Genomic DNA, 43,611 nt, shown 5'->3' with positions numbered 1-43,611 from the left:
GTCACTGGCGGGCCGCGGCGAGTTCGGCAGGGGCGTACTGGTCGGCATCGGCCGGGGGGGCACGCTGCACGGCCCGCCCGGCGGCTTCCAGCTCGGGCGTCAGCGCCGCCTGCGCGAATGCAGGCGCCGCCGACAGGGCCAGGTCCACCACCGCGGCCGCCATCCCCTGCGGGGGTCGTAGGACGTGGGGGGAGATAGCTGTCAGTGGGGTGGCGGGGCTCCGGGGGGGGGGGGGGGCGCCTGCGGCAGGACCCGCAGGCCGCCGCCGACCGCCAGCACGGCGGTGAACGCGGTCGCGGTGAGCCAGCGCCACGGGCGCGCGCCGCCGGGCGCCGGCGCGGCGCGCTGTGCTTCATGGCGGGCGGCGCGCAGGCGCGCCAGGGTCTGAGGCGACATCTGCGCCAGCGCCGCGCGATGCAGGCTGCGGGCCTGCGCATCGAAGCCGCCGTCGTCAGGAGTGTGGGGGGTCATCGGAATTCCTCCAGTTGCTTCTGCAGGGCGTCTCGCGCACGGGACAGGTGGGTCTTCACCGATCCCTCCGAGCAGCCCATGACGCGCGCGGTGTCCGCCACGTCAAGTTCTTCCAGCACGCGCAGCGTGAACGCTTCGCGCTGGCGTGCCGGCAGGCCGCGCAGCGCTCTCACCAGACGCGCGTAGGCCTCGCGCTGGTCGTGCGCCTGCGAGGGTCCCGCGCCCAGGTCGGGCGCCCAGTCCACCGGGCCTTCCTCGCCACGGTCGCCGGTGGGCAGCAGCCAGCGCAGCCGGAAGCTGGCGCGGCGCTGCAGGTCCACGATCCGCCGCCGCAGGATGCTCCAGAACAGCGGGGTCCATTCTTCGGCGGGGCGGTCTGCGTAGGCCAGCATCTTCATCATGGCGTCCTGCACCGCATCCAGCGCGGCCTCACGGTGGCGCAGTCCGGCCTCGGCGAAACGGAACGCCCGCGGGCCGATGTCGGCCAGGAACCGTTCCAGCGTCGCCGCCGGGACGGGGGACGACACCGTGTCCGGCGACGGAGGGGGGGCGGTGCTCACCAACATAGCTTAGCGGCCGGTGCCGTGAATCAGCCGCGATCCGACCACGGGTGCGGGCGATGCGGATGCGCAGTGGCGGGGACGGGCGTCAAGGTCAATCCTCCGTGGATACCGCAGGGGGGAACGCGCCACGGCGCGTCCGGTTGACACGCCCCCGCTGGGGCCCCGGTGGATTCAGGTATGGTTATGATGCGGAACACGCCCCGCCCCTGCGCGGTGGTGCCGACAACGTGGACAGGATGGGGGAGCGGATGAGCGACGGGTTCGTGGCGCTGTACATCTTCATGCTGGCGGCCATCGCCGGGCACGTGATCATTTCGCGGGTGCCGGTGATCCTGCACACGCCGCTGATGTCGGGCTCCAACTTCATCCACGGCATCGTGCTGATCGGCGCGATGGTGGTGCTGGGCCACGCCGATACGACGCTGGAGAAGGCCATCGGCTTCATCGCCGTGCTGCTCGGGGCGGGCAACGCCGCGGGTGGCTACGTGGTCACCGAGCGGATGCTGGAGATGTTCAAGAGCAGCAAGCCCGCGGGTGGCAAGTGAGCAGCACGCCGATCATGCCCGCGCGCGCCGGCGCCACCGCGCGCGACCTCTTCCAGTGGTTGAGCTACCTGCAGTACCCGGCGTTGCTGGTGGCGCTGGGGTACGGGGCCAAAGCGGGCTGGTCGCTCGCGATGGCCGGCACAGACATCGGGGCGACGGTCTACGACGATTTCAACTATGTACTGCTGTACGCCGGCATCGGCATCGGCCTGTCCTCGCTGCAGGATCCCACCAGAACGCAGAACGACGTCTCCAGGCGCGTCTGGCAGGACCCGCGCAAGGGACGCTGGATGCTCGTCCTGCTGTCCTTCTACACGCTCACCTCCATGGTGGCCGGACTGGTCGGTGCGTATCTGGCCGATACGACAGTGGTGAACCAGTTGTCGTTGGGACTGATCGCGTTCGGCCTGGGCATGGTGGGGCTGCTGAAGACCGCCATCGAGATGCGTGAACACCATCGGCTGGACAAGCAGGTCGCGTCGTCTTCCGGGGGGAGCCAGGCATGATGAGTGCGTTGACGCTGGTGAAACTGAGTTACTTCGTGGCCGCCACGCTGTTTCTGCTGGGCCTGCAGCGCATGGCCAGCCCCAGGACCGCGCGCAGCGGCATCCAGTGGGCGGGCGTGGGCATGCTGATCGCCACCATCGCCACGTTCTTCCTGCCGGGCCTGCACAACATCGGCCTGATGGTCGCGGCCATCGTGATCGGCGTGGGCCTGAACTGGGTGTGGGGCAAGAAGGTGGCCATCACCGACATGCCGCAGATGGTCGCGCTGTTCAACGGCATGGGCGGCGGTTCCGCCGCGGCGATCGGCGCGGTGGAACTGGTGCGCTATTCGGCCGGTGAGCCGGCACCGTCCACGTTCACCCTCTCGCTGGCGGTCATCGGCGCGCTGATCGGCGCGGTCTCGCTGACCGGCTCGGTGATCGCCTGGGCCAAGCTCGACGGGCGCATGGACAAGCGCTACACCTTCCCGGGGCAACAGTGGTTCAACGCGCTTGTGTCGCTGGCCGCCATCGCCTGCGGCGTGATGGCGCTGACCACGCTGGCCATGCCGTGGATCGTCGCCTTCTTCGTGCTGTCGTTGGCGCTGGGCGTGTTGATGACGCTGCCCATCGGCGGCGCCGACATGCCGGTGGTGATCTCGCTGTACAACGCCTTCACCGGCCTGGCGGTGGCGTTCGAAGGCTACGTACTGGGCAACGAAGCGCTGATCATCGCCGGCACCATGGTGGGCGCGGCCGGCATGCTGCTGACGCGCCTCATGGCCAAGGCGATGAACCGCAAGATCAGCAACGTGCTGTTCTCCAATTTCGGCGGCGGCGGCGCGGCCATGCAGGAGATCGGCGGATCGATGAAGCCCATCGAGGCCGCCGACGTGGCCGCGATGATGGCCTATGCCGAACGCGTGGTGATCGTGCCCGGCTACGGCCTGGCGGTGGCGCAGGCGCAGCACAAGATCTGGGAGCTGACGCAGAAGCTGATGGAACGCGGGGTGAAGGTGAAGTTCGCCATCCACCCGGTCGCCGGCCGCATGCCGGGCCACATGAACGTGCTGCTGGCCGAAGCCGGCGTGCCCTACGACCTGATCGCCGACATGGACGACATCAACCCCGAGTTCGCCAACACCGACGTCTCGCTGGTGATCGGCGCCAACGACGTGGTCAACCCGGTGGCGAAGACCGATCCGGCCAGCCCCATCTACGGCATGCCCATCCTCGACGTGGTGAACAGCAAGAACACCATCGTCATCAAGCGCGGCAAGGGCACGGGTTTCGCCGGCATCGAGAACGCGCTGTTCTACGCCGACAACACCCGCATGCTGTACGGCGACGGCTCGGAGATGGCGAACGCGCTGGTCAGCGAACTGAAGGCGCTGGACGGCGGGCACTGAACGCATGCAGGCGCACCAGCGGCAAAGAAGAAGCCGGGCATCGCCCGGCTTTTTCATGGGGTGCGGCAGGCCGTATCAGAACCTGACCTTGGCGGTGATGCCGTACGCGCGCGGCTGGCCGGCGACGAAGGTCGGCGTGCCGAACTGGCGGCCGGTGTTGCCGGCGTCGATCAGGTAGTCCTCGCCGGTCAGGTTGCTGCCCCACACGCCGATGTCCCAGCGGCCGTCGGCGAGCGTCACGCCCATCCGCAGGTTGAAGATGCCGTACGCATCCTGTTCCAGGCCCGGGGTGTTCTCGTCTTCGAAGAACACCTTCGACTTCCAGCTGTAGGAGGGACGCAGGTAGAAACTGGCGGCACCCATCGGCACGCGCCAATCCAGGCCGATCGCGGCAGCGTGGTCCGGAGTCAGACGGAAGCGATGGCCCGCGTAGAGCTGCGGATTGCCGTCGTCGTCGCGGTCGTCGAAGCGCGCGTGGGTCCACGCGTAGTTGGCGAAGAGTACGAGGCCCGTCGCCAGTTCGCCGGTGATCGAGGCTTCCACGCCCTTGGCGGTGGCGTTGCCGCCATTGGTCGGGATCAGGAACGGCGCGCCGCCGCTGGGATTGGGGATTTGCGTCTGGAAGTCGCTGTAGTCGTACCAGTAGGCGGACACTTCATAGGCCAAGCGACCGCCGGCGGTGCCGCCCTTGATGCCCACCTCATAGCTGTTGACGATCTCTGCGGGCAGCACCTGGCTGCGCTGCGGCGTGATGTCGATGACGTTGGGCCGGCGGCCGCGAGAGACCGTGGCGAAGGCGCTCAGCGTGGGCGAGAAGGCGTAACGCGCGGCCACGCGACCGACCACCGAATCGAAATCCTCGCTGCGCTCCAGCTTGCCGGCCGTGGCGCTATTGAGGATGTTGTTGCCGGCCAGCGGCGCGGGTAGGCCGGCACCCAGGCCATTGAACAGTGTCGGCGCGTTGCCGGCGAAACCCTTATAGCCCGCAGTCTGCTTTTCCCATGTCGCGCGCAGGCCGGCGCTCAGTTCCAATGACGGCGTGGCGCGCCAGGTGCCGTCGAGGAACACGTCCCACGCTTTCGTCGTGCCGTAGTTGGCGAAGGCTTCGCGATGGTCGGGGTTGAGCAGGGCGTGCAGGCCGCCCGGCAGCGTGTAGGACACGAAGGGGTCACCGTCCGGTCCGAACAGCGGGATCGCCGGGAACGGAATGCCGCCGAGCAGCGCGCCGATCTGCTGGCGGAAAGCCGCGTTCTGCGACAGCAGCGCCAACAGGCTGCGCTCGTCGGTGGCGAACGGTACGTACTGCGAGCCATCTTCGACGAAATAGCTGGCGCCGAAGAAGCCGGCGAAGCTTTCGCCGTTGTCGAAGTTGAAGCGGAATTCCTGGCTCCACTGGTCGCCCTGGGCGATCTCGGCGAATTCCATCGCCTTCAGGCGCGAGCCGTCGGCGTCGAATTCCTCATGCGAGTCGAAGCTGCGCCAGCCGCCGATGGTGTCCAGCGTCCAGTTTTCGCCCAGCGCGAACGAGCCCAGCGCGGTCAGGCTGCGCACGGTGCGGTCCAGGCCGAGTTCGTCGCCGCGGTTGAGCTCGGCGTCCGCGTACGGCGTGGTGCTGCCCTGGCGGTTGGGGATCGTGCCGCTGATGAAGGCCGTGCCCGGCGGCGTGTCTTTCTGATAGTTGGCGATCAGGTCGATCCGGCTGGCCTCGCCGATCAGGGCGCCCAGGCTGGCGCGTAAGGCCGTGGTGTCCTTACCGTTGAGCGTGCCGCCGGCCGCGTTGTCGATGCTGCCGTCGCGTTCTTCGTGGAAGACCGCTACGCGCGCGGCCAGCGCTTCCGGTGCGATCTGCGCGTTGAAGTAGCCGCTGGCCAGGCGCTGGCTGTCGCTGCCGGTGCCGACTTCAAAGGCGCCACGGTTGGCGTCCTTGGCCTTGTTCTGGATGTAGTGCACGGCGCCGCCCTGGGCGGCGCGGCCGAACAGCGTGCCCTGCGGGCCGCGCAGCCCCTCCACGCGCTCCATGTCGAACAGGGCCGCCGAGGCGCCGCGCGGGCGGCTGATCGACACGCCGTCCTGGAACACCGATATGCGCGGCTGCACATTGGCTTCGCCGCTGTCGGAGGTGATGCCGCGGATCACGTAGCCGGGATTGTTCGGGCTCTGTTCCTGCACCTGCAGGCCGGGTACGAAACCGGCGAGATCGCCCAGCGTGGTCATGCCCTGGCGGTCGAGGAAGTCGCCTGAGTACGCGGTGATCGCGATCGGCACTTCCGACACCTGCTGCTCGCGCTTCTGCGCAGTCACCACGATGGTGTCCAACTGCGTGGCGCTGCCGGCATCCGGCGCGTCGGTCTGCTGCGCCAGCACGGTGGCAGGACAGGCCAGCGCCATGCAGAGCGCGATGGTGAGGGAGCGGCGGGCGGGGCGACGCGCGGTGCGGGTGCAGGGAGTCATGGCAGACCGTGGCGAAGGGTGGGAAGGCGATGCGTCGCACGCGATGCGCGACGAGACGACGGCACAGGCTGCCCGCTCCATGTTGCTGCGCCATGACGGGCGCGATTGCCACATCACCGCAACCTGCGCCGGCGATGCTGCGCGGCTTTGCGACCTGGAGCCCTGCGTGAACGTCTCCGATCCCCCCGCGCCGCGCCCCTCACGGCGTGCGTTCCTCAAACTGACGCTGGCCGCCGCCAGCCTGCCGTTCGCGAGCCGGTGGTTTCCCGCCCTGGCCGTGCCCGCAGTGCGGCGCGATGCGTTCCCGCAATCCGTTGCGTCCGGGGATCCGCGACCGGACCGCGTGCTGCTGTGGACGCGTGTCCCCGATGCGGCCGGGAGCGATGTCGCGGTGCGCCTGCAGGTGGCGGACGACGCTGCGTTCTCGCAACTGCGCATCGAGCGCGAGCTTACCGCTCACGCCGAGTACGACCACTGCCTGCGCGTGCGCGTGCAGGAGCTGCAGCCGGGACGGCGCTACCACTTCCGCTTCCTGCGCCGCGAGGGCGACGCGTGGATCTCTTCGCCGGTGGGCATCACGCGCACCGCGCCGGCAGCCGACGCGCCGACACCACCGTTGCGTTTTGCCTTCATGAGCTGCCAGGACTACGGTGGGCGCTGGTACAACAGCCTGGTGCCGCTTCTGCGGGAAGACCTCGATTTCGTGCTGCACCTGGGTGACTTCGTCTACGAGTCGGTCGGTGACACCAGTTTCCAGCGCGCCGATGGCGCACGCGGCATCATCTTCGACGACATGGACGGCGCGCTTCGGGTGGGCGCCGTGGGGGGCGGTTACCTCGCCGCGGCCAGCCTGGACAACTACCGCCAGCTGCATCGCCAATACCGCACCGACAGCGTGCTGCAGGCGCTGTTGGAGCGTGCGCCATTGATCGCCATCTGGGACGACCACGAGTTCAGCGACGACTGCTGGCAGGACCACGCGACCTATGAGGACGGCCGGCAGGAGGAACGCGATGCCCGCCGCCGCCGTAACGCCGAGCGAGCCTATTTCGAGTACATGCCCGTCGATGTCGACGTTGGCGAAGTGGACGCCGCAGGCGTACAGACGGTGGACGAAGCGCGCCTGCATCCACATGCAAGGCTGTGGCGACGGCTGGACTACGGGCGCGACGCCAGCCTGGTGTTGCTCGACTATCGCAGCCACCGGCCGGACCATCCGATCCCCGAAGATGCCTTCCCGGGCGCCTTGGCGTATGACGAGGTCGCGCTGCGGCGACTGGCCCCGCACCTGGGCATGGCATGGCCGACGCTGGCGCCCGCGCTGATGCCATATCTCGATCTCGCCGACGACCGCTGGAAGGCTCTGCGCAAGCCGCTGCGGCGCGCGCTGACCCGTGCCTATACCGACGCCGGCGTGGACCGGAAGGCTGCCGCGGCGCGGGCGGCGATCCTCTCCGCCCAGCCGATGGCGGTGTACGTGGTGCGCGATGTGCTGGCGCGCTACAACGCTGCGGTACCGGCTTTCATGGGCGTCGAGCTTCCGCCGGAAGCCGGCGACGACTATCCGCGCGGCCTGCCGTGGCTGGCGTTCGGCAAGAGCGCGCTCTTCAGCCACCTCGGCAGCCGCTACATGGTGGTGAAGGACAGCTACGACCTGCTGCTCGCCCTGCGCCAGGCCGACGGTGCATTGCCACCCGCGCTGGGCGAAGCGCAGCAGGCGTGGCTGGCCACGCAGCTGGTTCAGGACGCGTCGCGCACTTTTCTCGTCGCCAGTTCGGAGTCGATGACGCCAATGGTACTGGACCTGTCCCATCCCGCGCTGGAAGCGCCGCCGTTGCTCCGAAGAAAGTTCTACCTCAACGTCGATCAGTGGGATGGTTTCGGCGTGCAGCGCGATGCGCTGGTGGCGGCGCTGGACCGCACGGCCGGTGCGGTGGTGTTGTCGGGCGACATCCACGCCAGTTTCGCCACCCGGCATTCCGGCAAGACCGTGGAGTTCACGGCGCCGGCGATCTCGTCATCCACGCTCTCGACCATCATGGCGGACGCGGCGAAGGCCGATCCCGCCACCGCCGCGGCGGGCGAGCGCCTGGTCGCCGGGCTGGATGCCCTGCTGGCGGCCGGAGACCCACGCATCCGCCACGTGCAGACGCGTCACCACGGCGTGGGCCTGTTCCAGCGCGATGCCGCCGGTGCCTGCAACGTCCAGTTCCTGCTGCTGCCGGCAGACCTGTGCGGCCAGCGGCTCTACGACGACGCGACCCATATCGAAGCGGCATTGCTGCGCGAAACGTTCTCGGTCACCTCTGCGCCGAATGGCGAACGTGTACTGCGGACGCCGGCCTGAGGTGGCCTCAGCGCGTCCACCACGCCGCCAGCAGCGGCGCCACCAGCAATGCCACCACATCCAACGGCGTGGTGGTCAGGGAAATCAGCGTCCATGCGTGGTGCGCGCCCAGCCGCAGCACGGAATCCCAGGGGCTGAGCCCGAACGGGAAGCCCATCTGGGTGCCAGCGATGGTCCACAGCGCCAGCGCGCAGATCGCCACCGTCACCAGCGCCGCCAGCACCGCGCGGCGCGGGCCGGCGGCCATGCCGCCCAGGCGCACGACCAGTACCACGTCCAGCGCGGCCAGCAGGGCCATCCAGCCGGCCTGCCGTTGCAGGTAGACCGCCAGCGCCACCCAGATCAGCAGCACGCAGGCACTGGCCAGCACGAGCATCAGGGGAACAAGCCAGCGGGCGTTGCGACGCGGGGCAGGGGACATGGAGACTCCGACAGGGCTGCCAAGGATACGGCCTGAACGCGACCGCCGGGGCGCGGGCGCTACAATAGGCCGCCTTGCAGCGCCCAACGCGCGCCCCCATCTGGTCCGGCATGTATTCCCGCAGCAGCGAACCCGTCCAATTCTCCCGCGATTGCGCGGCCGTGCTGGTGCCGCAGGGCGAACTCGTCACCCTGCCGGCCGGCAGTTACGGCTATATCACCCAGGCGCTCGGCGGCAGCTACACCGTCTTCGTGGAAGGCAACCTGTTCCGCATCGCCGGCAAGGACGGCGACGCCATCGGCAAGGAACCCACCGAACCGCTTTCGCTGCCCGAGAACGCCAGCGACGACGAGGTCGAGGCGCTGGTCTGGAACCAGCTGCGCACCTGCTTCGATCCGGAAATCCCCTTCAACATCGTCGACCTGGGCCTGGTGTACGAAGCCAACCTCAACACCCGCGAGGATGGCCAGCGCGGCGTCGAAGTGAAGATGACGCTGACCGCCCCCGGCTGCGGCATGGGCGAGATCCTGGTCGACGACGTGCGCAGCAAGCTGGAAATGACCCCCCCCGTGGCCGAGGCCGATGTCGAACTGGTGTTCGCCCCGCCGTGGGGGCGCCACATGATGTCCGAAGCCGCCAAGCTGGAAACCGGCATGCTCTGAGCCCCCCGGCTCGCCCTCTGCAGAACCCGTCAGGAAGGAAGAGATGAACGTGATGAACGCCGCCCCGTTGACCTACCGCGTGACCCGCAACGAGAAGGCCCGCACGGCCGCCGAGCGCGACGCCATCCTCGCCAACCCCGGGTTCGGCCTGCACTTCACCGACCACATGGTCGAGATCACCTGGGACAAGGCGCAGGGCTGGCACGATGCGCAGGTGCGCGCCTACGGCCCGCTGTCGCTGGACCCGGCCGCCTCCGTGCTGCACTACGGCCAGGAGATCTTCGAAGGCATCAAGGCCTACCGCCACGCCGACGGCTCCATCTGGACCTTCCGCCCCGACGCCAACGGCGCGCGCCTGCAGCGTTCGGCCGCGCGCCTGGCGCTGCCGCAGCTGCCGGTGAGCGAATTCGTCGAATCGCTGCGCCAGCTGGTCGCCATCGATGGCGACTGGGTGCCGTCGGCGCCGGAGACCAGCCTGTACTTCCGTCCCTTCATGATCGCCACCGAGGCCTTCCTCGGCGTGCGCGCCGCGCAGAAGGCCGGCTATTACGTCATCGCCAGCCCGGCGGGGGCGTACTTCGCCAAGGGCGTGGCGCCGGTCTCGATCTGGCTGTCCGAAGACTATGCGCGCGCCGCCAAGGGCGGTACCGGCGCCGCGAAGTGCGGCGGCAACTATGCCGCTTCCCTGCTGCCGCAGCAGGAAGCGCAGGCGCAGGGCTGCTCGCAGGTGCTGTTCCTCGATCCGGTGGAAGGCAAGTACCTGGAAGAGCTGGGCGGCATGAACGTGTTCCTCGTCTACAAGGACGGCCGCATCGTCACCCCGGAACTCTCGGGCAGCATCCTGGAAGGCATCACCCGTGACAGCATCCTGCAAATTGCCCGCGATCGCGGTCACGCCGTCGAAGAGCGTAAGGTCTCCATCGATGAGTGGAAGCAGGGTGTGACCTCCGGCGACATCGTCGAAGTCTTCGCCTGCGGTACCGCCGCGGTGATCACGCCGATCGGCCAGCTGAAGGGCAAGGACTTCGCCGTCGGCGACCTCAACGCACCGGCCGGCGAAGTGACCATGGGCATCCGAAAGGAACTGACCGACATCCAGTACGGCCGCCTGCCCGACCGCCATGGCTGGTTGGTGAAGCTGCGCGACTGATCCGCGCCTGCGCACGAACGAGGACGAGGCCCGCCCCCGGCGGGCCTCGTCTTTTTGCGGCGGGTGCAATGCAAATGTGAGATTGAGTCGCATCGCAGGCTCGAGTCCCAAGCGTGCAGCTGCCCGTCGTTCCGCAGGTGCTCCCCAACGCTCAAGCAATCCGGATTTCGCTGCAATCGTGATGCGACCAAGTGTGCTCGCTGTCACGGAATGGCGCGGGTTCGCTCCGTTAGCGTCTGGACGCGTCGTGCGTTGCACGGCGCGTCGTTCGGCCGAACGCGGCAGGCCACCATGTCCTCCGTGCCCCCTTTTGCGTCCCGTCCGGACCTTTGCCGCGTTCGCGGTTCTTTCAACATTTTCGGGAGAAGCTGATGTCTGGATTTGCAAAGCGTAGTTCGCGAGTTCGCCTGCTGTGCCTGTCGTCTGCCGTGCTGGCATCGCTGTACGCGTTGCCGGCGATGGCCGGTCGCGTGGACATGAGCGGCCTGCAGGTGGAACAGCCGGGTGGCTACGACCGCTTCATCGTGAAGTACCGCGACGGCAGTGCCGAAAGCACCAACGCGACGCAGCTGCAGCGCTCGCTGACCAACGCGGCCAGCACCGGCGTGGCCAAGCGCGCTGGCCGCGCGCTGGGCCTGCAGAAGTTGCGCCGGCTGGCGGCCGGTGGCGCGGACGTCGTGCGCGCCGACCGCAAGCTGGACCGGGTGGAAGCCGAATCGTTGATGCGCCAGCTGGCCGCCGATCCCAACGTGGAATACGTGGAAGTCGACCGGCGCATGTACGCAGTGCTGACGCCCAACGACACGCGCTTCTCCGAGCAGTGGGGCTTCAGCACCACGGCGGCGGGCATCAACGTGCAGCCGGCGTGGGACAAGTCCACCGGTGCGGGCGTAGTCGTGGCGGTCATCGACACCGGCATCACCAATCATGCCGACCTCAACGCCAACCTCCTGCCGGGCTACGACTTCATCAGCGACACGTTCGTCTCGCGCGACGGCGACGGCCGCGCTGCCAACCCCAACGACGAAGGCGACTGGAACCCGGTGGCAGGCGAGTGCTATCTCAACTCCCCCGTCACGAACTCCAGCTGGCACGGCACGCACGTGGCCGGCACGGTGGCGGCGGTCACCAACAACGCTGCCGGCGTGGCCGGCACCGCTTTCGGCGCCAAGGTGGTGCCGGTGCGCGTGCTGGGCCGCTGCGGAGGCTGACCTCGGATATCGCCGACGCGATCACCTGGGCCTCCGGCGGTACGGTCAGCGGCGTACCCGCCAACGCCAACCCGGCCGAAGTGATCAACCTGTCGCTGGGTGGCGGCGGCACCTGCTCCACCACCTACCAGAACGCGATCAATGGCGCCGTGGGCCGCGGCACCACGGTGGTGGTGGCGGCCGGCAACAGCAACGTCAACGTGTCCAACGCCGTGCCTGCGAACTGCCCCAACGTCATCGCCGTGGCGGCGACGACCTCGGCCGGTTCGCGTGCCAGCTTCTCCAACTACGGCACGGGCATCGACATCGCCGCACCGGGGCAGAGCATCCTGTCCACGCTCAACACCGGCACCACCACGCCGGGCAGCGCCAGCTATGCCTCGTACAACGGCACTTCGATGGCGGCGCCGCACGTGGCCGGCGTGGTCGCGCTGATGCAGGCCGCGGCCGCGTCCCCGCTGACGCCGGCAGCGGTGGAAAGCACGCTGAAGAGCACGGCGCGTCCGTTGCCCGGCAGCTGCTCGGGCGGGTGCGGCGCGGGCATCGCCAATGCGGATGGCGCGGTGACGGCGGTGCAGGGCGGCGGTCCCGATCCGGACCCGGGCACGCAGACCTACACCAACGGCACCGACGTGAGCATTCCGGACAACAACAGCACCGGCGTGAGCAGCACCATCGCCGTGTCGGGACGGACCGGCAATGCGCCCAGCAACGCGCAGGTGGCGGTGAACATCGTGCACACCTACATCGGTGACCTGATCGTGGACCTGATCGCACCCGATGGTTCGGTGTACGTGCTGCATAACCGCACGGGCGGCAGCGCCGACAACATCAACCAGACCTACACGGTGAACCTGTCCAGCGAAGCGCTCAACGGCAGCTGGCGCCTGCGCGCCCGCGATAGGTCCAAGAGGGATACCGGCTACATCAACAGCTGGAGCATCACCTTCTGAGGATTCCCCCGAGGGGACGCACAGGGACGTGCATAAGAAGCCCCGGCCTTGGCCGGGGCTTCTCTTGTAAGAAGACATCCCGGGTCTGTCAGGCCACCATGGCTGGTGGGTGAAGCTGCGCGACTGATCCAGGCCTTGTCGCCGCATCGAAAAGGGCCCGCCTCGCGCGGGCTTTTTTGCGTACGAAAACGATGTGCGCACGAATAAAAAATTCGCGCTTTTCACGCATTCAGCACGTAAATGAATCTACGAAACGGTGTCCACCGGTGGCTTCCACTTCATGCGTGTATCCCGGCGATTACGTTTGAAACATTGTGCGATGAAGTGTGGCTTTCATCGCTGATTCATGTGGGCGCGCTCCGCTAGCGTCGTCGTACGCCATGCGTTGCACGGCGTGTCGCCCGGTCGAACGCGGCAGTCCGCTACGCCCTCCCGTGCCAGTCTCCGCGCCCCGACCGGGCTCTTGCCGCATTCGCGGCTTTCAACCTTTGAGGGAGAGTCTGATGTCTGGATTTGCAAAGCGTGGTTCGCGAGTTCGCCTGCTGTGCCTGTCGTCGGCGGTGCTGATGTCCCTGTACGCGTTGCCGGCGATGGCCGGCCGTGTGGACATGAGCGGCCTGCAGGCGGAAGAACCGGGCGGCTACGACCGCTTCATCGTGAAGTACCGCGACGGCAGTACCGAGAGCACCAACGCGACGCAGCTGCAACGCTCGCTGACCAACGCGGCCAGTACCGGCGTGGCCAAGCGCGGTGGCCGCTCGCTGGGCCTGCAGAAGCTGCGCCGGCTGGCCGCCAGCGGCGCGGACGTCGTGCGCGCCGACCGCAAGCTGGACCGGGTGGAAGCCGAATCGCTGATGCGCCAGCTGGCCGCCGATCCCAACGTCGACTACGTGGAAGTGGACCAGCGCATGTACGCGGTGCTGACGCCCAACGACACGCGCTTCTCCGAGCAGTGGGGCTTCGGCACCACGGCAGCGGGCATCAACGTGCGGCCGGCGTGGGACAAGTCCCCCGGCGCGGGCGTGGTGGTGGCGGTCATCGACACCGGCATCACCAACCATGCCGACCTCAACGCCAACCTCCTGCCGGGCTACGACTTCATCAGCGATACGTTCGTCTCGCGCGACGGCAACGGCCGCGATTCGAACCCCAACGACGAAGGCGACTGGAACCCGGTGGCGGGCGAGTGCTACAGCGGTTCGCCGGTGACCAATTCCAGCTGGCACGGCACCCATGTGGCCGGCACGGTGGCGGCGGTGACCAACAACGCCAGTGGCGTGGCCGGCACCGCGTTCGGCGCCAAGGTGGTGCCGGTACGCGTGCTGGGTCGCTGCGGCGGCTACACCTCGGACATCGCCGACGCGATCACCTGGGCTTCCGGCGGTACGGTCAGCGGCGTGCCCGCCAATGCCAACCCGGCCGAAGTGATCAACCTGTCGCTGGGCGGCGGCGGCACCTGCTCCACCACGTACCAGAACGCGATCAACGGCGCCGTGGGCCGCGGCACCACGGTGGTGGTGGCGGCCGGCAACAGCAACACCAACGTGTCCAGTTCGGTTCCCGCCAACTGCCCCAACGTCATCGCCGTGGCGGCGACGACCTCGGCCGGTTCGCGCGCCAGCTTCTCCAATTACGGCACGGGCATCGACATCTCCGCGCCGGGGCAGAGCATCCTGTCCACGCTCAACACCGGCACCACCACGCCGGGCAGCGCCAGCTACGCGTCGTACAACGGCACGTCGATGGCGGCACCGCACGTGGCCGGCGTGGTCGCACTGATGCAGGCGGCGGCCGCGTCTCCGCTGACGCCGGCGCAGGTGGAGAGCACGTTGAAGAGCACGGCGCGTCCGCTGCCCGGCACGTGCTCGGGCGGGTGCGGTGCGGGCATCGCCAATGCGGATGGCGCGGTGACGGCGGTGCAGGGGGGTGACCCCGATCCGGATCCGGGCACCCAGACCTACACCAACGGCACCGATGTGAGCATTCCGGACAACAACAACACCGGCGTGACCAGCACCATCGCCGTGTCGGGACGGACCGGCAATGCGCCCAGCAACGCACAGGTGGCGGTGAACATCGTCCACACCTACATCGGCGACCTGATCGTGGACCTGATCGCACCCGATGGTTCGGTGTACGTGCTGCACAACCGCAGCGGCGGCAGCGCCGACAACATCAACCAGACCTACACGGTCAACCTGTCCAGCGAGGCGCTCAACGGCAGCTGGCGCCTGCGCGCCCGCGACCGTGCCAGCATCGACACCGGCTACATCAACAGCTGGAGCATCACATTCTGAGGATTCCCCCGAGGGGATGCACATGGACGTGCAGGAAGAACCCCGGCCTTGGCCGGGGTTCCTTTCTTTGGGGCCGGCGCACCGCGCTTCTGTGATATCGAGGCCATTTTCACCCCTGTCGCAGCGCCGAGCATCGAGAGTGCACCTCGCAGGTGCGCCATCGTCCGGAATAACGTCGCGACCGAAGAAAAAAACTTCGACGGCAGACACATCTTCTGCGTCGTCTCACCTTTGCGCTTCGACAGTGATGAAAATTTCATCGCCGTCTCACAATAAAACAGCGGTATCGAAGAACATTTCCTGGGCGTCGAAGAAAACAACGGCGCCATCGGAGAAAAATTCTTCGTCATCGCACATAAGAACGGTGCGGGCGCACCTTTCTGGTTCGATTTGTCACAAATGTACGGCGCCATCGTGGTCCGTTCTGAGCGTGACATCGAAGGGCGCTTCTATTGTTAGTCATTTCCCGTCGCTATCGCTTGGATGCACACCCGCGAGGGGTTAGCGTGGTCGTGCCGTCGGATACGGCGGCATCACCTGACATGGAATCAAGGAGCGACAATGAGTCAGAACCTCGTGGACTTTCAGATAGACACCTCCGTCCTGGACCCGCTGGACGCCGCTATCCTCCAGATGGAGAACAGCCTGGCCGGCCTGATCTCGCTGACGCCGGAACAGCGGCGTGGGCTGACCAAGATGGGCGAGAAGTCCGAAGCCTTCTGCCGCGCCGCGCTCAACGTGGCGCAGCAGCATGCCGGCATCATGGCGCGCGACTTCGACATCGAGGGCTTCCAGCGCGACCAGCAGGCGCTGGACCTGCTCCGCCCGCGCATCCTTCGTATCGCCCATCTCTACCAGCGCGTGACCGACACCGAGATGGCGCTGGGTAGCGACCTGATGGCCGCCGCGCTGGAGGTGTACGGGGTGCTGAAGGTGGCCGGCAAGGGCAAGGGCCTGGACGAAGCCCGCCGCAACCTGGGCGCGCGGTGGCGCATCAGCCGGCAGGGGACGGAGGAGCCGGGAGGAGGGAGTGGCGGCAACGGGTAGCCCGTTGCTGGGTGATGGAAAGCAACGGCTCCGCGATGCGGGGCCGTTCTGTTTCCACATGGCCGGTTTCCATCTGGTGAGGTGAACTCTACCCGCCACGTCCAACGTCCGCCTCTGGCCGGAGCGGACACAACGCAGTCTTTCAGATCCCGTGCTCCGTCTTGATGATCTCCGCCGCCCGCTCGCCAATGACGACGCACGGCGCCATGGTGTTGCCGCTGGGCACGTCGGGCATGATCGATGCATCCGCTATCCGCAGTCGCCCGATACCGTAGACCTGCAGCTTGTTATCAACCACCGACATCGTGTCGCGTCCCATCTTCGCCGTGCAGGCCTGGTGCCAGAAGGTCACCGCCGCGTCACGGAGATAGGCTTCCAGATCGGACGAAGCCAGGTTTCCCGGCATGGCTTCGCGCTTCAGCAACCGCTTGAACGGTGAAGCGTGGGCCATCTCCCGCGCCAGCGCGACGGTTGCCATGGCACCGCGAAGATCATCGGGATGCGAGAGCGTGTTCGCTTCGATGCGGACGGGCGCGCTGGCGTCGGCTCCGGTGAGGTGCAGCGAGCCACGGCTCTTGGGATGGGACAGTCCGGCGAACGTCATCCAGCCGTGTTCGGGCACACCGCGATGCGCGGTTTCCGGTGTGGGTACCGGAAACTCCAATTGGCAATGAAAGACGTCGGGCGAGGTGAGGGCGGCATCCGTCTTCCAGTACAGCGTGGCCTCCGAGCCGCCATTACCCACGCCGACCGGCGCGCTCGACTCGAACAGGCAGCCGAACGACACATGGTCCTGATGGTTGCGTCCGACGCCCGGCAACGACTGGATCACGGGGATCCCATGTGGCCGCAGTTCGTCTTCCGGGCCGATGCCGGACTGCATCAGCAGTTTGGGCGTATTGATCGCGCCCATCGACAGAATGACTTCACGGTCGGCAGCAATTCGTGTCAGGCGGCCGTTCTGCATCACGTCGACGCCAACGACCGTCGTGCCGTTGAGCGCGAGCTTGCTGACCTGGGCGTTGATCATCACCGTCAGGTTGGGCTGTCCCAGCTTCGGAAAGATGTAGGAGCGGAAGATCGACGAGCGCCGGCCTGATTTCACGATCAGGTCGTTAAGTGCGACGCCACCGCGCCCTTCCATCATCATGCCGTTCGGGCTGTCGAAGGTCGGCATCCCGAGGGCTTTTGCGGCCTCGATCATGGCGATGGCCACGGGCTGGGGATGCGGTGGCGTTTCCACATGCACGGGCCCGCCGGAGCCGCGGCGGATGGCATCCGGCATCCCGCGCCAATCTTCAATGCGCTTGTAGATGTCGAGCACCGCGCGATAGCCCCACGCCTCGTCGCCGGCCGCCTCGGCGAAGTGATCCCAGTCGCTCTGGTGACCGCGTGCCCACACCATCACGTTGATGCTTGAGCCGCCGCCCACCACCTTGCCCATGTTGAGCGGGATGGCGCGCTGATGGAGATGCGGATTGGGCTCGGCGACAAAGGCCCAGTCGCGATCGGAGCCAAGGTTCGACGGCCATTGCGTCGGGTCGAGGATCCCCGGCAGTTCATCGGCGCCGCCCGCCTCGATCAGTAGCACGCTCACGGCAGGATTCTCCGCGAGCCTGCCCGCAAGGGCGCAGCCGGCAGGACCTGCGCCGCAGACGATGAAGTCGTAGCGCCCCGGATATTGCAGGTCGGTAGCGTAGGTGGGGACGTTGGGGGAAGAAGTGGGCATGGCGGCAGAAACTCCGGGCGACATGGGGCTGTCAGGCAGCACGGATGACGCTGCCCGCTGTGGGGAAGGTGATGCGGGGAGAGATGTCGGACGCGACGGCGGAGGATGCCGTCGCGTCCCGGAGGTACCTACTTGGCCTTTGCCGCGTCTTTCGCCGCGCGATCGATGGTGTCGGCCACCACCTTCGGCTGGGTCATGAAGACCGCATGGCTGGCGGAGACCTTGGTGATGCGCGCGTTGATGCGCTCAGCCATGTGGATGAGCATGGCCTGGTCGAAGGCCTTGTCTTCGGTGGCGATCACGGCCCAGCTGGGTTTGCTGCGCCAGGCCGCGTTCGTCAGCACGGTGCTGAACGCGGACATGTTGATGGGCACCTGCGAATCGCGCATGAAAGCGGCGTCAGCATCCGTCGTGTCGTGCGCGAAGCCGGCATTGAACTTGGCCGGGCTGATGAAGCCGAACCCGTCGGCGCTGGTTTCGATGACGAACTCCGGCGTCGGCGCAAATCCTTTGTACAGTTGCGCCGTCGTCTCGCCCGCGTCCGGCGCCAGCGCTGACACATAGACCAGGCCGGCCACCTTGTCATGCACACCGGCTTCGGTGATCACCGTACCGCCCCACGAATGCCCGACCAGGATGGCGGGACCGTCCTGGCGGTCGAGCACGCGCTTCGTCGCGGCGACATCGTCGGCGAGCGAGGTCAGCGGGTTCTGCACAATGGACACGCGGTAACCGCGTTCGGTCAGGTCGTCGTATACCGAGCGCCAGCCAGCACCATCGGCAAACGCGCCGTGCACCAGCACGACGTTCTTCACCGGGCCGCTGTCGCGGGCGGCTTCGTCGGCGTGGGCGGCGGGAGACAGGCTGGCGGCCAGGGCGGCGGCGAGCACGGCGGGGATGAGTTTGAACATGGTCGTGTCCTCGGGGCAGTGGTGGGTGGCGTTCGGGGTGCGGCGTTGGCCGGCAGGGTCACTTTGCAGGTCCGTGCGAAACCATCGGCTACGTAAAGTCCGAATAACTTGATCGAGCGTACGTGCCTGCCGCGGCTGCCCGCCGGGTGGCCGGCGGGCAGTGGGACCATCGGGAGCGAAGCGGCTTACGCCGTCGGCACGGTGCCGCCGTCGATCGTGTATTCCGACCCCGAGATGGACGCGGCGCGGGGCGAGGCCAAGAAGGCGATGAGGTCGGCCACCTCGGACGGCTGGGCCGGACGCCCGAGCGGAATGCCGCCCAATGCACTCATGACCATTTGCTTGGCGCCTTCGTAATCCGTGCCGGCGTTGGCCGCGATGCCGCCGAGGAAATCGATCGAGGCTTCGGTCTCGATCCAGCCCGGCGATACGCGCACTACGCGGACACCCTGTGGCGTGACTTCCTTCGACAACGCCTTGCTGTAGGTCGACAACGCGGCCTTCGCGGCCGCATAAGCGATGGTGGAATCTTGCAGCGGCAGCCGGCGCTGGATCGAGGGCACGTGCAGGATCACACCGGACTCCTGCGCGAGCATCGCCGGCAGCAGGGCGCGGTCCATGCTCACGGCCGCCATCAGGTTGAGGTCGAGCGCCTTTCCCCACTCGCCATCGTCAAGTTTGGCGAAGCCCCCCGCCGGCGCCGACGAGCCGCCCACCACGTTGACCAGGATGTCGACGCCACCGAGATGCCGTTGGGCCGCGTCCACCGCGGTGCGGACGCCCTCGGCCGTGGCCAGGTTGGCGGCCACGTAGTGCACGCCGTCGATGGGCTGCTTCGGCGCCGACGACGCGGTGGCCACGATGCGCGCTCGCAACGAGGCCAGCAGTTCGACGACGGCGCCGCCAACGCCGCGTGTGCCGCCGGTGACCACAGCACGCTTGCCGGCCAGCGAGAGATCGAAACTCATGGCGCGATCTCCAGCGTGGCGATCTTGCCGCGCTCCAAGGTGAAGCGGTAACGCAGGTCCAACGGGCTGCCGGGGAAGTCGCCCGACACGCGGCTGGTCACGGTGTAGCTGCGTCCCTGCGTCTCCAGCGCGTGGGGCGTGGCGGTGTAGGTGTACTTGGCGGACGAGTCGGTCTTCCAGGCTTCGATCGCGGCCAGGCCCGAATGGGTATGGCCTTCGTCCAGGATCAGGCCGTCCTTGGTGAAGCAGCGGGCGACGGCCTGGCCGTCCTGGCGGTCGGCGTCGAAGTAGGCCGCGATGGGCTCGGGCAGGTTCAGCTCTTTCATGGCGGGGCTCCGGGGTGGTGTGGGACAAGATTGAGCCGTCTATCCGGGTAAGAGAATCGCCTATGATCCGATCAGGCTATGTAGGAATCAGTACACAATGCGTGGCACCGAATTCGCGGAACTGAAGGCCTTCGTGGCCGTCGTCGACCGGGCCAGCTTCGCCCGCGCCGCCGATCACCTGGGACTGTCGCGGTCCGCGCTCAGCCAGACCATCCGCCAACTGGAATCGCGGCTGGGCGTGCGCCTGCTGAACCGCACCACGCGCAGCGTGTCGCCAACCGAACCGGGCCGTCGGTTGCACGAGCGCATGGCGCCAATGCTGCGCGACATGGACGAAGCCGTGGCGCAGGCGGTGGGTACGAGCGCGCGCGCCGCGGGCACGCTGCGCATCAACACGCTGAGCATGGCGGCCAAGCGCGTGCTCGCGCCGCGGCTGGGACGGTTCGCCAAGGCGAACCCCGATGTGGTGCTCGACATCGTGATCGACGATGCGTTGAGCGATATTGCCGGCGAAGGCTTCGATGCCGGCATCCGCGTGGGTGGCCGCCTGCAGAAGGACATGGTGGCAGTGCGGCTGACGCCGGACATCGAACTGCTGGCGGTCGCCTCGCCCGAATATCTCGCGCGGCACGGCGAACCCAAGACGCCTGCCGACCTCGCCCGTCATGCCTGCATCAACTGGCGCTTTCCCGGCAGCGGCAAGATCGCGGGCTGGCCATTCGCGAAGAAGGGCAAGACGGTCGAGGTCTTCGGCGAGGGCCGGGTGATTTCGAACCACCAGGACATCATCGTGCCCGCCGCGCTGCAGGGACTCGGCATCCTGTACGCCTACAACGACGACGACATCGCCGAGGCGCTGCGGGACGGGCGCCTGAAGCGCGTCCTTGCCGACTGGTCGCCGACGATGCCCGGTCTATATCTCTACTACTCGAGCCGGCGCTACATGCTGCCCGCGCTTCGCGCGTTCATCGACTGCATGCTGGATCGTGACATCAGTACCGATGATCCCTCGATGTCCGAAAGTTTCCGCTGACAGCCGACCACGACAAGGTGACCGGCCTGGTCTACGTGGTGCTGACGAACGCGGCCTGGCGCAGCAAGCCCAGCTGGGCCGTGATCGCCACCGAAGACAAGGCCTTCGACCAGGCCATGCTGATCCACATGGCCGAGCGCATCAACGCGCGCATCACCAAAGTGTCCGCCAGCCATGCGGTCTTCATGACGCAGCCCAAGGTGGTCGCCGACACGATCGACCGTGCGGCACGGGACGCGGTTCAGACGGCGAAGTGACCGCGCCGGGACCGGCAGCCCTGCGATGCACGGGCCGGAAGGAAGCAGAGCGCGAATCCGGAACCGGGTGGCAGGTGTTTGGATCCCGTCAAAGGCACGTGCCGGTCGAGGCGGGATCCAAACCTAAACGATGCCCCAGCCCTGCCGCCGCGCGATAGTGAGGATCTCATCCTCGGCGGCCTCGGGCGTGGCGTGTAGCTCGCGGGTCACGACGTAGACGGTGCAGGGCGCTTTCGCGCTCCTGAAGTTCGCTCTCGCCTGCACGTAACCCATACCGAGGGCGTTCCGGCGTTCGGCAAATTCGATGCGCAGCGCAACGCCTGCTTCGCAAGCTTCTTTCGGTTCCATCATGGGCGCTCGTAGGCGCCGAGAGTGTGCGCGCAACCCTTCTACGCCCTTTCATGAGGCATGGCAAGGACAGACACGGGGCCGACTCTGATTGCAGACCGCGTGTCCGCATGTCGATCCCGGGCACGCAGTTTCGTCGAACAGGCTAGGGCGGTATCCCGGCAGCCAGTGGGGCGGCCGCGCCACGGCACGATGAGAGGCGACGATGACGACGAACGAAAAAGTGAAAGGCCCGGCTTCCTACTTCCCCTCGATAGAGAAGCAGTACGGCAAGCCGGTGGAACACTGGTTCAAGGTGCTGGACGCCATCAGCGACCGCAAGCACATGGAGCAGGTGGCCGTGCTGAAGTCGGAACACAAGATAGGCCACGGCCATGCGAATGCGCTGGTGGCGTATCACAGGGCAATGCGCGGGAGTTAACGGCGGCGCGTGCCCCGCGCGCAGAGGCTCGCTGGGCAGCGGCCGCCTGAAGAGGCTTCCGAATCCTGAGGGGCGATGCTTGTGTTACGCGGATATCTCGGCGCGGAACGCGATCTCAATGAGCTGCTCGGGAAAAGCCAGCGCCGATACGCCTATCAGATTGCTTGCGACCTGCGGTACGGGTTGTCCGTAGACGGCGGGACGCACCTTCCCGCTGGCCGCGAAGGCCGCTGGAACGTCAAATACGAACAATGTCTCCTCGACCACGTCAGCCAGAGACCCGCCGAGTTGGGTCAACAGGACCTGCGCGTTCTCATACGTCCGTCTCATCTGCGCTTCCATGCTGTCGAAGTTCGCCGGCCTGCCATCGGTGCCGAGCGAGGCCGGCGCAACCAGCTCGCCTTCCGGCGTGTGCGAAAGCTGACCGGAGACGAATATGGTGTTGTTGACCCGCAGCGCTTGGACGTAGCCGTAGGAAGATTCCCAGGGCACCCCGAAGCTGGCATTCTTGCGGATGGTCGTGGTCATGGTCGCTCCTGTTCGCTGGGAGTGCAGTGTGGCGGGGTGTAGCCGCTCACGAATCCCCTGATGGGGGGATCGACACTCCTGTCTCGCTGGGGCGGGACATGTTCAATGGAACGGGCATCACGGACGTCTGCCAGCCAGTCGCGTGGGTCTGGGTGAGCGTACGAACCCCAGCACGCGGGGAGACGACGGGCCATGGATATCAACGCACCCGCCAGGAAGGCGATGGAGATGGAGCCCGGCGGCACGACGAGCGTGCGCAAGCCAATCCGGTCAAGTGGGCGTACAGTAGCCGCGGCTCATGCCGGCTGCGAGGAGCGTGCCATGTTCGATCCTGCGGATTTCAGGCTGGACGGTCAGGTGGCCGTGGTCACGGGGGCCGGCGCGGGCATCGGCCGCGCGATCGCCGAGACCTTCGCCGCCGCCGGCGCGGGCGTGGTGGCCAGCGACCTCGACGCTGGCGCGGCGCGGGCGGTTGCCGACGGCATCGTGGCGCGTGGTGGCCAGGCGCTGGGCATGGCCTGCGACGTGACCCGCGAGGACGCACTGGAGGCACTGGTGCGGGAGACTGTCGCCCGTTTCGGCAAGCTCTCGGTGCGGGTCAGCAATGCCGGCGGCGGCGGGCCGAAGCCCTTCGCCATGCCCATGGCCGACTTCCGCCGTGCGTTCGACCTCAACGTGTTCTCGCTGTTCCGGCTGGCCCAGCTGGCCGCGCCGGAAATGCAGAAAGCCGGCGGCGGCGTGATGCTGGCGATCACCTCGATGGCGGGCGAGAACCGCAACAAGCGCATGGCCGCTTACGGGGCCTCCAAGGCCGCCACCAACCACCTGATCCGCAATCTTGCCTTCGACCTCGGCCCCCTGGGGGTGCGCATCAACGGCATCGCACCCGGCGCCACCCGTACCGCGGCGCTGGCGTCGGTACTCAACCACGACATCGAGCAGCGGATGCTCGCGCACACGCCCATCCACCGGCTGGGCGAACCGCAGGACATGGCCAATGCCGCGCTGTACCTGTGCTCGCCCGCGGCGGCGTGGGTCAGTGGACAGATCCTCACCGTCTCGGGTGGTGGGGTCCAGGAACTCGACTGAGGAACAGGCCATGACACACGCATTCGCCGCCGTCGCGCTCGCACTCGTGCTGCTGAGCATGTCCGGGCCGTCACGCGCAGCCGATAAGGCCCCGCCGACCTCTGCGCCCGATACCGAGGCATCCGATCCGCGTGTCCTGGGCTGGATGCAGGGCTTCCCGCCGCCGCCCGACAAGCGCCTGAGTGCGGCCGATGGGTCGTTCTTCCGCTTTCCCGCGCTGCGCTGGAGCGTGGTGCACATGCGGGAGTTCCTGCCCACGGTGGAGGTGTCGCGCGGGCTGGGTGCGCCGGTGCCGCTGCCGGTGGCGCTGGACGGCGCGATCGATGCGATCCGCTTCACGCCCACCGGGGCGCGCGCGCCGATGACCTGGAAGGCTTCGCTGGCGGCCAACTATACCGACGGTCTGGTGGTGCTGCATCGCGGCCGTCTGGTGTACGAGTTCTATGCCGGCGAGCTGCGCGAGGACCGCAGCCATGCCGCGATGTCGGTGACCAAGTCGTTGACCGGCACCTTGGCCGCGATGCTGGCCGCCGAGGGCGTGATCGACCCGGCGGCGCCCGTGACGCGCTACGTACCGGAGCTCGCGGGGTCGGCGTTCGCGGATGTGCGCGTCCGCGACGTGATGGACATGACCACCTGCCTGCGTTACAGCGAGGATTACGCCGATCCGAAAGCGGAAATCTGGGAGTACGCCAAGGCCAGCAATCCATTGCCGCAGCCTGGTGCGGAGGTGGTGGGAACGACGGCCTACCTGCGCACGCTGCAGCCCGAGCCCGGATGCCGGGTGGGCGAGGCGTTCGCCTACAAGACGCCGAATGCCGACGCGCTGGGCTGGATCGTCGCGCGCGCGTCCGGCACGTCGGTCGCAACCCTGCTGTCGGAACGCATCTGGCGCCGCATCGGGATGGAGCAGGCCGGCTACTTCCAGGTGGACGCGACCGGCATGCCGGTGGCCGGCGGTGGCTTCAGCGCCGGCTTGCGCGACATGGCGCGCTTCGGCCAGCTGCTGCTCGACGGCGGGAGCTGGCAGGGCGAACAGCTGATCCCGCGTGCGGTAGTGGAGGACATCCGCAAGGGAGGAAGTCGCGCGGCATTCGCGCGTCCGGGCATGCGGGCCTGGTCGGCTGGTCGTATCGCGACATGTGGTGGGTCACACACAACGCCCATGGCGCATTCGCGGCGCGCGGCGTCCACGGCCAGACCCTCTACATCGACCCGAAGGCGGAGATGGTGATCGTGCGTTTCGCGTCGCACCCGCAGGCGGGCAATGCCGCCAATGATGCGACGTCCCTTCCCGCCTATCAGGTATTGGCCGATCACCTGCTGTCCCGCGACGGGAAGTAGGCGGCGCCTGCGCCCATCGATGCAGTGTGACGCGTGGGGGCGCCGCATCCTCGGCTGACGGGCCGGCGAACCCCCCGTCTCACGGGGGCCGCAGGGGGCTGGTCGCCGACGGACACGTCGGATGCCGGATGCCAACCCGAAGCGGACGTCTTTGCATGTCAGGTGCGGGCGATGGATACGCCACCGTCGACGAGAAAGGCCGTGCCGGTGATGAAACTCGACGCATCCGATGCCAGATGGAGGACGGAGCGTGCGATCTCTTCGGGCAATGCCATGCGCTTCAACGCATGGATGCCCTCCACGAAGGCCTGCACTTCCGGCGTGGCGTCCGGCGCATGGGTGAGGCTGGCGGGCGTGTCGGTGCCTCCGGGGAGGACGGCGTTCACCCGGATACCTTTCGGGCCGTACTCGGCCGCCAGGGCCTTGACCAGGCCTATCTGTCCCGCCTTGCTGGCGGCATACGCCGCCATGCCGGGAAGGCCGGCCGTGTAGCCGACGAAGGAGGACGTGAAGATGAGTGAGCCGCCGCCGCGCGCCAGCATGGCGGGCACCTGATACTTGGCGCCCAGGAACGCGCTGGCAAGGTTCGTATCGAGCATCTCGTGCCATGCGTCGAGCGACATCTCCGTGATGGGCTTGATCTTTCCCACCATCCCTGCATTGTTGAACGCAACGTCAAGGCCACCGAAGCGGTCGACGGCCGTGTCGACCAGGGCCTTGGCCACCTGCTCGTGCTTGATGTCGCCCGGCACCGCGATCGCTTGCCCGCCCTCCGCTTCGATGTCACGGACAAGCGCGTCGAGTTCGGCGGAACGACGTCCGCTCACGACCACACGCGCCCCTTCTCTCGCGAACAGCCTGGCCGTCGCACGTCCAATGCCGGAGCTGGCCCCGGTGACGATGGCCACTTTCTTCGCCAGTACATCCATCTGCAACTCCCGTCTTGTTGTGTCGGGAGAATCTATCGGCCCGTGCGACCCGCCGATATCCGTTTCTTGCGCCCGCAACAAGCATGCCGATACGCCTGCTGATGTGGCATGCCGTGTCGACATGCACGGGCAGGCCTCCGGGTCCACGCGGGCCAATCCGGTCCGGGGGTTGCTTCGGTCCCGCACGTCGCCCTTGGCCGATGCAGGTATCCGTTGAAGATGGCGCTGCGGGCGCGAATCTCCGCGATGCAGGGCGACGTGTTCGATGCTCCCCCATCTCCCATTGCGACAAGGCCTTCATGGGTGACCTGAGTGTGGCGGGTCGGCTGCGTGGCGATTCAGCTCGGGACAGGTATGCTGCCTCCCCTTCCGGCCTGTTTGCCCTTTGCCCAGGCCGCGACATGGCCCGGCGTGACCCGGTATTCGGCCATCGCAGCCCAGTGGACCCTCATTGAAAGCAACCCCTCTCCAATGGAAAACAGACTGGTGCTTCGAGCAGAGCCAGCAGCGACGGCACTATGTCATTGAGCCATGGCTCGATGGCCGCCGCGTGGGTCGTGCCCATGGGTGGTTCGAGTCGGGCGAGCGCTTTGTGCTGGAGAAGATCGAGATCGATTCCAGACAACGCTCGCGCGGCTATGGCAGTACGGTGATTGAACGGCTGCGACAGAAGGCGCGTGACGAGGGATGTCGCGAGCTTGTGATCAACAATGTGCGCGCCAGCAACCACCGGGCCATCTCGCTCTATGAGGCCCTGGGTGCGAAGGCCGTCCCGCTGTCGTCCAGCCTCTGCGCATTCGCCATTTCACCGCCGTAGGCGCATGCCGACACGGGGTCGGGGCAGGTTTTCAGCGTAGGCGTCGGAGAACGATTCCCTCTCGGTGAAAGCACAAGGCCCGCATCAGCGGGCCTCATTGCGGCTCCTGCGTCCGGCGGTCTGTATCACACCGCCTCGAACCGGTTCGCCGCCACGTTCTTCCTGACCTTCGCCGGGTCCCAGATGCGGCCGTTCATGGCGATGTAGACGCCCGTCGGCAGCGACTGCACCGCGCCGATGGCGCAGCCGATGTTGAACTCCGCGTCCGAGCCGCGGAAGCGGGCCGGGCTGAGGGCGCCGGTCATCACGATGGTCTTGTCCGGGATGGAGGCCAGCACATGGCCCGTCTGCACCATGCTGTCGGTGCCGTGCGTCACCAGCACGTGCTTCGTCGGCTGCGCGGCGATGGTGGCGCGGATTAGCTCGCGGTCCTCGTCGGTGATGTGCAGCGAATCCTTGCGCAGGATCGGGATGACCGTGAAGCGGAACGTCACCCCCAGCTCGCGCAGGATCATGCCGATCTGCGGGTCGCCGATCTGGTAGTCGGACTTGTCGTCGAAGTAGATCTTGTCGATCGTGCCACCGGTGGTGACGATCAGCAGCTCGTCCATCTCTGTGCTCCTGCCGGCGCTCACGGCGCGCCTGGCGTTGTGTCCGGGGGTGTCAGGCGGTACGCCTCGCCGTAGTGCCGGCAGATCATGTCTTCCAGTCCCGGCGAAGGCGGTGCGACCACCACGCGATTATCGCCGCTTTCCCGCAGGAACGTGCATTGCGCGTCCCCGCGACCGTCTTCGTCGTACGTGGCGCCACTGCCGTCCACCTGCGCCCGCAGGTCCTGGTTGCCGTCTCCGAGCGGCAGCGACCGCACGGCATCCAGCTTCCACATCAGATAGTTCCAGCTGCAGCAGCTGCTGCGCCCGGCCTGCACCAGCCACCCGTCGATGAACTGCAGCTCGTAATAGCCACCGCTGAAGAAGTGCTGCAGCGTCCGCGTGGCCGGGTCGACCCGGTAGACATCGCCCTCGCAGTTCGGCCCCGCACCGCACGCGCCGAGGATCTCGATCTCATGCAGGCCGTCACCGTCCAGATCCACCAGACTGGCATTGCCCATCGGGGTGTACGTCGTTTCCTGATCGATCTCCAGGCGGTCGCAGGTACGTCCGGCGTCGCACGCGAGCTCGACGATGTGGCGACGCAGCGCTGGCGAAGGGCATTCCGTCCGAACGGTCATCACGCTGCCGTCCCGGTTCTCCACGCGTGCCGGTTCGACGGGTTCGCACACCGCCTCCTGCGCCCATGCGCACGGTGCCAGCGCCCAGAAGAACAGCGCCACGACGCAGCGCATCATCCCTTCCTGCCGAACCGCTTGGCGAACGCCGGCCAGCTGGTGGCCAGCACGATGCCGACCGACAGCACGATGCCCGCCCAGGCGAAGGGCGCCTTCACCGGATCGGCCCAGGCCACCATCACCGCATGTGAGAACCAGAACAGCGCGAACACACCGGCCCAGAATGCCGCCGTGCGCCGGCGCGCCATGACGCCGATCATCAGCAGGATCGGCGGCAGCGCGAACACCAGCAGCGCCAGCGTGTACTGGCGGTCGCCGTAGAACCATACCGCGTACAGGACGGCCAGCAGCTGCAACAGGCCGGCCAGGACCAGGCGCGAGCGTTCCATCAGCACACCTCCAGCCGACGCGCGATGTCGGCCACGCGCCGGCCGAGCGCGCGCGCCAGCGCGGCTTCCTCGTCGCTGGGTTGTGGATCGTCCTCGCCACCGGCCACATGGCTGGCGCCGTACGGCGTGCCGCCGGTGCGCGTGCTGCTCAGCTGCGGCTCGGTGAACGGAATGCCGACGATCACGCAGCCGTGGTGGAGCAGCGGCACCTGCATGGACAGCAGCGTGGATTCCTGCCCGCCGTGCTGAGTGGCGGTGGAGGTGAACACAGCCGCCGGCTTGCCCACCAGCGTGCCGCTGGCCCACTCCGCACCCAGGCCGTCGATGAAGTGCTTCACCGGCGCGGCCATGTTGCCGAAGCGGGTGGGGCTGCCGACGATCAGACCTGCGCACTCGGCCAGGTCCTGCCGGTCCACGTACGGCGCGCCGTCCTCGGGGACGGGCGGTGCCGCCTGCTGGGTCACCGCGGCCACAGGCGGCACGCTGCGCAGGCGCGCGGACATGCCGTCGACTTCGCCCACGCCGCGTGCGATCTGCCGCGCCAGCCTGGCCACGGAACCGCCGCGGCTGTAGTAGAGCACCAGGATCTCGGGCATGGGCCGTCTTCGTCGTTCGGGGAGCGCCTAGTATCGGCGATGTCGCCTCCATGACGCATCGGTTACCCTTCCGTCCATGGAGCCCCTGGACTCGTTGAACCGCTGGACCGAACGTGTGCGCGACCGTGCGCGCATGGGCACGTTCTTCCGCTTCCTGGCCAAGCGCTTCCTCGACGACCGCCTGTTCCAAGCGGCCGGTTCGCTGGCTTACACCACGCTGTTCGCGCTGGTGCCGCTGGCGATGGTGGTGTTCGGCGTGCTGTCGGCGTTCTCCACGTTCCAGGAATGGAGCGACCAGCTGCGCGACTACATCTTCGCCAACTTCCTGCCGGGCGCGGCGGCCAGCCTGAAGGTGAAGCTGGACGGCTTCCTGGCCAACACCGGCAAGCTGACGGCGGTGGGCGTGATCGCCCTGGTGGTGTCGCTGCTGATCACGCTCAACAGCATCGAGGCCACCTTCAACCGCATCTGGCGCGTACGCAGTGCGCGGCCGAAGCTGTCGCGCTTCCTGGTGTACTGGACGGTGCTGACACTGGGCGCGCTGATGGCGGCGGCCTCGCTGGCACTGTCGGCGCGTTTCTACGCGTTGCCGGTGTTCGCCACCAGCGGCGGCAAGTGGCTGCAGGCGTTGTCGCTGAGCGTGGCGCCGGTGCTGATCGAACTGGCGGCCATCGTGGTGATCTACCGCGTGGTGCCGCACCGGACCATCAAGTGGCGCTACGCCGTGGCCGGCGCGCTGCTGGCCACCGTGTTGCTGGAACTGGCCAAATGGGGCCTGGGCGTCTACCTGGGCAGTTTCAACACCTACCAGAAGATCTACGGCGCGGTGGCGGCCGCGCCCATCCTGCTGCTGTGGATCTTCCTGTGCTGGGTGGCGGTGCTGCTGGGTGCGTCGCTGGCGTCGGGCATGGCGGCGTTCCGCTACCAGCCGGTCGCGCTGCGCCTGCCGCTGGGCTACGAAATCTACGGCCTGCTGCGCATGCTGGGCCGCTTCGCGCAGGCGCGTGCGCAGGGCAGGGGGCTGCACAGCGACCAGATCCTGGCGATGGAGCCGATGCTGACCGATTCGCTGATCCAGCAGATGCTGGGCCAGTTGGCCGAAATCAACCTGCTGCGTCGCGACGAGGAAGGCGAGTGGCTGCTGGCGCGCGACCTGGACGACCTGACGCTGTGCGACCTGTACGAAGCCTGCCAGCTGCGCATTCCCGTCGCCGAAGCGCACCTTCCTTTCCATGACGATGCGCTGGGATGCGCGGCGCGGCGCGCGCTGGACGACCTGCGCGTGCCCCTGCGCGAACTGCTGAAGAAGCGCGTCAGCGACCTGTACGTCGAATCCTCCCAGGAGCCTGCATGAAGTCCGTTCCCTCCCTGTCGCTGGCCGTCATGCTGTCGCTGGCCGCCTGCAACGCCGGCTCCGCGCCCTCGGACGCGGCACAACCGGCCATCGAGGCCCACGTGCAGGACGTCGATCCCGACGCGGAGAAACCCGCCGAGCGGACAGCCGAGACACCGACCCTGCAGGTGAAGACGCTGGATGGCGCCGACTACTCATTGGCCGCGCATCGTGGCAAATGGGTGGTGGTGAACTTCTGGGCCACCTGGTGCGCGCCGTGCCTGAAGGAAATGCCGGACCTGTCGGCGCTGGACAAGGACAACGACCACATCGAGGTGATCGGCCTGGCCTACGAGGAAATCGAGGCGGACGAACTGAAAGCATTCCTGGAGGAGCGCCCGGTCGTCTACCCGATCGCGATCCTCGACGTGTACAACCCGCCCGCGGACTTCGCCACGCCGCGCGGCCTGCCGCTGACCTACCTGATCGCGCCCGACGGCAAGGTGGCCAAGCAGTTCCTCGGTCCTGTGACGGGCAGGGAGATCGAAGCGGCCATCGCCGCGTCGGGCGGGCCGAAGGCCGGGGCCTGATGGCCGCTGCGCGCTTTCTGGTCACCGGCAAGGTGCAGGGCGTGTTTTTCCGCGCCTCCACGCGCGAGCGCGCGCTGGCGCTGGGCTTGCGTGGCCGGGCCACCAATCTTGCGGACGGCGGCGTGGAAGTGATCGCCGAGGGCGATGCCGCAGCGCTGGACGCGTTGGAAGCGTGGCTTCACCACGGGCCACCCGCTGCGCGCGTCGAATCGGTCGCTCGCGATGCGTGGACGAGACCGGTAAACGACGGCTTCGTCACCGGCTGAGCTTCCCTCCCCCGCTTCGTGCAGCCGCAGCGCGCGTGCGGTCTGGGCTTCGTCCAGCGGCGGCGGTCGCGCGACCACCGACTGCCTGGGTTCCTTCCAGCCGGGGATCTTGCGTGCGCCCGCCTGGATGCCCTTGGCAGCCAGGCCGGCGAGCACCGGCACGATGCCGCCGCTCTTGCCCAACTGCTCAAGGCTGGTCGGTTCGCGCCAGGTGCGTTCGAATGTGCCGGGTTCGACCTCGATGGGATTGCGGAAGCGGTACAGGTCCACGACTTCCTCCGGCTCGGGCCGGACGGTCAGCGTTTCCAGGGTGGTCGCCGACGGGTCTTGCGTACCCGCCGGGTCCTGCGCCAGCGCGGGCGTCGCCGCCAGCCACACCGCGGCCATGAAGGGCAGGCGCATCGTCAGCCGCCACGCTGTGGCTTGATCGGCTTGAGCACGCCGTAGCGTTCCTTGTGCAGCTTGCCGCGCAGCGGCGGCAGGCCCAGCGGTTCCGCCGGCACGCGGGTGTCGGGCAGGCGGTCCAGCAGGTCGCGGATCATGGTGAGGCGGCCGACGCGCTGGGCGTTGAAATCCACCAGCGTCCACGGGGCATTGGCGGTGTGCGTGGCCTTGAGCATCGCTTCGCGCGCGGCGGTGTAGTCGGCGTACTTCTCGCGCGCCTTCAGGTCGATCGGCGACAGCTTCCAGCTTTTCAGCGGTTCGTCCGCACGCTCGGCGAAGCGTTCCTCCTGCCGGGCCTGGTCCACGCACAGCCAGTACTTGAACAGCAGGATGCCGTCGTCGGTGATGCCGCGTTCGAATACCGGTGCCTGCTGCAGGAAGCGCTGGTACTGTTCATCCGTGCAGTAGCCCATCACCTTCTCGACGCCGGCGCGGTTGTACCAGCTGCGGTCGAACAGCACGATCTCGCCCGCGGCCGGCAGGTGCGCGATATAGCGCTGGAAATACCACTGCGTGGCTTCGCGTTCGCTGGGCTTGGGCAACGCCACCACGCGGCATTGGCGCGGGTTGAGGTGTTCGATGATCGCGCCGATGGCGCCGCCCTTGCCGGCGGTGTCGCGGCCTTCCACCACCACCACGATGCGCGCCCCGCAGTGCGAGGCCCAGCGGGCCATCGCCGCCAGTTCCAGCTGCAGGGGTTTCAGGCGGGCTTCGTAGTCCTTGCGTTTGAGTGGTTTCATCGCGTCGTCCTGTGCGGCGGAGAGGGGGTCAGCGTTTGCGGCGCGCGGCCTGGCCAGCCATGCCGCGGGCGACTTCCAGCAGCGCGCCCTGCTGGCGGGTGTTCAGGGCGCGATAGGCGGCGAGCAGGTCGTGCTCGCCCTGCGTGCGCGCCGGGTCCAGCGTGGAGGCCAGTTCCGACAGCAAAGCGCCCGCCGGCACGCCGAACGCGCGGGCCAGGGCGTTGAGCTGTTCGCTGCCGGGCATTTTCTCGCCGGCCAGCCAGGCCTTGACGGTGGATACGCCGGCCCGCGGGATGGCGGCGGCCAGGTCGGCGGCGGTCAGGCCGCTGGCCTTGGTGAGCAGACGCAGGGTGGCATCGAGCGACATCGGGAGCTCTCCTGGCTCATTCCTTCAGGCGGGGACGCAGCGTGGCGAGGTTGCAGGGCCGCGTGCGCGCATCGAGCTGCGCGCGGATGATCTTTTCCCACGCCGTTCGGCAGGCCGAGGTGGAGCCCGGCAGGCAGAACAGGAAGGTCTGGTTGGCCAGCCCGGCGAAGGCGCGCGACTGCAGCGACGAGGTGCCGATCTCGTCGAAGCTGATCTGCCGGAACAGTTCGCCAAAGCCCGGCATTTCCTTGTCCAACAGTGGCAGCAGCGCTTCGGGCGTGGAATCGCGCCCCGTGAAGCCAGTCCCGCCGGTCACCAGGATGCCGTCCACGGCTGGATCGGCGATCCACTGCGAGACCTGCGCACGCAGGCGATAGCGGTCGTCGGGCAGCAGGGCGCGGGCATGCAGGTGGTGGCCTTCGAGGGCGAGTGCTTCGGCCAGGTAGTCGCCGGAACGGTCTTCGGCCAGGGTGCGGCTGTCGGAAACGGTCAGCACGCAGAGGTGCAACGGGATCAGGTCGTCGGCATGGCTCATGCCCCGCAGCGTAGCGCAATCGTGCGTCAGCGGAGCGGCAGGCGGGAGCGCAGTGTGCCGTCGTACAGCGTCCAGCCCATGTCACGGTACAGGGCCTGCGCGCCGTGGTTGTCGTGGTCGGTTTCCAGTTCCAGCCGCAGTGCGCCGTCGTCGCGGGCGAAGTCGGCGGCGGCGGACAGCAAAGCACGCGCCACGCCCAGCCGGCGGGCTTCGGGCACCACCAGCAGATCGTTGAGGATCCACGTGCGGGCCGCACTGACCGAAGAGAACGCAGGGTACAGCTGGACGAAGCCGACGGCCTGCTCGTCGCGCCAGGCCAGCAGGACCACCGATTCGTCGCGTTCCATCCTGGCCCGGATGAACGCGCGCGCCAGCGATGGATCGCTCGACTGGCCATAGAACATCCGGTACAGGTCGAACAGGTGCGCGACGACGTCCCGGTGGTTCAGGCCCGCGCGGCGGACAACGGTGAGCGTCATGCGGACTCCGTCAGGCGGGCCAGCTCGTCGGCGAGATGCTCGCGGGCAAGGCGGTCGATCAGTGCGTCCAGGTCGCCCTGGATGACGTTGGGCAGGTCGTACAGGGTGAGCCCTTCCACGCGGTGGTCGGTGATGCGGCCCTGCGGGAAGTTGTAGGTGCGGATGCGCTGGCTGCGATCGCCACTGCCCACCTGCAGCTTGCGCGATTCGGCCTGCGCGGCCTGCTGCCTGCTGCGCTCGGCGTCGAGCAGCTGCGCCTTCAGCCGCTTCATCGCCTTGTCGCGGTTGGCGTGCTGGCTGCGCTCGGTCTGGCACTCCACCACCACGCCGGTCGGCACGTGGGTGATGCGGATGGCCGACTCGGTCTTGTTGACGTGCTGGCCACCGGCGCCGGAGGAACGGAAGGTGTCGACCTTCAGGTCGGCCGGGTTGATGACGATCTCGTCCACGTCGTCCACGTCCGGGATGATCGCCACCGTGGCGGCCGAGGTGTGGATGCGGCCCTGCGATTCGGTCTCCGGCACGCGCTGCACGCGGTGGGTGCCCGACTCGAACTTCAGCTTCGAGTACGCACCGCGGCCGACGATGCGGGCGACGATTTCCTTGTAGCCGCCGTGCTCGCCGGGGCTGTCGGATTCGATCTCCACCTTCCAGCCCTGGCGTTCGGCATAGCGCGCATACATGCGGAACAGGTCGCCGGCGAAGATCGCCGCTTCGTCGCCACCCGTGCCGGCGCGCACTTCGAGGAACAGGTTGCCCTCGTCGCGGCTGTCCTTGGGCAGCAGCAACAGCATCAGCTGTTCGTCCAGCCGCGCCAGGCGCTGTTGGGCGGCGGTGATCTCCTCGTCGGCCAGTTCGGCCAGCTCGGGGTCGTCGCGCATCGCCTGCGCCGCGGCCAGGTCGGCCCGGGCACGCTTTTCCTCCGCCATCGCGGTGGCGAGCGGTTCCAGTTGGGCGAACTCGCGCGAGAACGCGCGGAAGCGGTCGCCATCGCCGATCACGTCCGGGTCGGCGAGCAGGCGTTCGAGTTCTTCCCGGCGTTCGGCCAGCGCTTCCAGCTTACGGCGCAGCGTTGGCGTCATCGTCTTTCTTCAGGTGGGAATAGGGCGGCTGGGCCGGGAACAGGCGGTCGGCGGCGCGGGCGAGGTCGGCGTCGCCGTTCAGCGCGGCCTCGCGCAGGGCGGCCGTCGGTGGGTGCAGCAGCCGGTTGGTCAGCGTGTGGGCCAGGAAGTCGAGCACCTGTTCCGGTTCACGCCCATTCGCCAGTTGCTGGCGTGCCTTGGCCAGCACGTCCTCGCGCGTCGCCTCGCCCAGGGCGCGCAGGCGCTTGAGCGGCTCGGTGCGCGCGCCGGCGCGCAGGCTCTCCATGAACCGGCCCACCTGCACGTCGATGATGGCTTCGGCCGCATCGGCGGCTTCGCGCCGGCTGCGCCGGTTGTCCTCGACCGCGCGCTCCAGGTCGTCGACCGTGTACAGGTAGGCATCGCGCAGGTCCGCCACCGAGGCGTCGATATCGCGCGGCACGGCCAGGTCGAACAGCAGCATCGGCTTGTGCCTGCGCGCGGCGAGCGCAGCGGCGACCTGCGCGTGGCGCACCACCGGCTCGCGCGCGGCGGTGGCGGAGAAGACCACGTCGGCCTCGGCCAGGTGGCGGTCCAGTTCGGCCAGCGGCAGGGCATAGCCGCCGTGGCGGCTGGCCAGTTCCTGCGCATGCGCGAGCGTGCGGTTCGCCACCAGCAGCCGGCGCACGCGCCCTTCGCTGAGATGCTTGGCGGCCAGTTCGATGGTTTCGCCGGCGCCGACCAGCAGCACCGTGGATTCGCTGAGGCGGGCGAAGGAGTTCTGCGCCAGGCGCACGGCGGTGGAGGCCACCGACACCGGGTTGGCGCCCACCCGCGTATCGGTGCGCGCACGCTTGGCCACGGCGAAGGTCTGCTGGAACAGCCGGTCCAGGCGGTTGCCGAGCGCGCCGTGCTCGCGCGCCGTGGCCCAGGCGCCCTTTACCTGGCCGAGGATCTGCGGTTCGCCCAGCACCATCGAATCCAGGCCGGTGGCCACCCGGAACAGGTGGCGCACCGCATCGGCGTCGCGATGCCGGTACAGATAGCCTTCCAAGCCTTCGGCATGGGTGGCCAGCCAGCTGGACAGCACGTCGCCATCTTCGGCCACGGCGTAGAGTTCGGTGCGGTTGCAGGTGGACAGCAGGGCGGCTTCGGCCACGTCCGGCAACGCGCGCAGCGACGACAACGCATGCGGCACCGTGCCGGCGTCGAACGCCACCCGTTCGCGCAGGTCGACCGGCGCGGTCTGGTGGTTCAATCCGAGGACCCACAACGTCATCGTTCAGGTGCTTGCAGTAAGCTGCTGGCTCATCAGGGTCGCCATTTTACGGCCCACGTGAGTTTCATGCCCGAAATGATTCGTACCCGTCTGGCGATGCTGGCGCTGGTGGCCCTGGCACCCGTGGCGCTGGCCGCCCCGTCCACGCGTCCCGTCGAGCCGAAGGACGATGCGCTGACCACGGTCATGGCCGGCGAGTTCGCCCTGCAGGCCGGCCAGTTGCCCGATGCGGCGCGCTGGTACCTGGATGCGGCCCGGCGGGACGACGATGCCGGCCTCGCGGAGCGCGCCACACGCATCGCCCTGCTGGCGAAGGACGATGCGCGCGCTGCCGAGGCACTGAAGCTGTGGCGGGCCAGATCGCCGCGCACGCTGGCCCTGCGGGGCGCCGAAGCCACGCTGGCCCTGCGCCAGGGGCAGGGTCGCCAGGCCCGTCGGGAGCTGGCCGGCCTGATGCAGGATCCGGACGAACTGGGCTGGCGGTATGCGCTCACCGCGCTGGCCAGCGGAGGCAAGGATCCGGAACTGGCACCGCGGTTGCTGCGGGAGCTGGTCGATCAGGGCGCCATCCCCGACACCCTGCAGGCCTGGCTGGCGTTCACGGGGCTGGCCCAGCAGATGGACCAGCCGGTGCTGGCCGAGCGCATGGTGGCCAACGTGGTGAAGCGCTTCTCCGGCGAGCCGCAGGTAGCCCTGCTGCAGGCCAGCCAGTTGCAGCAGGCCGGCCGCAAGGACGAAGCGAAAACGGTGCTGGACGGTCTGCTGCCGAAGGCGGCGGGCGATGCGGCGCTGCGCCTCAAGCTGGCGGAAGAGTACGACCGGCTGGGCGACCCGGCGGCGGCCTCGCGGGCGATGGGGCAGGGTCCGCAGGACACCCTGACCTACGGCCTTCGGGCGCAGCTGCTGGCCAAGGCCGACGACAAGCAGGCACTGGATGCGTTGTATGAAGAGTTGAAGCGGGCGTCCACCGGGAAGGACCCGGCGACGGCCTACAGCCCGGAACGTCGCCTGCTGCTGGGCCAGATGGCCGAGTTCCTCGAGCGGCGCGAGGAAGCGCTGGCGTGGTACCGCAGCGGGCCTGCCGGCGAACAGCGCGCCGAGGCGCGCCTGAGGGCGATCAAGACTCTGTTCGACCTGGAACGCAAGGACGAAGCCTTCGCCGAGGCGCGACGGCTCCAGGCCGATGCCGAGGTCGGCGACGGGACCCGTCGCGACGCCTATCTGATGGAAGCCGAGCTGCGCCACGAGGACCGGCAGGACGCGGGTGAACTGGAGGTCTTCGCGCGTGGGCTGGCCGCCTATCCCGACGACCTGGCGCTGCTGTATTCGCGCGGCCTGGCGTGGGAGCGCCGCGACCGCATCGACCATGCCGAAGCCGATTTCCGCCGGATCCTGGTGATCGAGCCGGACAACGTCGCCGCGCTCAATGCATTGGGCTATACGCTGGCCGACCGCACCACGCGCTACCAGGAGGCGCTGGAGCTGATCGATCGCGCCCGCGCCGCCGCGCCCGAGGATGCGGCGATCATCGACAGCTACGGCTGGGTCCTCTATCGATTGGGGCGCAACGCCGAGGCGCTGGTGGAGCTGCGCCGGGCTTTCACCCTGCAGAAGGACGCCGAGATCGCCGCGCATGTCGCGGAGGTGCTGTGGGTGATGGGGCAGAAGGATGAGGCGCGCAGGTTCTTCGAGGAGGCGCGCAAGATCGATCCCGACAACCGCTCGCTGCAGCGGGCGCTGGAGAAGACGGGCGCATGAAGGTTTCAGGAATGCTGTGGGCGGGGCTGGTGGCCCTGTCGTTGGCAGGCTGCGCCACGCGCGGACCAGCCGTGGACTCGCCGGTCCTGCGCGATCCGGAAGCGCTCGCGGCCGCGCAGGCGTCGCAGGCCACGCGGGCCGCATGGCTGGCTTCGCAGGCGGACTGGTCGTTCTCCGGGCGGGTGGCCGTCAGCGCCAACGGCAAGGGCGGCAGCGGCCGCATCGATTGGGAGCAGGCCGACGCCTGCTACGAGGTTGCCCTCAGTGCGCCGGTCACACGCCAGAGCTGGCGCCTGGCCGGCGATCTGCAGACCGGTGCAGGCCGTCTGGAGGGATTGGAGGGCGGAACCCGTGAGGGCAGCAACGCGGCGGACCTGTTGAGGCAGGCTACCGGCTGGGATATCCCCGTGGCCTCGATGGTGCACTGGGCCCGCGGCCTGGCGGACCCAGCCGCGGGCGTGGAGGGGTTGGAATACGACACCCAGGGTCGCCTGCGCGCCCTCTCGCAGCATGGCTGGCGCGTCGACTACCTTGACTGGTTTCCGGCTGAGGGCGCGCGCCCCGTCCTGCCTCGCCGGGTGGAGGCGCGTCGCGACGGCGCGGCGGTGAAGCTTGCCGTCGATCAGTGGCAGATGGCGCCGCAGTGAGCCTGTTTCCCGCCGAAGAAGGCTGGTCCACGTGGCCGGCCCCCGCCAAGCTCAACCTCGCGCTGCAGATCACCGGCCGGCGGGCCGATGGCTACCACCTGTTGCAGACCGTGTTCCGGCTGCTGGCGTGGGGTGACCACATCCACCTGCGTCCCCGTCCCGACGGGGCGATCCGACGGGTCGGAGCCTCAGTCCCCGGTGTGGTCGAGGATGACGATCTGGTCATCAAGGCTGCGAAACTTCTGCAAAAAGTCGCCAAAGCTAACCAAGGTGCGGATATCGGCGTCGAAAAGCGCATTCCGGCCGGAGGAGGCTTCGGTGGCGGATCATCCGACGCCGCGACGGTGCTGGTGGTGCTGGACCATCTGTGGGGCTGCAAGTTGGGCCCGGACCGGCTGGCAGGGTTGGGCCTGCAGCTCGGGGCGGACGTTCCGGTCTTCGTCCGCGGCCAGAATGCCTGGGCGGAAGGCGTGGGCGAGCTCCTGACCCCGCTGGACCTGCCCCCGGCGTGGTACCTGCTGGTCGATCCGGGCGTCCACGTGCCCACCGCGGCGCTGTTCGCGTCCCCGGATTTGACGCGTGATGCTGCACCCGCGAAAATATCGGACTTCGTTTCGGGATCACTGCTCGGCAACGCGTTCGAGCCGGTCGTGCGTCGCCGGGAGCCTGCCATCGAGGCGGTCTTCCAGGCCCTTTCGCACATCGGTACGCCACGCTTGACCGGTTCCGGCGGCGGCTGCTTCGTGGAGTTCGCCGACCGGACCGCCGCCGAGGCTGCGCTGGCGCTCCTGCCGGCCGGGCTGCGTGCCTGGGTGGGGGAGGGCGCGGCGCGCTCGCCGCTGCTGGATGCGCTGGCGCAGGTCCGCGGAACGGAGAAAAACGCCTCGGGGCGTCGCCAAGTGGTTAAGGCACCGGGTTTTGATCCCGGCATTCGTAGGTTCGAATCCTTCCGCCCCTGCCAATCCAGTCCTGCCGCATCCGCCGAGACGACCCATGCAAGACGAACGTAACCTGCTTGTGTTCTCCGGCAACGCCAACAAGCCGTTGGCCAACAGCATCTGTCGCGAACTGGGTGTGCGTCCCGGCAAGGCGCTGGTGTCCCGGTTCTCCGACGGCGAAGTGCAGGTGGAGATCCAGGAGAACGTCCGCCGGCAGGAAGTGTTCGTCGTGCAGCCGACCTGCGCGCCGAGCGCCGAGAACCTGGTGGAACTGCTGGTGCTGATCGACGCGCTGAAGCGCGCATCGGCCAGCAGCGTCACCGCGGTGGTGCCGTATTTCGGCTACGCCCGCCAGGATCGCCGCATGCGCTCCTCGCGCGTGCCGATCACGGCGAAGGTGGCGGCGAAGATGTTCGGCGCGGTGACCGCCGACCGCGTGCTGACGGTCGATCTGCACGCCGACCAGATCCAGGGTTTCTTCGACATCCCGGTGGACAACGTGTACGCCTCCCCGCTGCTGCTGGCCGACATCTGGCGCGCCTACGGCACGGAGAACCTGCTGGTCGTGTCGCCCGACGTGGGTGGCGTGGTGCGCGCCCGTGCGGTCGCCAAGCGCCTGGACGACGCCGACCTGGCGATCATCGACAAGCGCCGTCCGCGCGCCAACGTGGCCACGGTGATGAACATCATCGGCGACGTGGAAGGCAAGGACTGCGTGCTGGTGGACGACATCGTCGACACGGCCGGCACCCTCTGCGCCGCCGCGGCGGCGCTGAAGCAGCACGGCGCCAACAAGGTGGCGGCGTACTGCACCCATCCCGTGCTCTCGGGCCCGGCGGTGGACAACCTGAACAACTCGGTGCTCGACGAACTCGTCGTCACCGACACCATCCCGCTCTCGCCGCAGGCGCAGGGCTGCAGCAAGATCCGCCAGCTGTCGGTGGCGGAACTGCTGGCGGAAACGATCCGCCGCATCGCCTTCGGCGAATCGGTCAGTTCGCTGTACGTGGATTGAGTCTCCGCCGCGCGCCGGCTAATCGGGGCGTGGCTTTTCGGGTTCATCTGGTCGCGGATGAGCCTTCATCGGGCCGCCGCAAGGCGATCCAACAACCTGGGTAGTGAAGAAACATGGCAAACACGCATGAAATCAAGGTGCAGCGCCGCGAGGACGAGGGTAAGGGTGCGAGCCGCCGCCTCCGTCACGCCGGCCAGGTGCCCGCCATCGTCTACGGTGGCGAACTCAATCCGGTCAGCATCCAGCTGAACCACAACGAGGTCTGGCTGGCCAGCCAGAACGACTGGTTCTACTCGTCCATCCTGGACCTGAGCCTCAATGGCGACATCCAGAAGGTGCTGCTGCGTGACATGCAGCGCCACCCGTTCAAGCAGCAGATCATGCACCTGGACTTCCAGCGCGTGAACGAGAACGAGACGCTGCGCACCGCGGTGCCGCTGCACTTCCTCAACGAGGACAAGTCGCCGGCCGGCAAGTCCGCCGAGGTCGTGGTCACCCACGAGCTGAACGAAGTCGTCGTCGAGTGCCTGCCGAAGGACCTGCCGGAGTTCATCGAGATCGACCTGGCCGACCTGGCCATCGGTGCGGTGGTCCACCTGTCCGACATCAAGCTGCCGGCCGGTGTCGTCATTCCCGAGCTGAAGCTGGGCAAGGAACACGACGTCGCCGTCGTGATCGCCAAGCACGGCAAGGAAGAGGCCGAGGAAGCTCCCGTGGAGTCGGCCGAAGTGCCGGCGGCCAAGGTCGCCAAGAAGGACGACAAGTAATCGCGTGAGCCCTCGCCCGCTCCGGCGGGCGAGGGTGCGCGATGCGTCCCCATGGCAGGCCTGCGCCTCATCGTCGGACTGGGTAATCCCGGTGCCGAACATGCCCGAACCCGGCACAACGCCGGGTTCCATTTTGTCGACGCCCTGGCGGAGCGGCAGGGTGAGCGCTTCGGCCTGGACGGCCAGCTGTTCGGCGAGACCGCCAAGGTCGTCGTAGCCGGGCAGCCGGTGTGGCTGCTGAAGCCGGCCACCTACATGAACCTGAGCGGCAAGTCGGTCGCGGCGGCGCTGCGGTTCTGGAAGATCGCGCCGGAAGAGGCGCTGCTGGCGCATGATGAGCTGGATCTGGCGCCCGGTGTGGCCAGGCTGAAGTTCGACGGCGGCCATGGCGGCCAGAACGGGTTGCGCGACACCATCCAGCACCTGGGTCATGGCAAGTTCCACCGCCTGCGCATCGGCATCGGCCATCCCGGCCACAAGGACCGGGTGACCAGCTGGGTGCTGGGCAAGCCGGGCAAGGACGACGAGATCCTGATCGCGCGGGCCATCGACGATGCGCTGGACGTGCTGCCGCTGGCCGTATCGGGCAATTTCATGGATGCGATGACGCGGTTGCATACGCCCAAGGCGTGAGATTGGAGATTGGGGAGTCGGGATTCGCAGGCCGCTGCCTGGCGAATCCCGAATCCCGAATCACTAATCCTGGATTCAAACGATGGGCATCAAATGCGGCATCGTCGGCCTGCCGAACGTCGGCAAGTCGACCCTGTTCAACGCGCTGACCAAGGCGGGCATCGCCGCGGCCAACTTCCCGTTCTGCACCATCGAGCCCAATGTGGGCGTGGTGCCGGTGCCGGACCCGCGCCTCAACCAGCTGGCCGAGATCATCAACCCGCAGAAGGTCATCCCGACCGCGGTCGAGTTCGTCGACATCGCCGGTCTGGTGGCGGGCGCGGCCAGCGGTGAGGGTCTGGGCAACAAGTTCCTGGCCCACATCCGCGAGGTCGACGCCATCACCCACGTGGTGCGCTGCTTCGAGAACGACGACGTCATCCACGTCAACAACCGGATCGACCCGATCTCGGACATCGACACCATCGACACCGAGCTGGCGCTGGCCGACCTGGAGAGCGTGGAAAAGGCGCTCAACCGCGCCGAGCGTTCGGCCAAGGCGGGGGAAAAGGACGCCATCGCCCGCAAGCCCGTGCTGCAGAAGCTGCAGGCCGGCCTGAACGACGGCAAGCCGGGGCGCGCGCTGGGGCTGGACGAAGAGGAGAAGGCGCTGGTCCGCGACCTGTTCCTGTTGACCCTCAAGCCGGTCATGTACGTGGCCAACGTGCTGGAGGACGGGTTCGAGAACAATCCGCACCTGGAGGCCGTGCGTGCCCGCGCCGCGACCGAGGGGGCCCAGGTGGTGCCGGTGTCGGCCGCCATCGAGGAAGAGCTGTCCCAGCTGGACGACGCCGACCGGGACGCCTTCCTGGCCGATCTGGGGCTGGACGAGCCGGGCCTGAACCGGGTGATCCGGGCCGCCTACGCCCTGCTGGGCTTGCAGACCTACTTCACTGCCGGCGGGAAGGAAGTCCGGGCCTGGACCGTCCGGGCGGGCTCCACCGCGCCGCAGGCGGCGGCCGTGATCCATACCGATTTCGAAAAGGGCTTCATCCGCGCCGAAACCATCGCCTTCGACGACTTCATCAAGTACCGGGGCGAAGCGGGAGCCCGCGATGCCGGCCGCCTGCGGCTGGAGGGCAAGGAGTATCGGGTCCAGGAGGGCGACGTCCTGCACTTCCGGTTCAACGTCTGAGAAAAAAATGTGTCGGGCGCGTTGACAGACGCATCCGCACACGCCAAAATCTCGGGCTGTTTCACCCTGGTTTGATTTGGCCGCCAGGCCTGGTCAGTCCGGTGATACCGGAGGGATACCCAAGCGGCCAACGGGGGCAGACTGTAAATCTGCTGGCTTACGCCTTCGGTGGTTCGAATCCACCTCCCTCCACCAGTTTTCCGTTGTTGTTTCGAGTTGTAGTGGTCTCCCGGTGCGGGAGTAGTTCAATGGTAGAACTGTAGCCTTCCAAGCTACTAGTGCGGGTTCGATTCCCGTCTCCCGCTCCACTGAACGCCCGTACAGGGTCTGCAGCAAGTCCAGGCAACACGAACAGGTTTCACGCTCACGTAGCTCAGTCGGTAGAGCACCTCCTTGGTAAGGAGGAGGTCGATGGTTCGATTCCATTCGTGAGCACCACTTCCCATTGACGATTCACGCGAGAACTAGCAGCCATGGCAAAGGGTAAATTCGAACGCACCAAGCCGCACGTGAACGTGGGCACGATTGGCCACGTTGACCACGGCAAGACGACGCTGACGGCGGCGCTGACGAAGATCGGCGCGGAGCGTTTCGGTGGCG

46 protein-coding genes, 4 tRNA genes and 2 pseudogenes are annotated in these 43,611 nt (G+C 67.8%); 30 read left to right on the top strand and 22 right to left on the bottom strand.

Annotated elements, in window-relative coordinates; all coding sequences use genetic code 11:
- Position 1: 1 nt before the first annotated feature.
- From CSC76_RS13005 to CSC76_RS12995, 3 genes are read right to left on the bottom strand one after another with little or no spacing between them, the layout of a single operon-like run.
- Positions 2-163 carry a hypothetical protein gene (locus tag CSC76_RS13005; protein ID WP_162110386.1) on the bottom strand — a complete coding sequence of 54 codons (162 nt, stop codon included), beginning with the start codon at positions 161-163 and terminating at the stop codon, positions 2-4.
- A 38-nt stretch (positions 164-201) separates the two neighbouring features.
- Complete coding sequence (locus CSC76_RS13000; protein ID WP_162110425.1) at positions 202-471, bottom strand: hypothetical protein; 270 nt, start codon at positions 469-471, stop codon at positions 202-204.
- Positions 468-1,037 (bottom strand): RNA polymerase sigma factor, encoded by a 570-nt coding sequence (locus CSC76_RS12995; RefSeq protein ID WP_162110424.1) that lies wholly within the window; start codon positions 1,035-1,037, stop codon positions 468-470. Before CSC76_RS12995 ends, CSC76_RS13000 begins: the two co-directional genes overlap by 4 nt.
- A 245-nt stretch (positions 1,038-1,282) precedes the next feature.
- On the opposite strand from CSC76_RS12995, the gene CSC76_RS12990 reads away from it, so the two are divergent.
- Genes CSC76_RS12990 through CSC76_RS12980 form a run of 3 tightly spaced genes read left to right on the top strand, consistent with a single transcriptional unit; the run spans position 1,283 to position 3,473 of the window.
- Entirely contained in the window at positions 1,283-1,579 is a 297-nt protein-coding gene (locus tag CSC76_RS12990; RefSeq protein WP_093296220.1) for an NAD(P) transhydrogenase subunit alpha part 2, read from the top strand.
- 14 nt (positions 1,580-1,593) lie between these two features.
- Complete coding sequence (locus tag CSC76_RS12985) at positions 1,594-2,085, top strand: hypothetical protein (RefSeq protein ID WP_162110423.1); 492 nt, start codon at positions 1,594-1,596, stop codon at positions 2,083-2,085.
- Positions 2,082-3,473, top strand: a complete 1,392-nt coding sequence (locus CSC76_RS12980; protein ID WP_162110422.1) for an NAD(P)(+) transhydrogenase (Re/Si-specific) subunit beta — start codon at positions 2,082-2,084, stop codon at positions 3,471-3,473. Before CSC76_RS12985 ends, CSC76_RS12980 begins: the two co-directional genes overlap by 4 nt.
- 75 nt (positions 3,474-3,548) lie before the next feature.
- On the opposite strand, the gene CSC76_RS12975 is transcribed toward CSC76_RS12980, so the two are convergent.
- Complete coding sequence (locus CSC76_RS12975) at positions 3,549-5,924, bottom strand: TonB-dependent receptor (RefSeq protein WP_162110421.1); 2,376 nt, start codon at positions 5,922-5,924, stop codon at positions 3,549-3,551.
- Here CSC76_RS12975 and CSC76_RS12970 point away from each other — a divergent pair.
- On the top strand, positions 5,923-8,271 hold the full coding sequence (locus CSC76_RS12970; RefSeq protein ID WP_162110420.1) for an alkaline phosphatase D family protein: 2,349 nt from the start codon (positions 5,923-5,925) through the stop codon (positions 8,269-8,271). The genes CSC76_RS12975 and CSC76_RS12970 overlap by 2 nt on opposite strands.
- Positions 8,272-8,278: 7 nt before the next feature.
- Here the strand turns inward: CSC76_RS12970 and CSC76_RS12965 are convergent, their stop codons facing one another.
- Complete coding sequence (locus CSC76_RS12965) at positions 8,279-8,692, bottom strand: hypothetical protein (RefSeq protein WP_162110419.1); 414 nt, start codon at positions 8,690-8,692, stop codon at positions 8,279-8,281.
- Between the two features lie 110 nt (positions 8,693-8,802).
- On the opposite strand from CSC76_RS12965, the gene sufT reads away from it, so the two are divergent.
- From sufT to CSC76_RS12940, 5 genes and pseudogenes are all read left to right on the top strand, one after another.
- Positions 8,803-9,354, top strand: coding sequence for a putative Fe-S cluster assembly protein SufT (sufT, locus tag CSC76_RS12960; protein ID WP_162110418.1), 552 nt, complete (start codon positions 8,803-8,805; stop codon positions 9,352-9,354).
- Between the two features lie 52 nt (positions 9,355-9,406).
- Positions 9,407-10,504, top strand: a complete 1,098-nt coding sequence (locus CSC76_RS12955) for a branched-chain amino acid aminotransferase (RefSeq protein WP_162110426.1) — start codon at positions 9,407-9,409, stop codon at positions 10,502-10,504.
- Between the two features lie 371 nt (positions 10,505-10,875).
- Positions 10,876-12,668 (top strand): annotated as a pseudogene (locus CSC76_RS12950) (S8 family peptidase).
- A gap of 503 nt (positions 12,669-13,171) precedes the next feature.
- Complete coding sequence (locus CSC76_RS12945) at positions 13,172-14,965, top strand: S8 family peptidase (RefSeq protein ID WP_162110417.1); 1,794 nt, start codon at positions 13,172-13,174, stop codon at positions 14,963-14,965.
- A 561-nt stretch (positions 14,966-15,526) separates the two neighbouring features.
- Positions 15,527-16,012, top strand: a complete 486-nt coding sequence (locus CSC76_RS12940) for a hypothetical protein (RefSeq protein WP_162110416.1) — start codon at positions 15,527-15,529, stop codon at positions 16,010-16,012.
- 142 nt (positions 16,013-16,154) lie between these two features.
- Here the strand turns inward: CSC76_RS12940 and CSC76_RS12935 are convergent, their stop codons facing one another.
- From CSC76_RS12935 to CSC76_RS12920, 4 genes are all read right to left on the bottom strand, one after another.
- Positions 16,155-17,741 carry a GMC family oxidoreductase gene (locus tag CSC76_RS12935; RefSeq protein WP_162110415.1) on the bottom strand — a complete coding sequence of 529 codons (1,587 nt, stop codon included), beginning with the start codon at positions 17,739-17,741 and terminating at the stop codon, positions 16,155-16,157.
- Positions 17,742-17,869: 128 nt separating this feature from the next.
- A complete protein-coding gene (locus tag CSC76_RS12930; RefSeq protein WP_162110414.1) occupies positions 17,870-18,652 on the bottom strand; it encodes an alpha/beta fold hydrolase in 783 nt (260 codons plus the stop codon).
- A gap of 185 nt (positions 18,653-18,837) precedes the next feature.
- Complete coding sequence (locus CSC76_RS12925; RefSeq protein WP_162110413.1) at positions 18,838-19,620, bottom strand: SDR family oxidoreductase; 783 nt, start codon at positions 19,618-19,620, stop codon at positions 18,838-18,840.
- Positions 19,617-19,946, bottom strand: coding sequence for a nuclear transport factor 2 family protein (locus CSC76_RS12920; protein ID WP_162110412.1), 330 nt, complete (start codon positions 19,944-19,946; stop codon positions 19,617-19,619). The genes CSC76_RS12925 and CSC76_RS12920 overlap by 4 nt, the downstream gene beginning before the upstream one ends.
- A 97-nt stretch (positions 19,947-20,043) precedes the next feature.
- Here CSC76_RS12920 and CSC76_RS12915 point away from each other — a divergent pair, with 97 nt between their 5' ends.
- Positions 20,044-20,979: a LysR family transcriptional regulator gene (locus tag CSC76_RS12915; protein WP_162110411.1), complete on the top strand. Its 936-nt coding sequence runs from the start codon at positions 20,044-20,046 to the stop codon at positions 20,977-20,979.
- Positions 20,980-20,996: 17 nt separating this feature from the next.
- Positions 20,997-21,236, top strand: a complete 240-nt coding sequence (locus CSC76_RS12910; RefSeq protein WP_238394970.1) for an alpha/beta fold hydrolase family protein — start codon at positions 20,997-20,999, stop codon at positions 21,234-21,236.
- A gap of 123 nt (positions 21,237-21,359) precedes the next feature.
- Here CSC76_RS12910 and CSC76_RS12905 read toward each other — a convergent pair whose 3' ends face one another.
- Positions 21,360-21,587 carry a hypothetical protein gene (locus CSC76_RS12905; protein WP_162110410.1) on the bottom strand — a complete coding sequence of 76 codons (228 nt, stop codon included), beginning with the start codon at positions 21,585-21,587 and terminating at the stop codon, positions 21,360-21,362.
- Between the two features lie 202 nt (positions 21,588-21,789).
- On the opposite strand from CSC76_RS12905, the gene CSC76_RS12900 reads away from it, so the two are divergent.
- Entirely contained in the window at positions 21,790-22,005 is a 216-nt protein-coding gene (locus CSC76_RS12900; protein ID WP_162110409.1) for a DUF4287 domain-containing protein, read from the top strand.
- A gap of 84 nt (positions 22,006-22,089) precedes the next feature.
- On the opposite strand, the gene CSC76_RS12895 is transcribed toward CSC76_RS12900, so the two are convergent.
- Positions 22,090-22,533 carry a RidA family protein gene (locus CSC76_RS12895; RefSeq protein ID WP_162110408.1) on the bottom strand — a complete coding sequence of 148 codons (444 nt, stop codon included), beginning with the start codon at positions 22,531-22,533 and terminating at the stop codon, positions 22,090-22,092.
- Between the two features lie 321 nt (positions 22,534-22,854).
- Between CSC76_RS12895 and hdhA the strand changes: the two genes are divergently transcribed.
- Together hdhA and CSC76_RS12885 are read left to right on the top strand one after the other, a co-directional pair.
- Entirely contained in the window at positions 22,855-23,622 is a 768-nt protein-coding gene (gene hdhA, locus CSC76_RS12890) for a 7-alpha-hydroxysteroid dehydrogenase (protein WP_162110407.1), read from the top strand.
- Positions 23,623-23,632: 10 nt separating this feature from the next.
- Positions 23,633-24,856, top strand: coding sequence for a serine hydrolase domain-containing protein (locus tag CSC76_RS12885; RefSeq protein ID WP_238394969.1), 1,224 nt, complete (start codon positions 23,633-23,635; stop codon positions 24,854-24,856).
- 268 nt (positions 24,857-25,124) lie between these two features.
- On the opposite strand, the gene CSC76_RS12880 is transcribed toward CSC76_RS12885, so the two are convergent.
- Positions 25,125-25,895, bottom strand: a complete 771-nt coding sequence (locus CSC76_RS12880) for an SDR family oxidoreductase (protein WP_162110406.1) — start codon at positions 25,893-25,895, stop codon at positions 25,125-25,127.
- A gap of 451 nt (positions 25,896-26,346) precedes the next feature.
- Between CSC76_RS12880 and CSC76_RS12875 the strand changes: the two genes are divergently transcribed.
- Positions 26,347-26,712, top strand: a complete 366-nt coding sequence (locus CSC76_RS12875; protein ID WP_162110405.1) for a GNAT family N-acetyltransferase — start codon at positions 26,347-26,349, stop codon at positions 26,710-26,712.
- Between the two features lie 125 nt (positions 26,713-26,837).
- On the opposite strand, the gene CSC76_RS12870 is transcribed toward CSC76_RS12875, so the two are convergent.
- Genes CSC76_RS12870 through wrbA form a run of 4 tightly spaced genes read right to left on the bottom strand, consistent with a single transcriptional unit; the run spans position 26,838 to position 28,985 of the window.
- Complete coding sequence (locus tag CSC76_RS12870) at positions 26,838-27,323, bottom strand: asparaginase domain-containing protein (RefSeq protein ID WP_142125875.1); 486 nt, start codon at positions 27,321-27,323, stop codon at positions 26,838-26,840.
- A gap of 20 nt (positions 27,324-27,343) precedes the next feature.
- Entirely contained in the window at positions 27,344-28,057 is a 714-nt protein-coding gene (locus CSC76_RS12865; RefSeq protein WP_162110404.1) for a hypothetical protein, read from the bottom strand.
- Positions 28,057-28,389, bottom strand: a complete 333-nt coding sequence (locus CSC76_RS12860) for a DUF2069 domain-containing protein (protein ID WP_162110403.1) — start codon at positions 28,387-28,389, stop codon at positions 28,057-28,059. The genes CSC76_RS12865 and CSC76_RS12860 overlap by 1 nt, the downstream gene beginning before the upstream one ends.
- Positions 28,389-28,985, bottom strand: coding sequence for an NAD(P)H:quinone oxidoreductase (gene wrbA, locus CSC76_RS12855; RefSeq protein WP_162110402.1), 597 nt, complete (start codon positions 28,983-28,985; stop codon positions 28,389-28,391). The genes CSC76_RS12860 and wrbA overlap by 1 nt, the downstream gene beginning before the upstream one ends.
- A gap of 76 nt (positions 28,986-29,061) precedes the next feature.
- On the opposite strand from wrbA, the gene CSC76_RS12850 reads away from it, so the two are divergent.
- From CSC76_RS12850 to CSC76_RS12840, 3 genes are read left to right on the top strand one after another with little or no spacing between them, the layout of a single operon-like run.
- The gene (locus CSC76_RS12850; RefSeq protein ID WP_162110401.1) at positions 29,062-30,339 is read left to right on the top strand and encodes a YihY family inner membrane protein; all 1,278 of its coding nucleotides are present in this window, start codon (positions 29,062-29,064) and stop codon (positions 30,337-30,339) included.
- Positions 30,336-30,908: a TlpA family protein disulfide reductase gene (locus tag CSC76_RS12845; RefSeq protein ID WP_162110400.1), complete on the top strand. Its 573-nt coding sequence runs from the start codon at positions 30,336-30,338 to the stop codon at positions 30,906-30,908. Before CSC76_RS12850 ends, CSC76_RS12845 begins: the two co-directional genes overlap by 4 nt.
- Entirely contained in the window at positions 30,908-31,174 is a 267-nt protein-coding gene (locus tag CSC76_RS12840) for an acylphosphatase (protein WP_162110399.1), read from the top strand. The genes CSC76_RS12845 and CSC76_RS12840 overlap by 1 nt, the downstream gene beginning before the upstream one ends.
- Positions 31,175-31,578: 404 nt before the next feature.
- Here the strand turns inward: CSC76_RS12840 and ppk2 are convergent, their stop codons facing one another.
- The 6 genes from ppk2 to hemA are packed head-to-tail and all read right to left on the bottom strand — an operon-like array spanning position 31,579 to position 36,079.
- Positions 31,579-32,358: a polyphosphate kinase 2 gene (gene ppk2, locus CSC76_RS12835; RefSeq protein ID WP_162110398.1), complete on the bottom strand. Its 780-nt coding sequence runs from the start codon at positions 32,356-32,358 to the stop codon at positions 31,579-31,581.
- 28 nt (positions 32,359-32,386) lie between these two features.
- Positions 32,387-32,725 carry a helix-turn-helix domain-containing protein gene (locus CSC76_RS12830; protein WP_162110397.1) on the bottom strand — a complete coding sequence of 113 codons (339 nt, stop codon included), beginning with the start codon at positions 32,723-32,725 and terminating at the stop codon, positions 32,387-32,389.
- A 16-nt stretch (positions 32,726-32,741) separates the two neighbouring features.
- Positions 32,742-33,260 carry a molybdenum cofactor biosynthesis protein B gene (gene moaB, locus CSC76_RS12825; RefSeq protein ID WP_162110396.1) on the bottom strand — a complete coding sequence of 173 codons (519 nt, stop codon included), beginning with the start codon at positions 33,258-33,260 and terminating at the stop codon, positions 32,742-32,744.
- Between the two features lie 26 nt (positions 33,261-33,286).
- Positions 33,287-33,739: a GNAT family N-acetyltransferase gene (locus CSC76_RS12820; protein WP_162110395.1), complete on the bottom strand. Its 453-nt coding sequence runs from the start codon at positions 33,737-33,739 to the stop codon at positions 33,287-33,289.
- Positions 33,736-34,821 carry a peptide chain release factor 1 gene (prfA, locus tag CSC76_RS12815; RefSeq protein ID WP_162110394.1) on the bottom strand — a complete coding sequence of 362 codons (1,086 nt, stop codon included), beginning with the start codon at positions 34,819-34,821 and terminating at the stop codon, positions 33,736-33,738. The genes CSC76_RS12820 and prfA overlap by 4 nt, the downstream gene beginning before the upstream one ends.
- Positions 34,799-36,079 (bottom strand): glutamyl-tRNA reductase, encoded by a 1,281-nt coding sequence (gene hemA / locus CSC76_RS12810; RefSeq protein ID WP_162110393.1) that lies wholly within the window; start codon positions 36,077-36,079, stop codon positions 34,799-34,801. Before hemA ends, prfA begins: the two co-directional genes overlap by 23 nt.
- Before the next feature lie 66 nt (positions 36,080-36,145).
- On the opposite strand from hemA, the gene CSC76_RS12805 reads away from it, so the two are divergent.
- From CSC76_RS12805 to CSC76_RS12750, 12 genes and pseudogenes are all read left to right on the top strand, one after another.
- Complete coding sequence (locus CSC76_RS12805) at positions 36,146-37,837, top strand: tetratricopeptide repeat protein (RefSeq protein WP_162110392.1); 1,692 nt, start codon at positions 36,146-36,148, stop codon at positions 37,835-37,837.
- Entirely contained in the window at positions 37,834-38,484 is a 651-nt protein-coding gene (gene lolB / locus CSC76_RS12800) for a lipoprotein insertase outer membrane protein LolB (RefSeq protein WP_162110391.1), read from the top strand. The genes CSC76_RS12805 and lolB overlap by 4 nt, the downstream gene beginning before the upstream one ends.
- Positions 38,463-39,323, top strand: a pseudogene (ispE, locus tag CSC76_RS19420) (4-(cytidine 5'-diphospho)-2-C-methyl-D-erythritol kinase); the annotation flags it as partial. The gene lolB and the pseudogene ispE, both read left to right, overlap by 22 nt.
- Before the next feature lie 46 nt (positions 39,324-39,369).
- Positions 39,370-39,445, top strand: a tRNA-Gln gene (locus CSC76_RS12790).
- Between the two features lie 32 nt (positions 39,446-39,477).
- Positions 39,478-40,437 (top strand): ribose-phosphate diphosphokinase, encoded by a 960-nt coding sequence (locus CSC76_RS12785; RefSeq protein ID WP_162110390.1) that lies wholly within the window; start codon positions 39,478-39,480, stop codon positions 40,435-40,437.
- A 113-nt stretch (positions 40,438-40,550) separates the two neighbouring features.
- Entirely contained in the window at positions 40,551-41,204 is a 654-nt protein-coding gene (locus CSC76_RS12780; protein ID WP_162110389.1) for a 50S ribosomal protein L25/general stress protein Ctc, read from the top strand.
- 51 nt (positions 41,205-41,255) lie between these two features.
- Entirely contained in the window at positions 41,256-41,837 is a 582-nt protein-coding gene (gene pth / locus CSC76_RS12775) for an aminoacyl-tRNA hydrolase (RefSeq protein WP_162110388.1), read from the top strand.
- A gap of 82 nt (positions 41,838-41,919) precedes the next feature.
- Positions 41,920-43,011, top strand: a complete 1,092-nt coding sequence (ychF, locus tag CSC76_RS12770; RefSeq protein WP_162110387.1) for a redox-regulated ATPase YchF — start codon at positions 41,920-41,922, stop codon at positions 43,009-43,011.
- Positions 43,012-43,120: 109 nt separating this feature from the next.
- A tRNA-Tyr gene (locus CSC76_RS12765) sits at positions 43,121-43,206 on the top strand.
- Between the two features lie 39 nt (positions 43,207-43,245).
- Positions 43,246-43,319, top strand: a tRNA-Gly gene (locus tag CSC76_RS12760).
- Positions 43,320-43,373: 54 nt separating this feature from the next.
- Positions 43,374-43,449: transfer RNA gene (locus CSC76_RS12755), tRNA-Thr, on the top strand.
- Positions 43,450-43,484: 35 nt separating this feature from the next.
- On the top strand, positions 43,485-43,611 hold a 127-nt coding region (locus CSC76_RS12750), incomplete at its 3' end, for a GTP-binding protein (RefSeq protein WP_049472805.1).

Source organism: Pseudoxanthomonas mexicana, from assembly GCF_010093385.1.
GTDB classification, from domain to species: Bacteria; Pseudomonadota; Gammaproteobacteria; order Xanthomonadales; family Xanthomonadaceae; genus Pseudoxanthomonas_A; species Pseudoxanthomonas_A mexicana.
Note: the sequence above shows the minus strand (reverse complement) of the source record. Positions and strands in the feature narration are given on the sequence as shown.

Bases quoted from the DNA above. Each gene is read 5' to 3' on its own strand.
- CSC76_RS13005 (WP_162110386.1), bottom strand. From the start codon at position 163: ATGGCGGCCGCGGTGGTGGACCTGGCCCTGTCGGCGGCGCCTGCATTC.
- CSC76_RS13000 (WP_162110425.1), bottom strand. From the start codon at position 471: ATGACCCCCCACACTCCTGACGACGGCGGCTTCGATGCGCAGGCCCGC.
- CSC76_RS12995 (WP_162110424.1), bottom strand. From the start codon at position 1,037: ATGTTGGTGAGCACCGCCCCCCCTCCGTCGCCGGACACGGTGTCGTCC.
- CSC76_RS12990 (WP_093296220.1), top strand. From the start codon at position 1,283: ATGAGCGACGGGTTCGTGGCGCTGTACATCTTCATGCTGGCGGCCATC.
- CSC76_RS12985 (WP_162110423.1), top strand. From the start codon at position 1,594: ATGCCCGCGCGCGCCGGCGCCACCGCGCGCGACCTCTTCCAGTGGTTG.
- CSC76_RS12980 (WP_162110422.1), top strand. From the start codon at position 2,082: ATGATGAGTGCGTTGACGCTGGTGAAACTGAGTTACTTCGTGGCCGCC.
- CSC76_RS12970 (WP_162110420.1), top strand. From the start codon at position 5,923: ATGGCAGACCGTGGCGAAGGGTGGGAAGGCGATGCGTCGCACGCGATG.
- CSC76_RS12975 (WP_162110421.1), bottom strand. From the start codon at position 5,924: ATGACTCCCTGCACCCGCACCGCGCGTCGCCCCGCCCGCCGCTCCCTC.
- CSC76_RS12965 (WP_162110419.1), bottom strand. From the start codon at position 8,692: ATGTCCCCTGCCCCGCGTCGCAACGCCCGCTGGCTTGTTCCCCTGATG.
- sufT (WP_162110418.1), top strand. From the start codon at position 8,803: ATGTATTCCCGCAGCAGCGAACCCGTCCAATTCTCCCGCGATTGCGCG.
- CSC76_RS12955 (WP_162110426.1), top strand. From the start codon at position 9,407: ATGAACGCCGCCCCGTTGACCTACCGCGTGACCCGCAACGAGAAGGCC.
- CSC76_RS12945 (WP_162110417.1), top strand. From the start codon at position 13,172: ATGTCTGGATTTGCAAAGCGTGGTTCGCGAGTTCGCCTGCTGTGCCTG.
- CSC76_RS12940 (WP_162110416.1), top strand. From the start codon at position 15,527: ATGAGTCAGAACCTCGTGGACTTTCAGATAGACACCTCCGTCCTGGAC.
- CSC76_RS12935 (WP_162110415.1), bottom strand. From the start codon at position 17,741: ATGCCCACTTCTTCCCCCAACGTCCCCACCTACGCTACCGACCTGCAA.
- CSC76_RS12930 (WP_162110414.1), bottom strand. From the start codon at position 18,652: ATGTTCAAACTCATCCCCGCCGTGCTCGCCGCCGCCCTGGCCGCCAGC.
- CSC76_RS12925 (WP_162110413.1), bottom strand. From the start codon at position 19,620: ATGAGTTTCGATCTCTCGCTGGCCGGCAAGCGTGCTGTGGTCACCGGC.
- CSC76_RS12920 (WP_162110412.1), bottom strand. From the start codon at position 19,946: ATGAAAGAGCTGAACCTGCCCGAGCCCATCGCGGCCTACTTCGACGCC.
- CSC76_RS12915 (WP_162110411.1), top strand. From the start codon at position 20,044: ATGCGTGGCACCGAATTCGCGGAACTGAAGGCCTTCGTGGCCGTCGTC.
- CSC76_RS12905 (WP_162110410.1), bottom strand. From the start codon at position 21,587: ATGATGGAACCGAAAGAAGCTTGCGAAGCAGGCGTTGCGCTGCGCATC.
- CSC76_RS12900 (WP_162110409.1), top strand. From the start codon at position 21,790: ATGACGACGAACGAAAAAGTGAAAGGCCCGGCTTCCTACTTCCCCTCG.
- CSC76_RS12895 (WP_162110408.1), bottom strand. From the start codon at position 22,533: ATGACCACGACCATCCGCAAGAATGCCAGCTTCGGGGTGCCCTGGGAA.
- hdhA (WP_162110407.1), top strand. From the start codon at position 22,855: ATGTTCGATCCTGCGGATTTCAGGCTGGACGGTCAGGTGGCCGTGGTC.
- CSC76_RS12885 (WP_238394969.1), top strand. From the start codon at position 23,633: ATGACACACGCATTCGCCGCCGTCGCGCTCGCACTCGTGCTGCTGAGC.
- CSC76_RS12880 (WP_162110406.1), bottom strand. From the start codon at position 25,895: ATGGATGTACTGGCGAAGAAAGTGGCCATCGTCACCGGGGCCAGCTCC.
- CSC76_RS12870 (WP_142125875.1), bottom strand. From the start codon at position 27,323: ATGGACGAGCTGCTGATCGTCACCACCGGTGGCACGATCGACAAGATC.
- CSC76_RS12865 (WP_162110404.1), bottom strand. From the start codon at position 28,057: ATGCGCTGCGTCGTGGCGCTGTTCTTCTGGGCGCTGGCACCGTGCGCA.
- CSC76_RS12860 (WP_162110403.1), bottom strand. From the start codon at position 28,389: ATGGAACGCTCGCGCCTGGTCCTGGCCGGCCTGTTGCAGCTGCTGGCC.
- wrbA (WP_162110402.1), bottom strand. From the start codon at position 28,985: ATGCCCGAGATCCTGGTGCTCTACTACAGCCGCGGCGGTTCCGTGGCC.
- CSC76_RS12850 (WP_162110401.1), top strand. From the start codon at position 29,062: ATGGAGCCCCTGGACTCGTTGAACCGCTGGACCGAACGTGTGCGCGAC.
- CSC76_RS12845 (WP_162110400.1), top strand. From the start codon at position 30,336: ATGAAGTCCGTTCCCTCCCTGTCGCTGGCCGTCATGCTGTCGCTGGCC.
- CSC76_RS12840 (WP_162110399.1), top strand. From the start codon at position 30,908: ATGGCCGCTGCGCGCTTTCTGGTCACCGGCAAGGTGCAGGGCGTGTTT.
- ppk2 (WP_162110398.1), bottom strand. From the start codon at position 32,358: ATGAAACCACTCAAACGCAAGGACTACGAAGCCCGCCTGAAACCCCTG.
- CSC76_RS12830 (WP_162110397.1), bottom strand. From the start codon at position 32,725: ATGTCGCTCGATGCCACCCTGCGTCTGCTCACCAAGGCCAGCGGCCTG.
- moaB (WP_162110396.1), bottom strand. From the start codon at position 33,260: ATGAGCCATGCCGACGACCTGATCCCGTTGCACCTCTGCGTGCTGACC.
- CSC76_RS12820 (WP_162110395.1), bottom strand. From the start codon at position 33,739: ATGACGCTCACCGTTGTCCGCCGCGCGGGCCTGAACCACCGGGACGTC.
- prfA (WP_162110394.1), bottom strand. From the start codon at position 34,821: ATGACGCCAACGCTGCGCCGTAAGCTGGAAGCGCTGGCCGAACGCCGG.
- hemA (WP_162110393.1), bottom strand. From the start codon at position 36,079: ATGACGTTGTGGGTCCTCGGATTGAACCACCAGACCGCGCCGGTCGAC.
- CSC76_RS12805 (WP_162110392.1), top strand. From the start codon at position 36,146: ATGCCCGAAATGATTCGTACCCGTCTGGCGATGCTGGCGCTGGTGGCC.
- lolB (WP_162110391.1), top strand. From the start codon at position 37,834: ATGAAGGTTTCAGGAATGCTGTGGGCGGGGCTGGTGGCCCTGTCGTTG.
- CSC76_RS12785 (WP_162110390.1), top strand. From the start codon at position 39,478: ATGCAAGACGAACGTAACCTGCTTGTGTTCTCCGGCAACGCCAACAAG.
- CSC76_RS12780 (WP_162110389.1), top strand. From the start codon at position 40,551: ATGGCAAACACGCATGAAATCAAGGTGCAGCGCCGCGAGGACGAGGGT.
- pth (WP_162110388.1), top strand. From the start codon at position 41,256: ATGGCAGGCCTGCGCCTCATCGTCGGACTGGGTAATCCCGGTGCCGAA.
- ychF (WP_162110387.1), top strand. From the start codon at position 41,920: ATGGGCATCAAATGCGGCATCGTCGGCCTGCCGAACGTCGGCAAGTCG.